The organism is Paenalicyclobacillus ferrooxydans, from assembly GCF_001399675.1.
GTDB lineage: Bacteria > Bacillota > Bacilli > Alicyclobacillales > Alicyclobacillaceae > Alicyclobacillus_B > Alicyclobacillus_B ferrooxydans.
Map to the genome: position 1 here is coordinate 1 of NZ_LJCO01000051.1, position 57,671 is coordinate 57,671.

The following is a 57,671-nucleotide window of genomic DNA, read 5'->3' on the forward strand; positions in this document are numbered from 1 at the left end:
CACAGGGGTCACCTGTTCTTCGGGACGATGTGGTAAGGATCGGCTCATCCGCCTCTCGGAGTATGACTCATCCAACGCGTTGGATAGAGACGTTGGACAGTGAAGGTAATTTGATTATTATCCTGACTAACGACCTGACCATGGATGCTGTCGAGATTGGCGATTTGTATAGGAGACGCTGGCAAATCGAGCTGTTCTTTAAATGGATTAAGCAGCACTTGAAGGTAAAAAGCATGTATGGGAAGAGTGAGAATGCCGTATTCAATCAATTGCGGATTGCGCTCATCGCCTTCTGCTTGCTGTTACTTCTTCAATTGAGGGTGAGCCACAACGGAAGGGTGCTACTTGTTTACAGGTGTCTACAAAACACCTGGGCACAGCCCTTCGAGGTATTTCTACGCTGCTTAAACAGACCACCGAGCCGCAGTTCGCCTGGGCGGAAAAAGATGAAACACGAGCAAGTCTTCTCCCAGACGCTGCAGCAGTACGTAGACGGAGATATTGAACACTTGGATGACCTGGAGTACGACCCAGTCTAAATACGCCAAAATCTGGAATGTAGGCTATCTGTCTAAGAGGTGTAATCTTTTTAGGCCATACACATCCAGCTAACAAACCGAACATTCCGACTACGTACTGTTGCCATGCAGTGTGATGCTCTTGACACTCCAGTGACTATTTAATGCAACGCTAGTGGGTCATAGCCACTTAACCTTGTGATTTCTGCGAGTTAAGTCGGCCATAGCGACTTAGCCGGGCTGTTATTCGAAGCTAAGTCGGTGACAGCGACTTAATTTGGCCGGGGGGCAGCTGAACGCGGGGGCTAAGTCGGTCATAGCCACTTAACCTTGTGATTTCTGCGAGTTAAGTCGGCCATAGCGACTTAGCCGGGCTGTTATTCGAAGCTAAGTCGGCCATAGCGACTTAATTTGTCATAGTCGCGGGTGAACGCGGGGGAGGGGGGGAAGCCGGTCATCTGTTCATTGTACTGTGGCTTGGTTACAAGTTTGCGAAGAAGACAAAAATCGTTCTACTGCAAGAATGCAATTTTGAAATGGAAGAATAGAATACGTTTGTGACTGAGAAGCCGTTCTCCTCGTAGGAACGGCTTTTTTGGTTTAGCAGGGTGGTCGGTAATAGACTGCATTTAATTGGTAATAGACTGCATTTAATTATATGTAGTTGTATCTTGGTGCGCTTTATATAATGTTCATAATGTTGACAAGGAATAGAATTATCATACAATAAAGTCTGTTGTACCGTAAGACAAATCCTATAAGGGAGGACAGAACGATGGCAGAGTTGAATGTAACGGGAGCGGACACGAATACCGGATACAGGCAAGAGCTTAAGCGAACGCTTGGAATCGCTGATTTACTTGTGTACGGCATGGTATTTATGGTGCCTATCGCCCCAATGGCTGTGTACGGTTATGTCTCACAGCAAAGTTACGGAATGGTTCCTCTTGTGTATCTAGTTGGTATTATTGCAATGATTTTTACTGCGCTTAGCTATCGGCAAATGAGTAAAAAGTTTCCGATTGCCGGGTCAGTGTACTCGTACGTACAACGCGGCTTCAACCCGCACGTCGGTTTTGTCGCCGGTTGGATGATTCTCGCGGATTACCTGCTTGTTCCCGCCTTGCTCTACGCATTTTCTGCCACATGGCTGCACAGTATGGCTCCAGCAATTCCAAACTGGATCTGGGTTCTCGTGTTCGTCGTTTTTAATACGATTGTAACGGGCCGCGGTATCATCTTGCAGGCGAGAACCAATTTTATACTTCTCGGTATTGAATTGATCGCACTCGTTATCTTCCTGGTTTTTGCGATCAAATTTGTCTTCATCGATGGCCACGGAGCAGGCGGGTTTTCAATGCAACCCTTGTTCCAAGCCAAGCACTTTGGATTTGGCTTTATTGCGACAGCAACATCCATCGCTGTACTCAGTTTCCTCGGTTTTGATGGTATCAGCACGCTTGCCGAAGAGACGGACAGGCCGGAAAAAACTGTAGGTACGGCCACGGTGCTTGCACTGGTTCTGCTTGGTATCATCTTCATGCTCGAAACCTACATGGGTGCGCTCGTTCACCCAGACTATCAAAATCTCGATCCGAACATGGGCTTCTTCAACCTCTCCAAGGAAGCGGGAGGTAATTTCCTGTATTACCTGTTGCTGATTGTGAACGTGATCGCTGCGGGAATCGCTAATGCACTCGCTGGCCAGTCTGCAATTTCACGGATTCTGTACTCGATGGGGCGCGACGAACTGTTGCCTTTTTCCGGCTTTCTCTCGCGGGTCCATCCGAAGTATCAAACGCCGCTCAATGCGACGTTGTTGGTTGCGATTGTCTCCGCTGCGGTCGCTATCTTCGTTCCTCAAGAAACGATTACGACGCTCGTTAATTTCGGCGCGTTATCTGCGTTTATGCTGCTGAACTTCTCTGTGTTTGTCTATTTCTACTTGAAACAGCGGCAGTACACGCACATCTTCAAATACCTCGTGTTCCCGATTCTCGGTCTTGTGATTGTTGGTTATGTGTGGTCCGGCTTTGACAAAGTCACCTTTGCATTCGGACTGAGTTGGCTCGTGATTGGCATTATCGTCGGGGCTGTAAAGTCGAAAGGCTACAAGGTTGTTCCAGCTGTCTTGAAAGACCTGTAACTGCAAGGTCGTGTTCCAAGACTTCTTTGAGCCTAGAAGAGAAACAGAGGGGTGAATCAAAGAATGGGGCATTATTTGAGCCGTGAGCAGTCTGTACTTGAATTTTCACACGCGAACGCGCCCGTCCTCAACATCGAAAGCGGTGAATCTGTTACCTTCCAGACTTACGATTGCTTCTCTGACCAAATTCAAAGCGAGTCGGATTTGGTCACGTCCATAGATTTATCCCGCGTAAATCCAGCCACAGGTCCGGTGTTTGTAAAAGATGCCAGACCCGGTGATATTTTAAAGGTTAAGATTGAAGATGTCCGTGTTCGTAGTTGGGGAGTCATCAGTACTTTGCCGAACATGGGTGTACTAATCCATACAGCTGAAACCAAGACAAAGATCGTCCCCGTAGACGATAGTAAAATAGCCCACTTTAATGAACGGATCGAGTTCGATGTCAATCCAATGATCGGTGTGATTGGCGTAGCACCGGCCGGAGAGTCAGTGCCATGTGGTCATCCTGGCGCTCACGGTGGGAACATCGACACTCACACCATTACCAAAGGAGCGACTGTGTACTTCCCTGTCAACGTGGAGGGGGCTTTGTTTGGTCTCGGTGATGTCCATGCGTCCATGGGCGACGGGGAAATCTGCGGAACGGGCATCGAGATCGCGGGGGAAGTAACAGCTACGTTATCCGTGCTTCGCGGTCACACCATTACACGGCCTGTAGTGGAAACGGATGAGGCCTGGTACACGGTAGCAGAGGATCACAATCTTGAAACTGCGATTCGGATTGCTTGTGAGGATATGCAAAGGCTTCTAGTGGCCCGCTGGGATCTATCTCCAACTGAAGCCTACCTTCTGATGTCGGTCGCAGGTGACGTGCGCATGTGCCAGTGTTGTAAACCGTCTCCCGTCGAGCAGGTTGCTCGTTTTCGGATGCCGAAACTTCGGAACTTGCCTCGTCTGCTTGGAGAATAGCGGATAGATTCACAGACGCTGCAGATTGTCCATCGGCGGCTTTGTATATTCCAACGTGTAGGAGGAAAAGAGATGGCAATCAGTGCAACCTCCAAAATTGTACCGATTTCCGGTGGCTTCCATGTGTGGACGCGTCGGATCGGAGAGAGCCCGATCAAGATGTTGATCCTTCACGGTGGTCCAGGGTCAACGCACGAGTACTTGAAGATCTTCGAGAACTATCTGCCTCCTGCAGGTGTAGAGATCTATTTCTACGATCAACTCGGCTCCTATTATTCCGACCAACCGGATGATGTTTCCCTGTGGACGGTCGAGCGATTTCGCGAGGAAGTGGAGGAAGTCCGTAAGTTTCTGGGTCTCGAGCAATTTTACCTCTGCGGCCAATCTTGGGGCGGATTTCTGGCTATCGAGTATGCGCTCAAGTATCAGTCTGAGTTGAAGGGACTCATCATCTCGAATATGGCCGCAAGTATTCCATCCTATGTGAGGTACATCAACCAACTGCGATCGAATGTGCCAGATGAAATCCTTCGGGTGCTCGAAAAATACGAAGCGGCCGGAGACTACGAAGCGGAAGAGTACCAAACACTCCTGGTTCAACACTTGTATAACAAGCACTTGTGCCGGCTTGATCCGTGGCCGCAAGATGTCGTGAACGGGTTCGCGCACATTAATCCGCAAGTGTACAACACCATGCAGGGACCGAACGAGTTTGTCGTCACGGGGACGTTTAAGGACTGGGACCGGTGGGACGATCTCCGTCGCATTGAGGTCCCGACGCTTGTCCTCGGCGGTCGCCACGATACGATGGACCCGGAGGATATTGAAGAGATGGGCCGCCGTATCCCGAAATCCCGCGTCGGCATCTGCGAAAATGGCAGCCATCTGTCGATGTGGGATGATGCTGAGAGTTATTTTGATTTTGTGAAGTCGTTTGTTAAGGATGTCGAGGACGGGCGGATGAGGTAGTCGCCACCTCGGGATGTTCACACCTGGTGGACTTCGCTGACTGGAAACAGATTGAACAGGTTTGAACAGGTTTGAACAGGTTTGAACAGCACGGCTCAGGTGTGCTCGGTGGCACCGGACCGTGTTGTTTTTATTGCTGAAAGGGTTCGTTCGAAAGGTAAGGACAAAGTTTATCGGAGGTATAAGGAAGGCCTTTCCTTCGAAAGTGGTTATCAGGTTTGTCGAAAGTAGTTATCAAGTTTGTCGAAAGCGGCGAAAGAAGTGAGCCGAACAGAAATATAGATACATAGTAACAAAGGGGGGCATTCCCATGAGTGACGTACGGACATATCCCAGATTTGAAGGCATCCACACCTTCATGCGGTTTAATTACGAACCGAGCCCACAACCGGTTGATGTCGTTTTACTTGGTGCTCCGTTTGATACGGCGGCCAGCTATCGCGTTGGCGCACGTTTTGGCCCGGAAGCGATCCGACGCGTGTCGTCGTTGCTCCGGCCCGCCAATATGTATCATAGAATTCGACCAGATGACTCTCTGCGTATCGTAGACGGTGGGGATGCGATGGTGATTCCAGGAAACATAGAACGGAGTTACGCAAGCATCACGGAACGGGTTTCCTCATGGTTGGCCGAGGGGGCAACACCCATCATGCTTGGTGGGGATCACTCAATTGCACTGGCTGAACTTCGTGCCCTTGCGGGGAAGTACGGACCAGTTGCAATGATTCAATTCGACGCCCATGGAGACACTTCGGACGAATACTGGGGTGAGAAGGATACGCAAGCTACACCGTTCCGGAGTGCGGTGGAGGAGGGGCTGCTCAATCCGGCAAAGTCAACACAGATAGGGATGCGGGGAACTGTGTATGACACGAATGATATTGAAGCGGGCAGGCAACTGGGCTTTGACGTGGTCACGATGGAGCAGGTTCGTGAACGCGGACTAAAACCGGTCATGCAAGCTGCGCAATTGAGGGCTGGGAATACGCCAGTCTTCGTAAGTTTCGATATTGATTGTCTTGATCCCGCTTACGCCCCAGGCACGGGAACGCCGGAGATTGGCGGTTTTACGACCTTTGAGGCCCAGCACATGATCCATCAGTTGGTCGGGTTGAACTGCGTTGGATTTGACGTGGTGGAAGTATTGCCGTCGCAGGACGTGAGCGAGATTACTGCCCTTGCTGCAGCAACGGTTGCCTTCGAGTTCCTTACCCTGATTGCTGTCAACAACAAGTTCAAATCGCGGTAACATTATTAAACCGGATCGCCTCGCCTCGCCTACGAAACGGCTCATTCGGAATGCACAGAATCGACCTCCATCTAGCGGCCAGCCACAGATGGAGGCTTGAGTTGGTCACAGCGACTTAATTTGGCCGAATCGCGGCTGAACGCAGGAGCTAAGTCGGTCAGAGCGACTTAACCTTGCGATTTCTGCTTGCCCGGCTACCTACCCTGACGGAACCTGCGCCGGTCTTTGCCATTTCCATGCCCATATCCCCATATCTCCATATCCCCCCCCATCTCCATCTCCATCGCGATCTACATGAAAGTTGTCAGGAGCTCCTAAGTACGATTGCGGGGCTTTTTTGCAAGGGCTGGGATGGCCATCGTATCGGCTTCCGGCGTCGTGTCAGCGTCGGCAAGGATCTGTCCGACACGCTGCAAACGCTCCGGTTCCCGTGCCAGCCGAAGGATAAACACGAAGCCGCCAATGACGTACGCCAAAACAATGTACGGCAGCATGTTGTACGGTGCAGGTGGGATAGGATAGAAGGATGCGGACAGCGGGATAAACATAATAAACGCCGCGATCACGGGGAGAACAGCGTTTTGAATGGGATGTTTTCGAACGGCTCCGAGCATCACCTGGTACCGGACAAAACCAATCGCTGCGAGGATGTACACAGGAATAATTCCAAGCGTCAGCAGAGCCCCGAGATATCCGTAGGTGTTCGACGGTCCGACGGAAAACCCCATGGCCAGTAAAACGACCAGTGATAAAACAGACTGCGTCACGATAGCATTTGTCGGCGTACCGTGTTCCGGATGGATTTTGCTTAGACTGGAATGAAGCACACCTTCACGGCCCATAGCATAAATGACGCGGGCCACAGCATTGTGAACATTGATCGTCACCGCGATGATGCTGCTGATACCTGCGAGGGCAAGCAGAAGGACGAGCAGAGGACTGCCGTACCTCGACGCGAGGGTCACAAACGGGGATGGATCGTTCGCCAGTGCCCTCATATTGTTAAGCCCGTAGCCGTTGACCTCTGCAAAGGTTGCGATCACGTAAAGCACGCCAACACCAAGCGTTGAACCCATCAGCGCGAGGTATACGTTCTTTCGTGCATCGCGGACCTCTTCGGCTAGTGTCGTGGCCGATTCAAAGCCGACAAAAGAAAGCACACCGTAAACCATGCCAAGCGCAATGCCAGAAAATCCGGAGGGGCTGCGCGCTGGACTGAAGGGACTGAAGTGAATACCGTCAAACCCTCCCCTCGCGAGGATGATGAAGCATAAGACGAGTAAGACCATCACCTCGCCGGCAAACAGCACAAGGCTGATTTTGAGCGACTGCTTTGCACCGAACGAAGATAGGACAAGCACAAACAGCCAGGCGATGACGGAGATGACGTACCAAGGAATGAGAATGTGCAAGTAGGTTTTTAGTACTTCGCTCACAGTAATGCCGACCAGTGCTTCTTCCGCGGGTTCAAGCAGACTGTAGCCGATGTTCATAAGCCACCCCGAGATAAACCCTGTCTTTGGTCCAAACCCTTTCGTCGCAAAGGTGTAGAAGGCACCTGCACTCGGCGCAATCTTGCTGAATTCGCCAATCGTGTTTGCAAGAATCAAACAGGCAGCGAGGGAGATGACAAACGTGAGAGGCATTGCTGCACCAGCGAAACTGGCAGCGTAGCCTGTGTTGTAATACATCGATACAGCCGGACCCATGAATGCTGCAGACATGATGATGGCATCCCATACTGATAGATTGCGATGAAGACGGCGGGGTTGCTCAGACATGCGTGTCCTCCTGATTATGTGCTTGTTGATCCGACTGTCTTCGATCCGATTTCTAAATCATACATTCGGCGGCGCAACCTGCTGGGCATGTGCCGGTTTGGCCACCTCGGACTTGTGGCAGGCACAAGTTGACGTTGTGTCTTTTTGGCGGCTACTAGCGCACTTGTTTCACAACTGGGCAGGCTTGGTTACCACGCACCAGGGGCATGACGCACTCATCAGTATGTCCAATTCCGTTCCAAGGGTCTCTATTTATCCGCTCTATTGTTTGTGAGAGCATAATCCTCTGAACGGAATCATCCGAGCACAATCGCCTGACTACGATCCTCTGATTATAATCCCCGAGCAGACAATCAGTCGTGACACCCAATTATTGTTCAGATAGACAAGCATCCAAGCTGATGCCGAACACGCCTCGTACTATGAACAGGTCACTACAAGGAGGACACCAGGAGGCGGAGTTGAATGGCCAAGGCGAAGGGGCACCCTGCGTTTGTACCGGGTCAGCTCATCGTAAAGTTTAAGTCGACAGCAACCACAAGTGCTATCAATGCGGTCTATCGACAGAGGGGACACAAACTTATCCGGCGTGACAGGTTTCTCAGACATCACGTGATTCAAGTCAAAAACGTAAAGCGGGCTATGGCATGGTATAAGAGTCATCCACTCGTTGAATTCGCTCATCCAAACTACTACTGCTACACATCTGCAACTCCGAACGATCCGTTGTTTCCGACTCAATACGGCCTCCGGCAGATCAACACGCCGGATGCGTGGAACGTGACTATCGGATCGAACCGGGTCATTATTGCCGTCGTCGATACCGGTATTCAATACAACCACCCGGACCTGTCGACAAAACTCCTTGCCGGATACAACTTTGTGTCGAACAATACCAACTGGAATGATGACAACGGCCACGGTACACACGTCGCCGGTATTGCAGGAGCCATCACCAACAACAATATTGGCATCGCTGGTACATCACCACTCTGCCGACTCTTGCCAGTGAAAACGCACAACAGCCAAGGCATTGGTACGATAGATAACGCGGCCCGCGGCATTGTGTATGCTTCGAACCGTGGTGCGCACGTGATTAATATGAGTTGGAGCACCACCGCCTATGTAGAGATCCTTGAGCAGGCGTGTGCGTATGCGTGGAATCGGGGATCGGTGCTTATCGCTGCAGCCGGGAACTCATCCACCAACGTTTACAATTACCCCGCTGCATTCACAACCGTCATCGCGGTGGCTGCCACTACATCTGCTGACACGAAGGCTTCGTTTTCGAACTACGGAAGATGGGTCAATGTGGCTGCACCGGGAGTCGACATCATGTCGACTTACCCGACGAGTACGTACCGAACGTTGAGTGGAACCTCGATGTCCGCACCCTTTGTCTCTGGTACAGCTGCTTTATTGGCTGCGCAGGGGAGAACGAAACTTCAAATTGTGCGTGCTCTTCAGTTGACAGCAGACAAGATTTCGGGGACAGGGGTGTACTGGATTTATGGACGCATCAATGCAAACCGGGCGGTCAGAAGTGCCTTCACGATTTCCCGCACCAGAAGAAGTCGTGTCAGGGTCAGCGTGAGGTTGCCGTATGCGGCAAAAAAAGCTCTGGAATCAAGGGTTGCAGCGAGGAGTTTGCAGGGCTCGGGGATCCGGATTCGATATCAGCGTCCACTCAAGGTGCGAGCGGCCCACAAATAAACCACATAAATAAAGGAACTGCCTCGTGGAGGGAACCACGAGGCAGTTTATCAAAGTGGCAGGAACCACGAGGCGGTTTTCCAAGAGTAGTACAACCCAGCGGGGCAGTCTGTCACAGTGGACCAATCCATGATGAGGCAGTCTATACAGGGGAGTTCGCTCCGAAGCCAATGTCTGTGCACGAGACTAGAAGCGGATCTCCGTACGTTGGTCGAGGCTCTGGCGCCAGACTTCTTTCGGCCACATGGTAGAGCCGCCGTGGCGTACACTTTCCACGCGTCCGTCTTTCGTGTGGAAGTGGACTAGTTCAGCTGCAGATCCGCCGCTGCTGGTCTCGACAATTTTGAAGGTTTCGCCCTCGAGCCACTCGAGTTTCTCGATCATTGCCATCGGATCCCACCCGTAGGTATGCACGCTCCTCAAGGTGTCCCCGGTTGCTAGGATCTTCATGTCTCCCCACAGGTTCGCGTACGAGCCTTCAAGGTGGGACCAGTCATGCTCTGCCGCCTTTGAGGCATGCTCCTCGAAGTAGTTGATGACCTTGTAGATGGCAGAGAGAATCGGATCGGCCGGTCCATCAATGGCGTTCGTCAGCACGGTGACGACGAGGCCTTCTTTGCCATCGGCCATGGTCTTGGTGATGCAACCAGGGAAACCGCCGCTGTGACCAAACGTCTCTCGATCTCCGTACGGCGTCAGGAAAAAGCCCAGGCCATATGAGGTGTTGCTCTTCTGGCCTGGCACAAGCGACGGCCACGCTGCTCGCTGCATCTCCTTTTTCGATTCATCGCTGAGGAGCTTTCCTGACCCAACCATCTGTGCGGCGAAATAGGCACACAGGTCTTCCGTGGTCGAGCAAAATCCGGTCGCGGGGGACATAAATTCTGTGCTGATGGCCGCGATGGGCAGACGATGTTTGGATTCCGGCCGTGTGTAACCGGTAACGAGATCGTCAGGCTGGGGCTGGTTCAGTTCCGGACGGTACTCGGGGAAGGTGTGCTCGAGTCCGAGCGGGCGGATAATTTTGTCGAGCATGAACTCGTTATACGGTTGTCCGCTCACGGCTTCAATGACCATTCCGAGCAGGGTATAGCCGTAGTTGGTGTATTTCATTTTGGTGTTGTTTTCGAGAATCAGCCCGATCTCTTTCATCTCGCTGATAAACCGCTCTTCGTCTGGGAACGGACGATCAATCGCCCAGTAGTCGGTGTCAAGCCCGTCGCGGATGACACCGGCGCCGTGCGACAGCAGCTGACGCAGGGTCACGTTCGTATAGCGGGCATCAGGGTTTTCCGTGAGCCAGGGGAGGTAGTTGACCACCGGATCGTCAATGCGAAGGCGTCCTTGTTCCGCGAGCAACATGATGGCGGTCGCGGTAAAGGTCTTGGAATGGGAGGCGATGCGAAACACGTGTCCCGGAGTCATCGGGATTTTTCGCTCAAGGTCTGCATAACCGTAGGCCTCGTTCATGAGCACCTCGCCTTTGTAGGCCACGGCGGCGACAAAGCCAGGTACGTCTGCTTCTTCATATCGTTCGGAAAGCCACATTTTAATATAGCGAATAGCATGATCGAGCGCGCCTCTGTTCATTCAGGAACCTCCTCAAGGGTCAGGGATAGGGGTGTCAGGATAAGGGTCAGGGATACAGGTCAGGGATACAGGTCAGGGATACAGGTCAGGGATACAGGTCAGGGATACAGGTCAGGGATACAGGTCAGGGATACAGGTCAGGGATACAGGTCAGGGATACAGGTCAAACGGATCGAGATCAACAGATAAGGTCAGGGACAGATGAATGGCTAACTTCCCTGTCTGAATCATAACAAATTTGTCCCATGTTGATCATGATCCGTTCTACTTGGGGCAGGCTAGCACAAGAGTGGGTAGATTGACGCGGCACAAATAAGGATGGTATGAGGGTCACGGATGGCATGAGGGTCGCCGATGGCCTGAGGGTCACGGATGGCATGAGGGTCGCCGATGGCCTGAGGGTCACGGATGGCAATGAGGGTCATTTAATTTATGAAAGCGGATGGGACAGATCTCCGGGACCTGTCACCCAAATTCGGAGGGGCTCCTTAATAGTATGACACATTAGTGAATGTTCATCATAATGTGTTGCAATATGAGATGAATGAGTTATTCTAATGACTGGAGCTTACGTCTGAGGACGAGTATAAAAAACCGGGAGGCAACCCGATGATCGCCAACACCTTTAGCGAGCAACTGCAAGACGTTCTTCGTTCCGCCAAGACCTACGAGAATCTGTCGACTTCCGAACTGATTGAGATGGCACTCACCAGAGGTGAGGCAATTCTGACAGATACCGGGGCTCTCTGCGCAACAACGGGCAAGTTTACGGGGCGTTCACCGCAAGACAAGTTCTTTGTCCTTGATGATGAAAGCGAAAAGACCGTTCATTGGGGAGCAGTCAACCGCAGCATCGATGAGTCGGCGTTTCGTCGTTTGTATCAGGAAGCTATGGCCGTGATTCAAGAAAAGGGAGCCTTCGTATTTGACGGTTATGCCGGTGCGGATGCAGAGCTGCGCATGCCAATCCGCGTTGTCACAGAATACGCCTGGCACAACCTGTTTGCGCACCAGTTGTTTATCCGTCCGCAGGAGAACGAACTGGAAAGCCACCAAGCGGAGTTCACGGTGATTGATGTTCCTTCTCTCAAAGCCGATCCCGCACGCGACGGCACTCATTCCGATACCTTTATTTTTATCTCCTTGGCGTACAAGATTGTCCTGATTGGGGGAACAGAGTACGCTGGTGAGATCAAGAAATCGGTGTTCACCATTCTGAACTATTTTCTCCCTCAAAAGGGTGTCATGCCGATGCACTGCTCAGCGAATGAAGACCGGGAAAGTGGACATGTGGCACTCTTTTTCGGCTTGTCAGGCACGGGCAAGACCACCTTGTCTGCAGATCCGCAGCGGAGCCTCATTGGAGACGATGAGCACGGCTGGGGTGACGATGGAGTGTTCAACTTTGAAGGCGGCTGCTATGCAAAGTGCATTGGCCTGTCTGCGGAACAGGAGCCTGAGATCTGGAACGCGATCCGATACGGCACCGTTCTCGAAAATGTCGTTGTGGATCCGGGTAGCCGAACTGCCGATTATGCTTCGAGCGAGTTGACGGAAAACACGCGGGCTGCGTATCCAATTGACTATATCCCAAATGCGAAGCTGCCAAGCCGAGGCGGACATCCTTCCGTGGTCATTTTCCTCACGGCGGACGCGTCGGGTGTCCTTCCCCCAATCTCGAAGCTGAGCAAGGAACAGGCCATGTATCATTTCCTATCCGGCTACACCAGTAAATTGGCAGGTACGGAACGGGGCGTCACCTCACCCCAGCCGACGTTTTCCGCTTGTTTCGGGGAACCGTTTCTTCCACTTAATCCCGTGACTTATGCAAACATGCTTGGTGACAAGATTGACGCGTTCAACACGTCGGTCTATCTGGTGAACACAGGATGGAGCGGGGGGCCGTACGGAGTTGGCAAACGCATGAAACTGTCTTACACCCGTAGGATGGTGAACGCCGCATTGTCAGGCGAATTGGATTCGGCCTCTTACTCGCACGATCCGGTCTTCGGACTCGCGATCCCCGACCACGTTGAGGGAGTTCCGACCGACTTGCTCCAACCGAAGATGACGTGGCAAAACGGCGAAGACTATGACCGCGCAGCGCATGACCTCGGAGAGGCATTTCGCCGTAACTTTGAGAAGTTCACGGATGTGCCAGCCGAGATTCAGGAGGCCGGGCCGACGGCGTAGGCAGCGCCGCGGGGTAGCGAGCGCCGTGAAGGTAGGCCACGAAGGTAGGCCACGAAGGTAGGCCACGAAGGTAGGCCACGCATGAGTCCCCAGGATGACCGTGATACGGGCGTCTCGGGGGACTTTTTATGTATGCGCATGCAGAGGATTAGCAGGATCCATAGGATTCGCGGGATTCATTCAGCTTGGTTATATCGATCCCCTGGAGTACTGTAATTCAAGTGGTGGAGCAAGTAGAACGGCAAATAGACGTGGTCATTTCGAGTGGGTAAGTTAGGTCATAACAACTCACTCATTCGCACCTGTTCCGAAGATAATAACTGAAGGAAAATGATGGACACAGGTTACGGCATCGTGATCGAAGCGGAACTTGCCATGCGTAAAGCGCGACAAAATCCAAGCGGACGTGTCTGACGAGGGCGCTAATATTACCGTTAAAGGGGGGAGGAAGGTACGGCGGGTTACAAAGCGAGCGTGAAAGGTGCGGTCAAGCTGGAATTATAGCCTGCTGTGGCTGGTCTTGCCGAGGAGGGTGGAACGGATCAATATCGGCCAGATGGAAATTCACTGACGGTTGCCTGAGGTCAACCAGCCTCGACGTTGCCCGGATCGGGCTTTCGTACAGGGCACTGGGGGGCCGTTTTCGCTTGCCTTTTGAGGTGGGGGTCAGGAGGACGTTTGAATTGACAGGGATTCAAACCTGTCAGAGGAATAAATGAAAGTGACTTAATGGAATTCCAATCTAAACCTTATAAGTACTAGAGGTGAGAGCCCGATGGAATTTGACGACGAGTGCGACCGCTTTGTTCAGAAACATCGTCAGCTTCGCTCCGACTCACGGCTCAGACGGATCAGTAGCGGGCTGGGGCATGCCGAAATCACCTTTCTGAGAAACGTATGGTGGCCAATGTTTCATAGTTTTGAAAACCTCCATCCAGAGTACGAGATTCGAGATTATAAAGATGGAAATAGATACATCGATTTTGCCTACATACTGCCGCACTTTCGTCTCGCTATTGAGATCGACGGGCTCAGCACACACTGGCGGGAGATTACTCAAGAACAATTTGAACAGCATAATCAGCGGCAGAACATGCTTATCATTGACGGATGGTACCTATTGAGATTTACGTACGAAACTGTAAATTCCCATCCTCGTATCTGTGAACAAGCCATACAACAGCTGCTTGGCCGGTGGCAGGGAAATTCGTCTGTACTGCGGCAACTCTCGATGAAGGAACGTGAGATCGCAGGACTAGCAGTAAAATCTCCGCGTCCGATAACCGCCGCCGACGTCTCACAACAGCTCGGTATATCAACGCGATATGCCCGAACGCTGCTCAAGGGACTCACCGAAAAACGCTGGCTTGTCCCAGCAACGGGCCATATCCGCCATACGTCATACCACTTACACGAATCAAAAATGGGCGTTAGGTGGTAGAGGAACTGAGTTCCTCTCCGTTCGGCCCGGAGGCGCGTGGACTGAGATTTAGCGGAACTGAGTTCCTCTGCGGCCGGGCCGTAGGCGGGTGGCGTGGATTTAGCGGAACTGAGTTCCTCTGCTGCAGGCCCTGCGGCGCGAGGCGGAGATTTAGCGGAACTGAGTTCCTCTGCGGCCGGGCGGGAGGCGCGTGGCGGAGATTTAGCGGAACTGAGTTCCTCTGCGGCCGGGCGGGAGGCGCGAGGCGGACATTTAGCGGAACTGAGTTCCTCTACGGCCGGCCCTGCGGCGCGTGGCGTGGATTTAGCGGAACTGAGTTCCTCTGCGGCCGGGCGGGAGGCGCGAGGCGTGGATTTAGCGGAACTGAGTTCCTCTGCGGCCGGGCGGGAGGCGCGAGGCGGAGATTTAGCGGAACTGAGTTCCTCTGCGGCCGGCCCTGCGGCGCGTGGCGTGGATTTAGCGGAACTGAGTTCCTCTGCGGTCGGGCCGGAGGCGCGAGGCGGAGATTTAGCGGAACTGAGTTCCTCTGCGGCCGGCCCTGCGGCGCGTGGCGTGGATTTAGCGGAACTGAGTTCCTCTGCTGCAGGCCCTGCGGCGCGAGGCGGAGATTTAGCGGAACTGAGTTCCTCTGCGGCAACTCGGTGGTGCCGCCTGCGCCGGGTGGATACCGACTCCTGAGCCATCTTAATGGAACACACAATGATTGGACGGTCTAAATGCTCCCCTGGCGGTTCAAGAGTAAACATTTCTACCTACCATGTTTGTTGACAGAAAATTATGTACAATCGGTGCTGTTGAGGATGAAAATGAGGATGAAAATGAGGATGAAAATGAGGATGAAAATGAGGATGAAAATGAGGATGAGGATGAGGATGAGGATGAGGATGAGGATGAGGATGAGGATGAGGATGAAAATGAGAAAGTGGTAGACAACGTGAGAAAACTGTGGAGGGTGAGAATGAGAAAACGGTACGCAACGTATGAAAACAGTGGGGAACGTGAGCTGAAAATGGAGGGAACCAAATGAAAAACGCGTCGATAGAAGATACCGACTTTACGAAGCGCCTCGAACGCTTCGCGGAGGTGACTGTGAGAGTTGGACTAAATCTGCAAGAAGGGCAACCACTTTTCATTTTTGCACCGATTGAGGCAGCGCCGTTCGTCCGAATGGTGATGCGAAAAGCATATGAGGTCGGTGCGAGTGATGTAGAAGTCGACTGGGCGGATGACGCTTGCACACGCCTTCGATTTGAATGTGCGCCAGAGTCGGCGTTTGATGAGTTCCCTGAGTGGCGCGTAAAACAGGCCGATCACGTCATTGATCGAGATGGCGCCGTTCTTGAAGTGTACGCGACCGACCCTGATCTGCTTGCGGGCATTGATCCAAATCGGATCGCCAAGGCTATGAAGGTGCAGCGTCAAGCCCTGGTTCGGATGCAAGAAGCAATGACAAAGATGCAAGTGAGCTGGCTGATTGTATCCGTCCCAACACAGCCATGGGCGAACAAGGTATTTCCGGAAATTGCAGCGGACGATCGCGTAGAGCGACTTTGGGAAGCCATCCTCGACACATCGCGAATTGCGGGCGATGACACGATCGCGGCGTGGCAAGATCATATCCAAGAGTTGGACGAACGAGCTGCCTATCTGAACTCATTAAGATTGGCAAAGCTTCACTATCGCTCATCTGAAACCAATCTGTCGATTGAGCTGCCGGATGGACATGTCTGGGTTTCTGCAGGCCACACGAAAGCATCCGGGGTCACCATCGTGCCAAACATCCCGACAGAAGAAGTGTTCACTGCACCGAAACGCGATGGTGTGAACGGCGTGGTGCGAAGCACGCGTCCGCTCAACTACGGAGGGGTGTTGATTGATGATTTCACCTTGACGTTTGAAGACGGACGAATCACGGGCTGTACCGCGAAAAGTGGACTGGAGACACTCCAACAGTTGATCGAATCCGATGATGGCGCTCATTATCTCGGAGAGGTGTCTCTCGTGCCTCACAATTCTCCGATCTCGCAACTAGGTATCCTCTTCTACAACACGCTCTTTGACGAGAATGCGTCTTGCCATTTGGCCATTGGGAATGCCATCTCCGTGTGCATAGAGGGAGGTACGGAGATGACGAAGGATGAATTGACCGCCAACGGAGCGAACTACAGTTTGACGCATGTGGACTTTATGATGGGATCGGCCGATCTCGATATTGACGGCTTCACACACGACGGACGCGTGATTCCGATCTTCAGGCAGGGCAACTGGGCAACGACAGTAGACGGAAATTAAATGAAACCGGCTTACCCTACGACGATTCGTTAGCGAATTCGTGAGGGTTAAAACCGAAAAACGAAAAGGAATAGCGTGCCAATTTTACCTGGTTTGGCACGCTGTTCTAATTAGGACCTTCTCTTGCGCTCACCCATCGTTAAAGAAGTCATCGGATCAGGTAGAGGGGGACAGTCTGGATGCGGATCCGCTGGCTGGCTTCAGGTCAGACCCGCGGAATCCACCCGCTTAAGACGGCCCCCCCGTCGGACGCGTTTTCCGCGGTGAGCTCGCCCCCATGGGAACGGAAGATGCGTCTGGAGATGGTCAGCCCAAGCCCCGTACCGCCGGTGCCTCGGTTTCTTGAGGTTTCGCCCCGGTACATGGGTTCGAAAACATGAGAAATATCGCCCGGGGCAAAACCTGGCCCTGTATCGCGGATGGTAAGAAAGAGTCTGTCTGCCTTGGCGTGCAGTTGGACTTTGATATCCCCGCCTTCCGGTGTATACCGCACGGCATTGTCTATCAAGTTGGTGACGGCGCGTTCGAGCAAGTGTGCATCTCCAGTGGTGAGACAGTCCGCAACGTGGCCGGCCGCACCGCTGCAGCGCCTACGGTCGTGGTCTGCCCCGTGGCCGTCGTGACCGCCGTCGCCATCGTTCCCACTGTAGCTGGGAAGTTCCAGATGCACGTGAACGTTTTTGGACTCAGCTTGCGGCCGCAGACTATCGGCCGCCTTCGTGATGACCTCGCACAGGTTCACGTCTCCGCGTACAAGGGTCTGCTCCATGTATTCGAGTTTCGTAAAGGCAAACAAGTCTGATACAAGTCTGTCGAGGTGATCTGCCTTTTCTTTACAGACGGCGGCATACTTGGCCACTTTCTCGGGAGAAGCGGCCACGCCTTGTTCCAAACCGTCCAGGTAGCCGCGCAGGGAAAAGAGTGGAGTACGCAGGTCGTGGGCGATGGCACCAATGAAGAAGCGACGTTCCTCCTCAAGCTTGGCCTGCTTCCGAAATGCCTCCCGAAGTCCCTCCGTCATGGTGTAAAAGGCTTTCCGGACCTGAGCAATTTCGACAGTGCGTGTCTGGGGAAGTTCAAAATCCAGATCGCCTTCGGCAATCTGCAGGGCCGCCTGGCTCATGGCTTCGAGTGGTCGAATGACGTTTCGCCGGCTTTGCCACCCGACGAAGGAGATGGCAAAGACGAGGGCGAGGAGTGCTGCGATGAACGCCATCGGATCGCCCGGGGGAGATGCGGATAATTGTACGGTCCCAAGCAGGCGGCCGTCCTGCACGACCATCACCTGCTGATCCCACATGCTGGGGTGGTTGGGAAAGTTCCCGGTCTCGAAAATTACTTGATTCGCCGGCGAACGGATCACGGCTTCAAGGCCTGCTTGGGAGAGTTGTTTTGTCACGCGTTGTTGCCACACCGGATTGGTCCAGTCCGTCGAGGATTGAGTCATCATTCGCGTGATGCTGGTCAATTGGGTCTGTTCAGCTTGACTCTGGCGAGAAGCCCACGGCTGCCATGTATGTGTGTCAAGTACATGCACAAACAAGTACACAAACCAGGGGAAGACAACGATGCCGAGAAAGCCGAGAGCCATGTACTTTCGAATCTTCATTACACAGCCCCTCCGTGCTCAGTTCCCCGGTGCCCCGTCCCATCTGGCAAAGTCCCCCCGTGTCCCGTCCCATCTTGCACAGTTCCTTCGAATCGATATCCGACACCCCAGACGTTGGAGATGTACTCGGGGTGGTTTACGTCGCGTTCAATCTTGTCCCGGATCCGCGCGACGTGCACCCGAATGGTGTGTTTGTCTCCGACGCCCTCCCAGAAGTTGTTTAAGAGGTATTCATAGGTGAACACTTGGCGGGGCCGGCCAGCGAATAGACAAAGCAGTTCGTATTCTTTTGGCGTAAAGGAGACGATCTCTCCGCCAACGCGGACTTCGCGGGCAGCGAGATCGATGACGAGTCGACCGTAGTTGAGTACGGCGCTGCGTGCACTCGCCGAGGAACCAAAGCGGCGCAACACAGCCTTGACGCGTGCGACCACTTCAGCCGGGGATGCGGTCTTCACGATGTAATCGTCTGCGCCGAGGCCGAGGCCGCGGATTTTATCGATATCATCATCTCGTGCACTGAGAAACAAGATGGGGACGTCACTCGTCTGTCGGATCTGTCGACACAATTCGAAGCCGTTCTGGCCCGGCATCATGATGTCGAGGATGATACAGTCAACGGCGGTACTGCGCAGCACGTTCAGCGCCTCGCTTGCATTACACGCGGATTCGGCAGCGAATCCTTCATTCTCCAAAAAGTCGCGCATGAGGTCTACAATCGCTTGATCATCATCTACGACAAGAACTGTTCTCGTCACCATCACCACGAACCCCTCGCCATTATCTATCCGTACTGTCGATATTGGTCAGTGTAGCACGATCCGTTGCCAGATTTATTGGCCTTCTGCGGTTGTGCTCAAACTGTGACGTGTTGTTGATCGTTTCTTGACGATTTCATCCTCTGGATTGAGACACGATGTCCTTATCCTTGTGAACGTGAAGTTCAAATCCACTTTCACCAGGGAGGAAGATATCCATGGCATGGCACGCTGCACATCCGGGGTTCTGGTTTTTTCCATTTATTCCGCTCGTCTGGATTCTGTTTTTTGCACTCTGCTTTGTTGGGGTAAGACTTATCTTATTTCGCAAGTACGGTCGGCACCCTGGAGGACGATGTGGGGGTTACGATAGGTCTTGGCAGGGCGGGGAAGAGCCGGAGGAGATTTTGAAACGTCGGTTTGCAAATGGTGAGCTGACGGAAGAAGAGTACAAGAAGGCGAAGGATGTGCTGAAGCAGTAGGAGTTGTCATGCATCGTACAGATGCATGCCTGTCATTGCAAGGGAGCGTGCCAACCCGCGGATTGGCACGCTGTTTTCATTCAGCGACCATCACTTCGCTGATGTGCAGATAGAAGAAAGGGCGTTACATTACACCGATTCCGTCGTTTGGGCTGCGGTTACTCTTCTTTTGCTCGTTAAAACTGTATAGGAACCGATAGCAAGCAAGCTCGCCGTCAAAAGGATGATACCGAGCGGCAGCGCGGAGTATTCACCTGCAATGCCCACCAGTGGCGAGCTGACACACCCTAATAAAAACGGGATCACGCCAAGCAAAGCAGAGGCACTGCCCGCGATGTGCCCTTGGGATTCCATGGCTAAGGTGAACGCAACCGGACCAATGGTTCCCATGGAGGCCACATAACAAACGAGTGGAATGACAAGAGCAAACAGTGGTCCATGCGTTAGAACCACAACAAGCGCGACGATCGTTGCGATGAACGACAAACCCAACCCGAAATGGAGGATCCGATGCTCTGGGATCCGTCCTGCTAGTTTGCGGACAACTTGTGAGGCTGTGATTAACACGATTCCGTTTAGTGCAAAAAGCATAGAAAACACTTGCGGAGAAACTCCGTAAATTTTTTGGTACACAAACGGTGTCCCCGCGACATAAGCGAAGACACCCCCAAGCATAAAGCCTTGTGCTAACACGTAACCCATAAATACTCGATTTCCGAGGAGCGTCTTAAAGTTGCCGAACATCTCGCCAAAATTGCTGCGGATCCGTTTCTCTACCGGTAAACTTTCTTTCAGTCTCCAGATGGTTGTTATGGACAGGATGAATCCGAGTGTCCCGAGCAAATAGAACACGCCTTCCCATTTGGTGAACGAAATGACCGCACTCCCTGCAAGGGGGGCAAGCAAAGGTGCGACGCTGCTCATGACGCTGATCAAAGCGAAGAACTTGGTGAGTTCCGTACCGCTGTAAGTGTCACGAGCGATCGCACTGGAAACCGTTCCTGCTGACACCGCAAACCCTTGCACAAAACGAAGGGCGATAAAAATTCCGATATTCGGAGCAACAGCACAGCCAAGCGAGGCAAGACAGTAAATCATCATGGCGATGATGAGTGGTTTTCGTCTGCCGTGGACATCACTTAATGCACCCATGGTGATTTGTCCAAGCGCTAACCCCAATAGACAAGCCGTCAAACTGACCTGGATGGTCGAAGCACTCGTTCCAAAGAACGTCATCATTTGCGGAAACGACGGCAGATACATATCAAAGGTAAACGGTCCTAAGCCAGAGAACATGGCTAACATGAATGCGAATCTAAGGTGATGTTTGTTCGATGTCATTCTGAACTCCCATTCTGAATGATTTCAATAAGCCAACAAGCCAACAGATGTTAACTATAAACCATCTGTTTTTCCTGATCTATAAGAGAATTAATCCCATTCCATGCCTCATTTGTTGCCCCACGTCTCTTACAAATGGGTATTTGATACAAGATATAGGCCTTTACGAGCGTGAAGCCTGTTTCATAAGTCTATAGCAACCCGCGGCGACGGCGACGGAGGAGTGCTGTGCCCAGAAATCTAGTTTGATCTGGGCATGTGCTGAAACTAGGTTCGCGGTGTGTACATGTTTCCTTCTGAATGGAGGTGGGGCGAGTGAACGACTTCAAGAAAGACATTCAGAACCTCGATCTGGGCGACTTACACGCAGAAAAGTTGAAACCAACGGACAAGACGGGTAAATATGACACCGTGCTTGTTCAGTGCGGCGGCTGTGCTCGGTGCTACCGCTGCGGTGGATGCTATCGCTGTGGTGGTTGCGGCGGGTGCTTTGGTTGCTTTGGGTGCTTTGGCTGTTTCTTCTGGTAAGACATGGACACTGTAATTTGCAAAAAGGGAGCATCACTCGGAGGTCCTCGCTGCCCATAACCCGCGGCGGGGATTTCTCTTTGTCAGCACCAACCCGGATGACCAAACCGGATGACCGAACCGGATGACCGAACCGGATGACCGAACCGGATGACCGAACCGGATGACCGAACCGGATGACCGAACCAGCACCGAATCGGATCGCCGTCGATATGATACTAGGAATTGATCTGTGCTTCGGACTATTGCGATGACTCGTCGGGTGTGAGAGAGCGGTCGCCGAGAGCCCCGTGGATCCGAAGTCCGTTTTGCTGAAGGAGGGTCCGCATGAACGGTGTCCAGCCTTGGATGAAACTGAAAGTCAATGCAGACACGTTTTTTCTCCCAGACCAGGATGGGGCAGTCTACTTTCGAAATAATGCAGGTTCATTTCGCATGAACGGCACGGCGATCCTATCCTGGCTTGAAAAGTTACTGCCCGTGCTGAATGGAACAGAGTCGCTCTTGAGTTTGACAGACGGGTTGCCACGGCCGTATCAGGAGCGGATCTACGACATTGCTGGCATCCTCTATGAAAACGGATTTGTTCGTGATGTCAGCCACGATAAGCCCCATCAACTTGCTGACGAGGTCCTTGAGTACTATGCACCCCAAATTGAGTTTGTCGATAATCTGGTGGGTTCTGGCGCGTATCGCTTTCAAAACTTCCGGAACGCGAAGATTTTGGTCATCGGATCCGGTGAAACACTGCCTTCACTCGTCAGTGCGCTGCTTGAGTCGGGACTCAAGACGGTCAACCTGGTGGTTGCAAACGACGCCCCGAACGCTCCCAATGCCACCAATGCCACCAATGCCACCAATGCTCCCATTTCCGGGACCCCCATTGATGACTCACGTCTGAAGGAAATCATCGCCTTCTACCAAAGCCAAGATGCAGAGGCAGAGGTGAACGACCTGTCAGATGCGATGAAGTACAGAGGAACGCCTGCCCTGCAGACAAATGCCTCCGACCGTAGAAACAATGAAGGAGCCTCTGAAGAAGCCTCTGAAGATAACGCTGAAGACAACGCTGAAGACAACGCTGAAGACAACGCTGAAGACAACGCTGAAGACAACGCTGCTGTGCAGAACCGCGATCCTTTGCGAGACATTGTGTGCCAAATGGACGCGGTCATCTACTTCGCTGAACGGGGAGATGTAGAGATTCTGCATCGGCTCGAATCCCTCTGCCGAGAACTGCAAAGAGGTTTCTTGCCCGCCATTTGTGTGAACGGAGTCGGGATAGTCGGGCCAATGGTTCCGAATGGCGTGAACGGAGAGATCCAGACGCCACCCGCTTGGGATGCCTGGGACGCAGCTTTTCGACGGATTCACCAGCCGGTGTTCGAAAGTCGCCTTGAAGTGAGCACGTTTACTGGCACGGCAACAGCGGTGCTTGCGAATGTCGCTGTGTTTGAGCTTTTCAAGAGCATCACAGGCGTGAGTGATGAAGAGGCATATCAACGTTTCTATATGCTGAACCCAGAGACGCTAGAAGGAACCTGGCACGAATTTATCCCAGCGCCATCGTTGCAAACGATGGATCATGCGGCGTCGGTCACGCCTATTCAAGACCTTGAAGCGTTGCTGCTGCCAGAGGCTGGCGGAGATGACGGCGGCGATCTGCTCGCCTACTTCGCGCAGATCACAGATGCAACTTCGGGTATCTTCCACGTCTGGGAAGAAGGAGCCCTTTCGCAACTGCCGCTCTCGCAATGCTGTGTTCAAGCGGTCGATCCGCTCTCGAAGGGTCCCGCATTTCTACTCGACGAGATGGTCGGTGTAGGCCTGACGCATGAGGATGCTCGGCGCGAGGCGGGCCTCGTCGGCATCGAGGCCTATATCGAGGCTTATGTGGAGCGGATCGTCGGGGTTAGAAAGAGGATCAAAAACGAGTCCGCCGTCGGTGTTGGAGCGGGAGCGACACTTGCAGAGGCGGTGGGACGCGCGATGGTTTGGACTCTGGCCGCCAAACTGCAACAGACGTTGCAGACCGGGGCGTTGGATGTACAACCGATTGAACTTGGTGCGGTCAAGGACGAGAAGGCCCAGTTTTATTTGACAGCGCTTCGGGATGCAGGGGTCGAGCCTGTGATTGCACGGAGCGAAGACGCCTTTGGCTTTCCTGTGGCATGGGTTGGTCTCGGGGAAACAGGCCCAAGTCGAACTGGGGTGGATAGGATCGAGCTGGACCAAACCGGGCTGGACCAAACGGGGCTGGACCAGACCGACTTGAATAGAACTGGGGTGGTCCAAACTGGCGTGGTCCAAACCGGCCAGCATAGGACGGATGGTCGATTCGTTGGGAGCGTCGGACTGAACTTCAAAATGTCGCTGCAGCGCGCATTAGAGCAGGCACTGTATTTGGTGAGCAATCCGAAGGTCGACTGCCCGCGGGGACTTGCGGTCGGGACGGTGTCTGCCACTGCCGTTAACGTTGTGGCGAACGAGATGTCGACCCCGCCCATCGACATCGAGCCGTGGACCGGCTTTGACGGCAAACAGGTGCTCGAGGCGCTTGCATCATTGACTGCGACAGGGCACAACGTCGAAGTGTTTGACCTAAACTTGGAACCCTTTTTGACAGACGTTTTGGCGGGCGTCGTCGGCGTCTCCATCCGAGAGGGGGGCTCAGCGTGACTGCCCATGTCTTGGTTGTCGGCGACGGTGTTTTCGCAGATATGGTCTGCAGACGCCTTCTGGAAGAGAAGTTGTGCCATCTATCGCGGCAGTCGGACTTCTCAAGCAATGTCCCGCCCGATCTCGATTTGGCCCTGGTGCTTGACGACGCTTGGCACCCGGCGGCGCATATTGCGGCGGAGCAGGTCTTTCGGGGGCGCGGGATCCCATGGTTGCGAGGCTTTGTGTCGTTTGGCACCGGGGTTGTTGGACCCCTGGTTCGCCCTTCGCACGCAGGGTGTTCACAGTGCGCTGACTGGAGAACATTGATGACGGAATCGGATCGGCGGGAAATGCTCCAGATTCGGATGCAGCTGGGAAACGGCGGCGTGGTTCTGGCGCGAGATGTGTGGGGCACGCGAACTGGTCTCACGCAGATGGCGATTTTGCTCATACGCGAGGTCGGGCAGGCACTGCGGGATGTCGAGAACGACAGCAGCGTCATCGACTGTGAGGCATGCAGCGTGATCGACCATCTCATCTGCGTCAATATGAAGACCCTCGAAACCACGCGGCACTTCGTTTTGCCGAATGCCTCCTGCCCGGTCTGCGGCGCGCTTCCGGAGGACACTTCAGACGCAGCCGTGATTCAACTTGAGCCGAGTCCGAAGCTGGATGCGCAGAGCTATCGCAGCAGGTCGATGGATGATCTGCAGGAGACTTTGGTTCACGACTATTTGGATTCGCGATCGGGATTGTTTAACGCAAAGGTACAGGACCTCATCACGCCGTATGCAGCGGTCAGCATCAATCTGCCGCTCATGATGGGGGATGAGGGGACCTCAGGCCGGTCGCACTCGTACAAGGAATGCGAACCGATTGCCATTCTCGAGGGCCTTGAGCGGTTTTGCGGACTCGAGCCTCGCGGAAAGCGGACGACTGTGGTTGATTCGTACGCCAATCTTCAGGCCGACGCACTGAATCCGGCATCCGTAGGCCTTCATGAGCCAAGCCAGTATGCACGTCCAACCTTCCCGTTTCAAGCCTTGTCGAAGGACCTCCCAATGGAGTGGGTATGGGGCTATTCCCTGACGAAAGAGCGCCCCATCCTGGTTCCGAAGCAGCTCGCATATTACAGTCTCGGCTGCGATGGCGGGTTTGTGTATGAGACCTCAAACGGCTGTGCCCTCGGTGGCACGAGGATGGAGGCTGTTTTCCACGGTATCCTCGAGGTCGTTGAGCGCGACGCGTTTCTTCTCACATGGTACGCACAGTTGCCGCTGCCGAGGGTGGACTTATCGTCGTACCCGGACAGCGAGTTGCAGTGGATGATAGCGAGGCTGCGAACGGTCGCGGGTTACGACCTTCACTTTTTCAACGCGACGATGGAAAACGGGATCCCGACGGTGTTCGCGATTGCGAAAAACCGCCGCTCCTACGGTCTCAACCTAATGTGCTCGGCAGGGTCGCATGTCGATCCGATGCGTGCCACCAAATCTGCGATTCAGGAGACGGCCGGCATGCTGCTTCGCTTTGATGAGAAGCTCGAGACAAAGCGGGCAGAGTACTTGCAGATGTTGCGCGACTCCTCGTATGTACGCCAAATGGATGACCACTCGATGCTTTACGGGCTGCCAGAAGCGGAGGAACGCTTGGGGTTCTTGCTCCGTGAAAAGCGGCCGGTGCAGTCGTTCGAGGAAGCATTCGGCGTGGGGAATAGTTCCGGGGAGGCCAGCGGCACAGGGCCCGCAAATGAGGCGGATAGAGTCGGCGCGGCCAATGGCACAGGGCCCGCAAATGGGGCGGATGGAGTCGGCGCGGCCAGTGGCACAGGGCCCGAAAATGGGGTGGATGGAGTCGGCGTGGCCAGTGGCAGGCACCGCGACTTGACGGATGATCTGAAGGATCTGCTCGCCGTCTTTCGTCGCCTGAACATGGATGTGATTGTGGTCGATCAGACGTCTCCTGAGATTTCCAGAAACGGGCTGTCCTGCGTGAAGGTCATCATCCCGGGCATGCTGCCGATGACATTTGGTCACCACCTCACGCGCCTCGAGGGCCTCGACAGGGTTCTGACGGTCCCCATGAAACTGGGCTACACAACCAAGCCGCTCAACCGCAAAGACCTAAATCCTTATCCGCACCCATTTCCATGACGGATTTGAGACTGGAGTGAACAACGTGGAACTCGACGAATTCCTATACAACCTCCATTTTGACATCGACAAGGTGCGCCCTGTCTCGCTTGAGGTGGACTGGGAGGATGCACCGCTTCCCTTTAAGCTCTATCAGGGGCTGCCTCACGTACACCTGTCACTCGATGTCCCTCTCAGTCTGCCTGTGGATGGTGGAAAAGCACCTGACGTGAAGGACGTTGGAGATTTGTGTTGGTATAGTTATGGACTCACGCAGCTATGTCATGCGCTGCCGCCATTTTTAGGCGGGGGCACGGGAACGGGTGCAGATGCCGTGGAGACAGATGCTGTTGGGACAGATGTCGATGCGGCGGGGCTCCAACACGGACAATCCATGGCAGACCCAACGATGCAGTTGTTGCGCCGATACGTCCCGTCCGGCGGGGGACTGTACCCGAGTGAACTGTACGTCTACCTGACCTTAGATAGGCTCGTGCACGGCATCTACCACTACGACGTCGCACATCACCGATTGGTTCTCCTTCGAGAAGGAGACTTCGACGCCTATCTGGAGCGGGCGCTTGGCCATCGGATCGGCATACCTAAGTGTTTTGCAACATTCTTTGTGTCCACGATGTTCTGGAAAAACTACTACAAATATCACGACTTTTCCTATCGGCTGCAGGCGCTGGATGCGGGGGGCCTCACCGGTCAGTTGATGGAGGCAGCGAGACATGTCGGATACAAGTCGACGGTCAGCTTTCAGTTTCTTGACCGAGCCGTCAATCACTTGATTGGATTGAACGATGAGGAAGAGTCCGTGTATGCGGTGATCTCGTTCTCGGCAGAGGGAAACGAGGCCGGTATCGGACAGAACAGCGAAACCGCTGTAATGCTGCCCGACGAAGAGGTTGCCGCGGAGCTCTGTGCTGAACTGCCTCCGCTGAAGCATCGACACTTTGTGAAGTCCAAGCGGATCGCCAAGTACCCTTTGCTTGTCAGGATGAATCAGGCGTCCATGAATGAATCGACGCGTTCCTTTGGGCCTCTGCCTAAGGTTTGGAAGAACGATGAAGGCGAGCCAAAGGAGGACCAAGACTTCATTGCAGGAACTGGGGAGGCGTTAACGAGGGCTTCGGGAGTTCACGCACCTCGCCCGCATACTCAGAAACAGGTCTGCTTGCCTAGGGTTGATCGGCTAGATTACGATTTTGCTGCGGCCTGTCGCAGGCGATTTTCTCCGGGTCCGGATTTTGTACATGGACGCCTGCAACTTGAGAAACTATCCCATTTGTTCGCGGAGACTGCTGCAGCGCTAGACGAGCGAGGGATTGAGTCGCGCGTATCGATGGGTGTGTGTGTACATGGCATTGACGGACTGAATGACGGGGCCTACATCTATGATGCGACTGCGCACACGCTGAAGTTGGTTCGCGCCGGGGATCATCGGCTTCGATTGCAGTCTGGCATGTCCATGCCAACAGTCAATTTCTTTCATGTTCCTGTCTGCGTACATTTGATTGGCTGCACGGATGGCTTTGGGGACTTTGGCTATCGGGGATACAGATTGCAACAACTCGAGGTCGGGATGGTTCTGCAACGTCTGCTCCTGACGGCATCTGCACTGGGGATGAATGGCCATCCGCTGCTTGGTTACGACGAGAGCGACTGCGATGACATTTATGGAATACAGTCGACAGGTTATACCTGTCTCATCGAGGTCCCCGTCGGATTCTATCGCAAGACTTCCAGGTTTGAGGGTCCGTTGCGGGTGTAAGTGAGGTTACAGGTCCAGGGGATGACCGGGACCAGGGTGGCTCGGGTGGCTCGGGTGGCTTGGGTGGCTGCTTGTCACCGTGACTTCAGGGATTAGAAAATTGGAGGCCCATCCCGTTTGGCGGGATGGGCTTCAAATCTTGCCTTGGAAGGGCCCACGAATCGGGTCCGAACGTTCCAATTCGGGTTCGAACGCTCCAATAAGGATGCTAACGAACAAATCTTCCTTTGTAGCTCAGATTTCATGTTTCCGGCTGAAGTTAAGGCACAAAATTTCCCTTGTGGTCTCAGTTTACCCTGGTTTCAGGGGAGTGGACCCTAAGAACGGACATCTTGTTCGTTAATTAACTGCATCGTGCGAGAAATCAGGCATCAACGAACAAATCTTCCCTTATGACTCAGCAATGACTCAGCAATGACTCAGCAATGACTCAGCAATGACTCAGCAATGACTCAGCAATGACTCAGCAATGACTCAGCAATGACTCAGCAATGACTCAGCAATGACTCAGCAATGACTCAGCAATGACTCAGCAATGACTCAGCAATGACTCAGCAATGACTCAGCAATGACTCAGCATCGCGGCCTGGCCTCAAGCGTCTGAAGCGCCTCAGGTAAGGAGCAGGTAAAATTGGATCTCAACTCCTCGTGACCACTTCACTCATTCCGTTTGTTCCGAACTGAGGGCATCAAAAAAGAATTGAAGCACATCCATCGTCCGGGAACTCGCGCGCTTTTGCATCTGGTTGTACATCGTCTGGTCCGGCAACTGCCGAAACAGCTCGTGACTGGGGCCGCCAAGCGCGTCGTTGGTGTTCACCTCGATCAACCAGAACTGACGCTTTGCGTCCATGGCCAGGTCGATCCCGACTTCGTCGATCTGACTGTAGTCATCAAACAGGCTGCTAATCCTTGTGCCAATTTCGACGAGTTTCTGCTTGAGTACCCCAATCTCGTAAGTACTGACCGACAGCAGTCTAGGCACGGCCGCTTCAAATGGCAACACCTGTCCGTGGCTGATCCCCACGTTCGATACGATGCCCTGCCCACCTACACGAACGAGTTCTCCTGCATAGACCCAGTTGCCGTCGATATCTCTCTGCATATGAACGCGGATGTCGCATGGATAGCCGCTGTATGAAACAGCAGGGATGGCCTCCTGAACAATGGCAGGGACTCCGCTGTAGTGCTTGAGGACTTGTGCCACAGTTGCCTTTATAGAACTGCGTTCCTGAGTCACCCAAACCATTGACTTACCCCGCTGTTCCATGACGCTGATGTTCGATCCGCCCCATGTCCCCGTTGGCTTGACGTACACCCGGTGATATCGATTTAAAAAGGTCCTCAGGTTCGATGCGGACAGACGGGCGGTATTTGGCAACCTGCATGGGCCAAGGTTCTCACCCCGAAGCAACTTGTACATCTCCCATTTGTCAAAGCCCGATCGCTCTTCATCAATCCGTGCCTTCCCCATATCAAGGCCTCCTCAACGTACGCCACCTGTACGAAAGATCGTATTCTCGATCACGTTTGTACGGTGCTTGTTTGCACTGTAGTGGGCAGCCGATAGTGAGTGAACGGAGGTGGTTGGATCGCCACAATGCCTTCTTACCCGGCGTGTGAACTGTGTATAGGCTCTTTGTATGAAATTACGCCCCAGTGAAACGATAAGGTTGCTGAATTCAGACATTTTTTGCTCACACATGGGCTCACACATGGATTTAGACATTTTTTGGCTCACACATGGGCTCAGTCCATACATGGGTCCATATATTCGAACGGGGCGAGCAAGGATCTGCGGCCTTCACGCAAAGGGACTTCCATTTCCATAGAAACGCGTTCCAGAGAATCGTGCAACAGGACCTGCAACTTCCACGCAAAGGGTGTCGCTGCATGAACGACCTTCAGTTGTACGGAAATATCTTCTATGAACCGGGAAGTCACAAATGGACTGGTTCAGGTGTGGGATGGTGGATAGAGAAGAGCCACGAGAACAGTGCAAAAATCACGTTTGAGGAACGACTTTGGTTCGATCCGGACAGGCCATCCCACAAGCGCAGCTATCAGCTCGCACTCAGCAACATCAACCAGTACGGCGACATCGAAGTCTACAACATGGACGAAGATGGCTTCTTTCTGCGTTGGATGGGTGTTGGAACGGAGATGTGCGAGGCATCGTTTACCGTCCGGGGTCACCAAAAGAGCTTCGTTCCCGATGACAGGAAGCTGACCAATGAAGAGAGTGTTGCTGACGTTTACGCCGCTGGACTGCTGTTTCATTACGAGGCTAAGTACGGCGTTGTCACCGTGATGGGTTCGGCCACCATCCAGTGCAAGGAGATCGCTGAAGAGAGTTTAGACATCTTGAGCAGTCATGTCGCTTACTATCAGTCCGCCATCGAGAAAGAAGATGATACCCTCGGCAAAGAGCTTCTCGCGGACAAACTGTCGAAAACACAAATCCGAATGGAACGACATCGAACCATCGTCGAGCGAAGTGCCCGTTACTGGGACTCCGCCAAGAAGTTCGGAGAATTATGGGGCAGGTACGCGGCGGAGGAACAAGAAGAGGCTCTCGGTGGATGCTACATTCCCATCTGTACAGGCGGCGGGCCGGGGATCATGCGCGCGGTGGCTCAGGGTGCGAGAGAACAGAATGCGCATGTGGTCGGTATTGACTGTCAATTCGGTTACGACAACTTCTTCGACCTCAAGGACAGCTATTCGGTTTATTCCAATCAGCGCCTGCGGATGAACAACTTCTCTATCCGAGAAGGAGTGCTCATCAACTATTCGCATGTCATCCTGTTTTGGCCGGGGGGATACGGTACTGCGTGGGAGGTGTTTGAAACACTGTCGAAAATTTCGACCAACCACCTGCGGCGTCGGCGAACAAAAGCCATCTTTGTACATCAAGATTACTGGGAGCCAATGTTTCGGTTTATTGACGAGATGCGCGCATTTGGTGCCATCAACAGCTATGGCGATCGCATTAAGATCCCAGGCGTCGACGACGCGCTGCCGGATGAAGCCTATATCGCCGAAGTCGTTGATACGGCAGAGGAGGCGTTCGAGAAGACACGGGCGTTCGTTGAGGAGCTATATGCACGAAACATGTTAACGCTAAGAACCTGAGAGAGGGAACCCGGTTTCCGCATCAACGACGATATGAAGCCTGCAAAATCTGATCCGTAAGGGGATGGTTTACTTGGACGACGCTCAGAAACGACGACAGTTGGCTGCCTATATTGGAAAGCTTTTTCGTGACAGTTTTGGGAAAGGTCCAGAGGGTGTATATGTATCTTTCGGCGGTCCCTTTTTTACCGTCTACATGACGAACCTGATGTCGGCAACAGAACAAATTCTAATGGACCAAGACCAGGAAGAAATCATTATGTCTACACGCGCGAAACTGATGCAGAAGTTGATTCCGGAGATTAGGGCAAACGTTAAATTAGAAACAGGGATTGAGTTGCAGGAAGTGTATTATGACTGGGGACTGCACAATCGCTCGGGTATGATTACTGGGATTGCACACGAAACATTTGGTGCGATCCTCACGGAAGACTATCAGGGCAAAGAACAGATCCATGAGGAAATCATAGCGATTAGCCAACGGGCCCAGAAGGCACCCGAGAAAATAAATTCATATCAGCTGAATCCAAGAACGATTGTGGTGATTCGCAGTGGAATTTTGGTGATGATTGAGAAGGAACTCATTCGAACGGGCTACGAAATTCAACTCAAATACACAAAAAGAAATTTGGAACAGCGTTTTCTCCATAACAATAGCCACTTTGAAGTGATTTTGGATAGAAAAGTCGTCGACTTGTTTGTTGACTGGGATTTCGAATTTGACAAAAGTGTGATATTATTCGTCGTGAGCGACATACATAGTCCGGTGGAAATGAGCTAGACATGGAGCTAGACATGAGCCGAAAGAGCGCCGTAGGTGCTTTTTCGGCTTTTTTGCGTTCTGTGAATCGCAGATGTTTAGCGCCAGGATGCGTCAGCCGCGATTTTTAGATTTGCAATGGATGATACAAACCAAACTATACAAATACGGGAATGGAAGTAACCCACCCGTCTCTATGAGGGATGATTTTCCTTGGACGAATTACAACAAAGGCAACAGCTGGCTGCATACATCGGCAAGCTTTTTCGTGACAGTTTTGGGAAAGGTCCAGAGGGTGTGTATGTATCTTTTGGCGGGCCAATTATCACTGTTTACGTTCGAAACCTGATGTCGGCAACAGAACAGATTCTCATGGAGCAAGACCAAGAAGAAACCATCATGTCTATCCGTGCGAAATTGATGCAGAAACTGATTCCGGAGATTAAGGCGAACGTTGAATTCGTGACGGGAATTGAATTACAGGAAGTGTATTATGACTGGGCCTTGCAGAACCGTTCGGGAATGATTGTTGGTATCGCACGTGAAGCATTCGGTCCGGTTCTTGCAGAAGACTACATGGGGAAAGAACAACTGCACGATGAAATTAAATCGATCAGCCAACGTGCCCAAAAAGCTCCTGAGAAGATGAATTCGTATGAGTTGAATCCAAGAACGATTGTGGTGGTTCGCAGTGGAACTTTGGTCCTGATCGAGAAGGAACTCATCCGAACAGGCTATGAGGTCCCGCTAAAGTACACAAAAAGAAATGTGGAAAAGCGGTTTCTCCATAACAATAGCCACTTTGAAGCCATTTTGGACAGAAGGGTTGTCGACTTGTTTGTGGATTGGGACTTCGCACGTGATAAAAGTGTGATTGTATTTGTACTGAACGACATGAACAATACGATGGAAATGAGTTGAGTCGAAAGATCGCCGCAGGCGGTTTTGGAAGTTCATTGCAAAGAGAGCGTGAATACTTTCATATGTCAGCCTCACAATTCCGCGAGAATCCATTGAATCGTATCGTTGCTGATGGATTGATGAGATTTTTACAGGTTGAAAAGCTTGCAATGATTGTGGTGTGCACGGACTCAGGGACGTGGTCAGGCACTAAGAAGGCCTTTGATATGCTCGCACTAGAGTACTCAATGGATTGGTTTGCTGTTGATACGTTACTAACCAATGTGCATCCGAACGATAGAGACCGGATCCGGCATGTCATGTGTGATTCGTCCTTTACTCAAATGGATATTGAACTTCGAATCGTGGCAGGTCATGGCTTGCGGCGTCATCTTCGGCTTCAGCTTGAACCCGATGAACGAGAACAGTCGCGAAAATTCGGTATGTTGACTGATGTTACAGCGGAGAAACAGGACTGGGGAGCGGTTATCCAGTCACTGAAACAACCTTTTATCCAATGTGACGGTGATGGATACATCAATCTCTGGAACGACGGTGCAAAACAGATGCTGGGTTACTCGTCGTCTGAAGCCATCGGGACACGAGTCTGGGATCTGTATCATCCTGACGACGTCGACTACGTCCGAAATGTATTCTCGAGCCTTGTGGCAGGAAGCACACTGGATCGCTTTACATGTCGGATCACGCTTGCGAGTGGGAATTATCGATGGGCAGAAACAAGTGTGCAGTGTCAATTTGACGGTGCTGATACTTTGCTGCGGGTCATTTTGGTGCTTACCGACATGTCAGAGCAGATGTCCCTTCAAGATTCACTCGAATCTGTTGTTAGAATGGCACATATTGGGCACTGGGAGCGTGACCTTGCTACCAATGTTCTGACGTGTTCACCTGAGATGCAAAGGATCGTTGGAATCCCCAAAAGATATATAACGTACGATGAGTTCATGGAAAAGGTACACCCAGAGGACATCCCAATGCTCAAACTAAGGACAAAGAGGAGCATTGAATCGGGGGCTCCCGTCAATGAACTGTATCGCGTTCGCCGATCCGATGGCGGCATTCGATACCTCCACAGTCTTGCTGAGTTGATTTTGGACAACGAAGGCGTAGCAAAACGGCTCGTCGGTTCGACTCAGGATGTGACTGAGCTGACCGTAGCCGAGAAGCAACTCCACGAAGAGGAGAAGCATTATCAGAATCTCGTTGCCAACTCCATGGATGGGATTGTGATTGTCGAAGACGGAGTTTGGACGCATGTGAACGAAAAAATCCGCGAGATGTTTGGGGCATCATGTGAAACGGAGTTATTGGGACGTCAACACATCGAGTTTTTACACCCTGATTACCATGACGAGTATATGGAACACACACAAAAGGTGCTGCAGGGCCACCCATTGGCTGCGGTTGAACAGAAGTTTATCAAAATGGATGGACAGATGTTTCTTGGGTCTGTCGTTGGAGTGCCGTACACCGACACGGCGATTCAACTCATTATAAGAGATGTTTCAGATCTTCACGCCGCAAGCCAACTCTTGTTGAAGTCCGAAAAACTGTCTGCCGTTGGCCAACTTGCGGCAGGAATTGCACATGAAATTCGCAATCCGCTGACATCACTAAAGGGGTTTACTCAACTTTTGAGTAATTCTTCCGCTGGTAACAAAGGCAAGTACTATAACATCATGCTGATGGAATTGAATCGGATTGAACTCATTTTGAATGAAATGTTGCTGTTGGCAAAGCCGCAGGAGCCTGTCTTTAAAGAACATGACATGGGGGAGATTTTGGACGAAGTTATCGCCCTTCTGGAAGCACAGGCGCATCTGAAAAACGTAACAATTGACAAACAAGGGCTTAGTCGATGTTTTGTACACTGCGATGCGAATCAGCTCAAACAGGTCTTTATAAACCTAATCAAAAATGCAATTGACGCGATGTCACAAGGCGGCATTCTCGCTGTGGAGCTTGGGATGGATGGCCATGAGGTACGAGTTCGAGTCAAGGATGAAGGAGACGGAATCCCGGAAGACATCGTCGACAAACTTGGCCAGCCATTCTTTACGACAAAACCAAAAGGTACAGGACTTGGCTTAATGGTCACGCACCGAATTGTCGAAACGCACGGCGGCAAACTGCAAATCGTGAGTGAGGTTGGTAAAGGGACACTCGTTGAGATATCGCTTCCGCAGAAAAAGGCGAATTAAAAGGATGAGAACCACAGAGAGTTTTCCCTGTGGTTCTTTTATTTTTTAGACTGCAGAAATTCTTACCCAATTTGTCCGAGGGCTTGAATCAAAAGCGTACCATTTGGACTGCCGAGTCCCGTGCAGGCATCCCAGCCGGGGCCCGCGGGATATACCTGGCCTGTCTGATTAGGGTCGTTGTTCCCTTGCGTAATGTCGTGAAAGGCATTGTCTTGCGCTGGGATGCTGTACAACAGCGGATTGATGTACCCAACAGGTTTTCCTAGTGTTTGGTTTGCGAGGGCAACGAGTCCCGCCCAAAGCGGTGCTACTGCACTGGTTCCGCCAATCGGGAACTGCTGGCCATCGACGAGGACTTGGTAGCCTGTAGCGGGATCGGCATCACCAGACACATCCGGCACACCGCGACCGGTTCCTGCTCCCGGGTTCGCGGAAGGTGGGACATTGGCCTTCTGTTGCCAACTTGGCACCGGAAATACTGAACTGACACCGCCGCCTGTGGCACCTCCGTTTGCACCGTCATTCCATACCGTCTCGCTCTCAATGGTGCTGCCTGAACCGACCAGATGCGTTCCGCCGCAAGCGAGTGCGTACGGGGCGGAGGCGGGGAAGTCGACATGGAAGCTCCCGTCATTGACACCGTCCGTCGATCCGTTGTCCCCTGCCGCCACGGTGATGGTGACGCCAAGCGCCGCTGCACTCTGCATGGCGTTGTTCATGGCTTGCATCGCCTGTGTTGTCCATGACATCTCCGGGCCACCCCAACTGATGGAGATGACAGACGGCTTATTGGTCTTGTCATGGACCGCTGTTGTGATGGCATCCAGGAAACCGGCATCGGTGTTTGGGGCGAAGTAAACCGCAATGTGTGCGCCCGGGGCGACGGATGCGGCGACTTCAATATCGAGATCGACCTCTCCATCTGGCCCGTTTGGGCTGCCAGTCGGCTGGTTTTGCCCACCGTCCACACTGACGGATGTAATGGTTGGTGTGGGTACGCCAAGGCTCGCAAAGTACTGGTCGAGGTTTGACTTGCTGTATCCGCCGCCAAGCTCGATGATGCCGATGCATTGGCCGCTGCAATCAACGTTGGTTGGGAAGTTGTAGAGTGCGGCGACTTGGGTTGGGGTATAGGAGATAGGAGCAGCCAAGGCATTCGACCGAACAGCTGCCTCTTGATAAACGCGAAAATGCGGTTTCGCTTGTGGACGGTTGTCGAGACCGAGCACGCCTGTGACGATATCCGTCAGATGTGCCGGGATATGAACGGGCCCGTCGTACCCGCGGTAGGTGAAGTCTGGGTGCTGGTAGTTTCCAAGCTGGACGTGAAAGGCCTTGTTAAACGCCCCGGCAGTTCCTGACACATGCACTGTTGCTGCAGCTTTGTTGATCCGCTCCACGCTTAAACCCTGTTCTGTGGCAAAGGCAGTTACAAGATTGAGATCATCATCGCTAGCCCCATGACTCGCCTCAAACTCATCATGCGTCATGTGTTTACGGTTTGCGGGTGGAGTGGTGCCGAGTGCTTCAACGTGAGCGGTCAGTTCGTCGGCTGAAGGCCGTCGCAATTGAAGGGTGACAGACAGGACTTCGTTGTCGTCTGTGTGCCCTGCGTGTGTGGCTCCCGGAACGATAGCCCGCGCACTGCCTGTAACGGGAATATACTGTGGGGAACCATTCGTCGATGTGAAATTAGTCTCGTCCATGCACATCATCTCCTTTTCGAATCGGGTCAAGAGAAGTGCGACGACTGAGTCTCCATCATAACACACGGAATATTAAAATTTTTGGCGATGCATGTCTAATTTTACCACGATATTTGGGAGATTTCAGGCGTCTAAATCGGATCGGTATGATGTACACTTAACTTACATAATTTTCACGCTTTTTACACAACATAACTTTATCGAAATATGTTCTCACTGGAGAGCGATTATGACCCGCACCAGAATCGCACTGTCATTGTGTCTTTAGCACCAGTCTTAGGGTCAGTTCCTACATCGACGACTCTGCCTGAGCGGGCGAAGAACCTCTGTTGGCCAGTTCCATCGCAAGTTCAAGCAGTTCAGGGGAATACACTTGATACGCCACCTTGCCTTTGCGGGGCTGGTGCTTGATGACGTCGATGTTCAGGTCACGTGGAATCAGCACGAAGCGCTGATCGATGCCACGTTGACTGACCCGGACTGTATACGTTCGTCCTTCTCTATCCAAGTATCCCTGCTTATGTTGATACAGGAACTTTGCTGCGTTCCAATGCCGGATAAAGTCCTCCTTATCTTTCCCAGTGAGTTCAGCTTCATGAACCGTTCTGACTTCGGAATCATGACTGAATCCAGCCTCGTGCGTCATGAAAATGGTATCTTTGTCTGTCAACGTAGGATGAAGCTGGAATCTCGACATCACCCGTTTGACGATAAAGGTCGGAGGCGTCATAAAAAAGGACAACAACACAAGTGCAATGAACACTGGAATGTACCATGTCGGCAACATGTTCAAAGCCTCCCCAGATACGCCCAAGCCATTGAGGAACGTGTTGACTCCCTCTTTGAGGACGATTGTTGAAGAGTATTATTGACTCGTCGCGTAGGGAGATACTTGTCTGATGACTGATTCCACCCATATCACTCACCGCGATAAAACTGGAAATCAGCGCAAAAAAACAGCGCCTGCCGTTTGGCGGGCGCTGTTGCAGATGTGTCAAGCTAATGCGACAGAAGCAGGTTAGAGCTGAGGTTAGGTTAGGCTAGGCTGCTGCAGGAGGCTGGAGCTGCGTGAAACCAGCTTTGCAGCAGGGCTGGACAGGCACGCAGATCTGTCACGGCTGAAACCCAGTGATGCTTGTGAGGGGGATAGCGTCAATCGATCCGGTCTTCGTTTTGGGATTGCCAACCGGCTCATAAATGACATTGTTTACAACGACGGGTGCTCCATTCGTAAAGATTTCTCCGCTGGGCAACTGGTAGGTGCCGACGAGCTTTCCGCTCTGCTTATTAACCACGTATAAGTTGCCACCTGCACCACCGATGATGATGTCGTGTTTTAACACAACCGGTGCCTGGTTCGCAGAACCCTTCAGGTTTGTCTCCCAGATCTCTTTTCCGTTCGCAGCATTCACGGCATATAGCTTCTGTACGAACGGGCTGCCAAAGTAAACGATGCCGCCTGAGTACACCGGGGCTGCAGCTTCGTATTCCTCAGGCGTTGCTTTGAGACCGTTTGGCTCGGTAAATGACCAAACTTCTTTGCCCGTTTTGTCACTGAGCGCTGTCACAGTTTCTTGGTAATCCTGAGTCGACGCGTTGATGATTTTGCCCCACTGCGTAAACACAAGGCCACTGCCGACCGAGACGGGTGCATCATCGAGTCCCATTTGTGTCGTTGTGTAGGAACTTGTGTTGTCGTAGATAATCTGGTGGGTCTTCAGGTTTACGGCGATGCTTTGATACGGATCACCGAGATCGGCATACAGAACGTTATTCTTGACGTTGATGGATGCCATGCTGGCGACACCATTTACATCAAGGGTCCATTCGACTTTGCCGGTCTTTGGATTGATCGCCCGCAGAGTTCTGTCTCCACCAATCGCGTAGAGGACGCCGTTATAGAGATCGAATGAAGGCATGTTTTCCCCTTGCGTCGGAATCTGCCAGACGATTTTCCCTGTTTTGGCGTCGAGCGCGGCGATCACGTTTTTACCCGTCCCGCGGATTGAGGAAGATGCGTAGTTATTACCGCCTGATCCGACGAAGACAAGTCCGTCATACACCAGCGGCTCCGTCATCACGGGGTTATCAAAGGCAGTCTGCTTCCAGAGAAGCTTGCCATCCTTGGCACGGAACGCGTAGACCGCATTGTCGTTACTGCCGACATAAACGACGCCGTTCGCTACAGACACACCGCCGTGCGCAACGTTACCCATGGGCGCAGACCAGGAATAATGATCGTTCTCGACATTGTAGACACCGTTGTTGCCATGCGAGTTACCGTAACTGATCCACTGTGCGGGGAACTGGGGAGGCGGAGTTGGCTGACTTACGGCTGTATTTTTTGTTGCACTGGTCGTTGGAGAGATTTGGTTTCCGTTGCCTTGATTCGAGGTGGCACAACCGGTTAACAGACCCATCAAGGTTACGATGGCGATAAATGCTGGTGCGACTTTCGGCATGAACTCCATCCTCTCTGTATGATTATCGTTTTGTCGCAAGGCCAAAGTTCCGCCTCATGACTTGAAAACACATACCTCTGAGGCGGAATCACACTTACGACGCGACAGTATCTAACATATTTCGACTCACTAATTATTAGATTACCATGAGAGGCGGGAATGAATAAACCGTTTTTCAATTCCAGTTGTGCCAGCACCGTAGGTGCGGTCTTTACACGACAACTCCGATCGATGGCAAGCACCACAGATAAGCCTAGGTGTTCATTAGGGAAGCCTAGGTGCTCATTTTGTTTGGGCGCCGATTCGTCAAACCTCACGTTGACGTTAGGTTTTTATTTCGTTAGACTAAATAATCGAGAACAGAAATGTTGGGTTAACAAGAATTCGGTCAACGAGAAAATGGATAGGGGTGTGAGGACGGATTAGGCAAGGTGACCTTGTAAACAGGAGTTGTCACAGTGATGTCGGATGAATTGACGGTTGACATGGTGGTGAATCGGCTCGGCGTTACGCCCCGGACACTGCACTATTATGAAGAAGTTGGTTTACTGCCGAACGTGTGCAGAACCAGCGGAGGACACCGGGTTTATGACGAGGGCACCATCAAGAGACTGGAGCAGATTCTCGAGTTGAAACAGACCCTCGGTTATTCGTTGAAGGAAATCAAACGGATTCTACAAGTGGAGGGCGATCTCGATAAACTCCGCGAAACCTACCAAGCGGGCAACTTGGGGCACGATGCGCAGTTAGCATTGCTTGACGAGTACACGGAATTGCTTGGTGAACTCGCCGATCACATCGATGAACGGATCGATAAGATGCGCGAAGTTCAAAAGTCCTTCCACGAACGGCTGGATAGGACGAAAAAATTACGGGCCGAGATTGCATCCATAGAAGGTACGACAGAATGATACTCATGGCGTAAATTGTCGTCGAACCAATCTCAGAGAGATCGAACGAAACCTGAGAACTAGGAGAGTGGTGATCGGCATGATAAACACGGCCAACCATCCACACTACAAGTGGATCGCCCTGTCCAACACGACGTTAGGCGTGCTGATGGCCACTATCAATCAGACCATCTTGATTATCGCCTTACCTGTCATTTTCAACGGACTGCATGTGAATCCACTGAAGGGCGGGCAGACGGGCCTGCTTTTGTGGGTGTTGCTTGGGTTTAACGTCGCGACAACGATTTTGCTCGTGACACTTGGACGACTGTCAGATATGTTTGGGCGTGTTCGCCTGTACAACCTTGGCTTCCTCATCTTCACGATTGGGTCAGTACTTGCGGCCCTGACCTGGAGTAAAGGCACGAATGGAGAAATCGAGTTGATTATCTTCCGCATTATTCAAGGTATCGGCGGAGGGTTTCTGTTTGCAAACAGCGCGGCTATCCTCACAGACGCGTTTCCGGTCAATCAGCGAGGGATGGCCCTCGGCCTGAATCAGGTGGCAGCCATCGGCGGCAGCGTGATCGGACTGTTAGTCGGCGGAGTATTGGCTTACACCGGCCACTGGCGATGGGTCTTTCTGGTGAACGTTCCAATCGGAATTGCAGGCACGATTTGGGCATACATTGCGCTCAAGGAAGTGTCACGGAGGCAGCAGAACCAACGTCTCGACATTTGGGGGAACATCACCCTTGGCGTTGGTCTCCTTGGTGTCATGCTTGGATTGACATATGGAATCATGCCGTATGGTAGCCATACTATGGGATGGTCGAATCCTTGGGTTCTGACAGGGCTAATCGGTGGAGTCGTCGTCTTGATTCTCTTTGGAATTATTGAGCGGTACGTGGAACAACCGCTGTTTGACCTGTCACTGTTCCGGATTCGAGCGTTTTTGTTTGGAAACATCAGTGGTCTTCTAGCGGCTCTTGCACGCGGTGGTCTACAGTTCATGCTGATTATCTGGCTGCAGGGCATCTATTTGCCGTTGCACGGTGTTTCTTATGCAGACACGCCGCTGATTGCCGGTCTCTACACCCTGCCGCAAATGATTGGCTTTTTCCTGGCCGGTCCGCTCAGCGGTTATCTGTCTGATCGCTTCGGTGCACGGGCGTTTGCCACGATCGGTATGCTCATCAGTGCGGTTGGCTTCTATTTCCTCGAGACCTTGCCAGTCAACTTTAATCACTGGGTCTTCTGGGTGTACCTGTTCATTATTGGCCTAGGCATGGGCTTGTTTGCTTCGCCAAACAGCGCAGCGATTATGAACTCATTGCCGGCCAAGTACCGCGGGGTTGGATCCGGTATGCGTTCCACATTCATGAACGCGGGCATGATGCTCAGTATGGGCGTTTTCTTCTCTATTATGATCGCTGGTTTGGCACAGAAGTTGCCGAACGCCATGTCAACCGGCTTAATGAAGCACGGAGTACCGGCACCGGCAGCACACTTCGTGGCAAATCTGCCGCCGACATCATCTCTGTTTGCTGCACTGCTCGGTTACAACCCATTGCAAAACCTGCTTGGTCCAGGCGGAGCGAATGTTCTAGCTCATCTGCCAGTCCAGCAAGCCCATTACATTGTTGGCAAGATCTTTTTCCCGACGTTAATAGGCGGTCCATTCAAGCATGGGCTGTCGCTCGTCTTTACGATGTCTCTCATCATGTCTCTCATCGCAGCTGCAGCTTCGTTGCTTCGCGGAAAGCACTTTATCCACAAGGACGAAGACGAAAACACCCCGCCTGGGCAACCAACGTCTTCGGATGATCGTGTGGTCCGACTCGAAGGCCGAGATGGGGGGCGTAAGCCGAGTCGGACGGTGACTTGAAGGCAGAATGCGTCGACAAGCTAGTCCAGGCAACGATTGTTGGAACGGTTGTTAAAGTGGTCGCTGGAAGGGTCGTTGGAAGGGTCGTTGGAAGGGTCGTTGAAATTGCGCAAATGGCGTTCTGTATTCGAAGATACAGAACGCCATTTTATTTGAGGGGTGTGTTGTGTGACGTAAGGCAATACGTTTTTGCTATTTACCCTCTACCACGACAAACTGCCCAGTAAACTCGGGCTTATCCAACCCGCTTGGGTCGGACATCATTTGGAATTTCCCCTCTGTCCAAGGTGAAAATCCAATATTGGTTACGCCTCCCGGAGCCAGATCACTGGAAAAGATACGGTAGTAGGGAATTGAAAATTGATGGTTTTGGTGTCCATTGTTCACGACATGAATTTGAACTGGTCGATTCAGCGCTACAAGGATCACGCTGGGCGAAAACCCATGGTCCGTGATTTGTACGTTCACTTGTCGTACGCCCGCATAGGCAGAGAGCGGCGTGAACAATAGCCACATGGCGGCGCCCACGGAGAATAGAATCCCCCGTGCCGCTTTCAGATGTCGTATGCTATTTCCTTCCCTGTTTGGTTCCCTGTGTCGTTCGCTGATCTGAACTACTCTTTTCTCTCCGATTACTACATCTTTTGTTTTTTTCTCTTCAATTGCCATATCTTCTGTTGTCCCGCCAGTTGCCATGTTCGTCGTCAGCCTCCTTGTTCTCGGTTCTAGTTTGTATTTGGCTGAATCGGATCATGCACTGCTACCAACTTGTTTTCTCTTGTGGCTCGTCTATTTGGTGAATCTGATGGGTATGCCTTGCAGCGGATAAATACCTCGTAATGCGGGAATCCTGACTCCCCTCGAGGTGATTTTATTGAATTACACCAGTGTTCCTAAAAGGCTGGTATCCTTATTTGTCCTTCTGGCATGTGTTGTTGTTCCTCTACGACAGGTAGAAGCGGCGCCGAAAAAAGTCATGTACTTTACCTTTGACGACGGTCCGGGAGCTATCTATACGCCGCAGATTCTAGACATCCTTCGACGTGAGAGGGTGCACGCAACGTTCTTTGTCCTCGGAAACCGCTGTAAGGAGCTTCCTGGAGTCGTACGCAGGATCCAAAATGAAGGCCATGAACTTGGAAGTCACGGCTACGACCACCGTAATCTTGCCAGTGCACCATTTCCGATTGTCAAGTCCGAAATTACATTGGCTGACACAGCGATTGAGCATGTTGTGGGACGGAAGCCCATTTATTATCGTCCGCCATTTGGAGCGATTGATCGGAGGGAAATTCCCGCTATTCGAAGAATCGGCCACAAGGTGAGCTTTTGGACAGTCGATTCAGTTGATTGGAGTGCGACATCGGCATCAACCATTGTACAGAACGTTGAACGGGCCGCAGGACCTGGATCTGTTGTACTGTTTCACGACGGGCTGAGTACGAGCCGATTTACCATACAGGCTTTACCCATTTTGATCCGGTATTATCGTGATCGGGGATATGAATTTAGAACTTTGTAGAATTGAGAGGATATTAGAAATCGGCAGCTGAGTTTCAGCTTCTGGTTGGAGGTGTATATCAAAGAACGGCCAGCATAAAGCCGGCCTTTAACATGGTACAAAGACTTTCTCATAGCTGTATTCTCCGTCTGACGATTCTTCTAAGACAACAACGGACGCATTTTCGACGGGCTGAAATCCGGACAACTCTTCGACAGGCCAATTCAGAAGGAAGGCAAGCATCATATGCATGAAGGCTGCATGTGTAACAAGAATGACGTTGTCATACTGGTTCTTCTGGGCGAGGGGCATGATCTTGGTTTGCATAAACAGGCCGGTGCGGAGGTAGACGTCTGCAAGTGATTCACCATTTACAAAGCGGAAATAGAGTTGGCCGGCTGCCTTGAATTCTCTCTTAGCTTCTGGAGTTCGGTTGTGGAAATCATATAGGTTGCCGAGTTCCCACTCGCGCAATAGCAGGTTTTCATAGAACGGTGTGTCGCTTGGGATTTTCGCGCGTATGGCTGCCGCGGTTTCCATGGTTCGCCGATACGGCGAGGCAAAGATGATGCTCTGTCCACCAAGATGGTCTCTGAAAAACGAACCGGTCTGTGCAACCTGCTCACGACCGAGGTCGGTCAAGGCGTGCTGTGAGTCGTGCGTGTGAGCCATTCGTGATTTATCTACGTTATGTTCCGATTCTCCATGGCGAACCAAATAGATTTTCATGTTGTTCCTCCGTTCAAGTAGGTTCCTTTCTATTATACCAAGCCTATTCAGACTAGTCCGTGTGAACTAGGCCGCTGTGGTGCGTAAATCGGCGGATGAGGGACTAGGAGGGGTTGAAACAAGGCATAAATGAATCCAGAAATATTTGAACACTATGCTATTCTGACATATAATGGCCACATACTGACCGGTTGGTAGGTTTGTACGAATAGTTAGGTTCCAGAGATAGTTAGGTTCCAGCGATGGTCAGGCTGCGCGGATGTTTGGTTCCAGAGATGGGTTAGGTTCCAGGGATGAGCGATGTTTAGACTGCGTGGATGTTTGGTTTTCACGGAATTGAAGACAGGTTTGAAACAGGGAAAGGAGGATGTCCTTTGCGAGCTTGGGTAGTCACCAAACTTGCCAATCCAGAAGAAGCACTGGAATTGCAAGACAAAGAACAGCCAACACCAACGCAAGGTGAAGTGATGATTCAGGTTAAGGCATCTGCGTTGAACTTCTTCGATATTCTTCTGTGTCAGGGAAAGTACCAGGAGAAGCCGCCGCTTCCATTCACGCCGGGTGCTGAAGTAGCCGGGATCGTCCAGGCGGTTGGGGATGGCGTTTCCCTCAAGGTCGGGCAGCGCGTGCTGGCTCAGCCACCCAGTCCGAACGGTGGGTTTGCAGAATTTGTTTGTGCCCCTGAAAGCGCTGTCTTTCCCATCTCAGATTCGATGTCTTTTGAAGAGGCCGCATCGATGTTTATTACATACCAGACCGCGTACTACGCATTGCATCGATCGGCACAGATCCGACCTGGTGAAGTACTGCTCGTGCATGCCGGGTCTGGTGGAGTCGGATCGGCCGCGATTCAACTTGGCGTCGCCGCGGGTGCACGGGTGATTGCGACAGCGGGTGGCCCGGAGAAAGTGAAGGTCTGCAAGGACCTTGGTGCGGAGGTCGCCATCGACTATTTGAGTGAAAATTTTGCTGAAGTGGTGAAAGAGGTTACGAAAGGACGCGGCGCGAACGTGATTTTCGATCCGGTCGGCGGCGACACCTTTGACCTGTCCCGCAAGTGTATCGCCTTTGAAGGCCGCATTCTGGTCATTGGGTTTGCTGGCGGGCGGATTGCGAATGCACCGACCAACCACGCTCTAGTGAAGAATTACTCCATCGTTGGTGTGCATTGGGGGCTCTTTCGCCGTTTGATGCCGGAGAAGGTCATCGAGATCCACAATGCGTTAATGAACTTGTTTGACGAGGGCAAGATTCTCCCGCTGGTCTTTCAGGAGTACCCGTTTGCAGCGTTGCCGGAAGCGTTGAACCAGCTCGCGACTAGAAAGACGTGGGGCAAGTTGGTCCTGAAACCCGAACACGCCTGAGGAAGACAGACGGAGGAAGACAGGCTCAGGAAGACAGGCATGGTGAGACAGGCATGGTGAGATAGGCATGGTGAGACGGATCAATCCAATCGGATCGTCAAAATGAAAGCGCAAACAGCGCTTGTGGAATCAAGGGGAGACTGAGATGCAACTGCGACTGAATGATGAGCAGAGAATGATTCAAAAAACGGTGCGCAAGTTTGTTGAAAACGAGTTGTTCCCGCTCGAAGCACAGGTTCTTAGGAACGAGCGCGAGGGACGCGAAGGCATCAGCAAGGAGCAACGGAAAGAGCTCCAAGAAAAGGCGAAGAGACTCGGCTTCTGGGGAATCAATACGCCGGAGAAATACGGAGGTGCAGAACTCGGACAGATGATGCAAGCCATCGTTGTGATGGAACTGGGCCGGACGTTTGTTCCGTTCAACTTCGGCGGATCGGCAGACAACATTCTCTATTACGGCAACGAGGAACAAAAGCAGCGTTACCTGATCCCGACCATCAACGGTGAACGGGTGTCGTGCTTCGCGTTTACAGAGCCTGGGGCTGGGTCGGACACGCGGCACATTCGTATGAAGGCGGAGAAAGACGGCAACGAGTGGGTCCTGAACGGCGAAAAGGTGTTTATCACAAACGGTAACGACGCCGATTTTACAATGGTATTTGCAGTCACCGACAAGGAACTCCAAGCTCAGGGACGCGGTGGGGTAACGTGTTTCCTTGTAGACAGAGATATGGGGTGGAAATCAGAATACATTCACACGATGGGGGAATGGGGTCCGGCGTCACTCGTATTCGAGGATGTACGTGTACCGGAAGAGAACATCCTAGGTGAACTGCACGGGGGGTATAACCTCGGCCTCGAGTGGATCGGATTCGCGCGCTGGATTGTGGGCGCACGCGCAGTTGGTGCGGCAGAGCGCCTTCTCCAGATGGCGATTGACTACTCGAAGCAGCGCGTGACGTTCGGCAAACCGATTTCCGAGCGGCAAGCAATTCAGTGGATGATTGCTGACTCTGCCGTCGAGATTGAAGCTGCCAGATGGTTGGTGTTTAACGCTGCATGGATGCTCGATGAAGGCATGGATAACCGCCACTACGCCTCTATCGCTAAGTTGTACGGGGCAAACATGGGGAATCGCGTTGTCGATCGCGTTTTACAGATCCACGGCGGCATGGGCTACACTAAGGAACTCCCGATTGAGCGTTGGTATCGCGAAGCGCGACTGTGGCGCATATATGATGGTACGGACGAGATTCAGCGCATGATCATCGCCCGCAACCTGCTGAAGGGCCACGTGAAACTGGGCGACTCGGTATAACTTGTGTAGGCGTATACTTGCGCACGTTTTATTCGGAAGTTTATTCACACGGTTTAATGGTTTATTAGTAATAAATTTGGAGGGGGCTCGGCTGGTGCCGAGCCCCTATCCATTCACCAAATTGGATTAGAACGTCATTCACCAAATTGGATTAGAACGTCATTCACCAAATTGGATTAAGAACGTCATTCACCAAATCAGACTAGAACGTTTGTGTCTTGTTGAAGTTTTGCTCCGGGACTAAATTGTGGTTGGGAATTGAGAAATGAACAACCAAAACAGGTTTGCCGGAGGCGAGAGTGTCATGTTTGAAGTCCAGTATTTCAACGAGTGCACGTTGCGGGAGTTCAAGGAACGGGTGGAAAGGATCAACGAAGAGGCATGGAAGTATACCGAACCCATGGAGAGCATCTCCGATCATCCACAAGACGATAAGAAGCACTCCTTCCATTTTCCACACCATCATCGCCACCATCATGTTCGTCATGCGGTACATTGATGAAATGCGCAGGCTGGCCTGCGCATTCGACCGAACGAGGAATGAGGCAGCGTGCAGGCCCGATGGGCGTAGCGAACAAATACGGCTAGGTACTTCCATAGTAAAGAACAAAACATTCTCCGCTCTGTTGCACAGATTCGGGATGATCACGCTGAATTGAGGACAAAAAAATACTCCCTCGTTCCTTAATTCTACGCCGAGTGGCTGCTGAACACCGGGGCTAAGTCGGCCACAGCGACTAAGCCGCGGTGTTTTCTGAAGTTAAGTCGGTCACAGCGACTAAGCCGCGCTGTTTTTCGAAGTTAAGTCGGTCAGAACGACTTAATGCGGCCGAGTGGCTGCTGAACACGGTAGCTAAGTCGGTCAGAACGACTAAGCCGCGGTGTTTTCTGAAGTTAAGTCGGTCATAGCGACTAAGCCGCGGTGTTTTTCGAAGTTAAGTCGGTCAGAACGACTTAATGCGGCCGAGTGGCTGCTGAACCCGGGAGCTAAGTCGGTCAGAACGACTAAGCCGGGCTGTTTTCTGAAGTTAAGTCGGTCAGAACGACTAAGCCGGGCTGTTTTCTGAAGTTAAGTCGGTCACAGCGACTAAGCCGCGCTGTTTTTCGAAGTTAAGTCGGCCAGAACGACTTAATGCGGCCGAGTGGCTGCTGAACCCGGGAGCTAAGTCGGCCACAGCGACTAAGCCGTGCTCTTTTCTGAAGTTAAGTCGGTCATAGCGACTAAGCCGCGGTGTTTTTCGAAGTTAAGTCGGTCAGAACGACTTGATGCGGCCGAGTGGCTGCTGAACCCGGGAGCTAAGTCGGCCACAGCGACTTAACTCGGCTCTGCCCAGCACTGTGAACACCTTGTCCATCCCGGGAGAGCGAATGCAGAAACACGAGCATGCCACCTTTATCGAAAAAGCTCACTATGGTTTGCTCTTCAGTTCCTGGAGAATTTGACTCTGAGTCATATTGCTGTGAAAGGTATAGGTGCCAGGCCAAACGTATTTTTCCACGCCTGTTTTGTGTAGCACTTGGTCAAAGGCGAACGCATTACCAACCAGGTGATGCTGTTGCAGAAAGACGGAGATGTCATGGAGCGGCATACCCGAGGTAAGGGTGAAATGATAGATTTGTGGTGAAGACGGTTTGCTCGCGGCAGCCGCTTTTGCCGAGCTCGACTTGTCTATAGACGGCTTCTTTGTAGACATCTTTGCATTGCCCGTAGCTGAACCCTTTGCGGACGAACCGGTTGCAGTTGAACCCGTCGCTGATGAACCGGATGCACCTGAAGCACCTGACGCACTAGAGTTCGGAACAGACGGTGCCGAAGCGCTCTGGTTTCCCATCGCTACCGCAGAAGAGGGACTTGAACCCGCACTCGGGACCAACGTGTATCCGTGGAGTGTGGCCCAGCTTTGCACGGTTTGTTTTGATATGGGGGATCGTTGTGCAGCCATCGTGTAACCGATAAAGCCGGTGGCAAGCATTCCCACAACACATGCGACAAGGGTGGTGATTAAGCGAGATCGCCAAAAAGGTCGCGTATGGACGGACGTCACTGCGGTGATAGTCCACTGGTCTTTGTTACAGGCAAAACGCATGTCAATGTAGTGCCCAAATGCGCGGCCCTGCACATGAAACAGGAGGGTGCCTGCGTCGAACTCAACGGCGATAACTTCACCGACCATCATGTTCATCCACAATCGTTGCACGTCCAACTGGCTTGTACCGAGGGCATCGTTTAATGTAGAGAGGTAGGGTTGGAGAGCCTGCAGAAACTCGGCTTCGGTAAACTCACTGCATCCGACGTCTCTGCTCGCAGAGTTAAATGGGTGGTGCACGACAGAATTCAGGACAGGGTGCGACGTAACATTCATCGTGGTAGTCATTGCAAATACCCCTTTTCTGACACGTCAAGAGAGATTCGAGAAGGACAGGCCCATTCTGGGGGTCAAACGCCAAGCACGGCAATCTGGTCGTTTCCTGTCGACAACGACGCCTGCGTCGATTAGGGCTGGACTGCAAATTCGGGAAACAGACAGGAGGACATGTCATGAAACGGATCGCCATTGATATGGACGAGGTGATCGCTGACTTTGCTGGCAAACACATCAAGCTCTATAATGCGCTTTTTTCCGACTCGTTGACAACCAGTGATTTGGAAGGCCACCGTCTGTGGACGCTTCGTCCCCATCAGGCAAAGGACATCTTAGAGATTCTGAACGATCCAATGTTTTTCCGCGACCTTGATGTTATCGAGGGCAGTCAAGAGGTGATCGCTGAGCTCAGTGAACAGTACGAAATATTCATCGCAACTGCAGCGATGGAACGCCCGTCCTCGTTTGCAGCAAAATTCGAATGGTTGAAGGAGCACTTTCCGTTTCTGTCGGACAGTAACTTTGTCTTTTGCGGAGACAAGAGCATCATTCATGCGGATTATTTAATTGATGACAGCGTTCGGCACTTCAAACGTTTTGTAGGACAAGGGATCTTGTACAGCGCCCCCCACAACATCCACGAAACCGGATACGTTCGTGTGAAGGACTGGGAGGAAGTTAGAGCACATTTCCTCCCAAAATAAAGTGGATGCATACGCCCAGCCTCAGTGGACCGAAATGGCCTGCGTCAGTGGATGCAGAGGCCCATCGTCAGTGGATCATAGGTGGCTGGTTACTGGCTGCATTTTGGATAGAGTGCATAGATATGAAGGATTATGTCTGTTTCTGTCGAATTTAACGAGTGATGTACACGGAAATACATATCAGAATTCAGGGCAAAGCTGCGGAAACGCAGTGACGCAAAACTACAGGGACTTCGACCATTGGTCATGTCAGCCAGCTGCTAAGGCTCAAGTGCCCAGGTGAGAAGGGGCACTTTGTTTTTATATATCAGGGAAATCTATATCACGAAAATTTATATCAAGAAAATTTATATCAAGAAAATTTATATCAAGAAAATTTGTTCGGCCCCTCGGTCCGGGTTTGAATTAAGCATTTCAGTCCGGTTGTGAACAGGGTGTCAGCCTGGGTGTGAATTAGGCCTCTCAGTCTGATTTTATGTTAGGCATTTCAGTCCGATTTTGAATTACGTTATCAGTCCAGTTGTGAATCTGGAGTTGCAGGGCTTTTGAGCGGGTGCAGGTGCGAATTTACGCCAGATGTGTTCCCAGTCACAGAGGACCTTTCATGTGAGGAGACAGACAACGTCATGGGTGCGGATCGAGACACGAAAAATCTGAATGAGAGACCACTAAACTCGCATGGTCATGAGGGGTCATCTGTCGACAGGGAAAAGTATGAACATATGGTCAGTGCGCGCGGCATGGTGAACCGGATGCTGCTCACGTATGATGATGAGTCCCAGGTGTTCTCTGAAGTCTGTCGTATTGCTGTTGAGATCGGAAAGATTGAAATGGCATGGATTGGTCAGAGGGAAACGGGGACAGACCGAATTACCCCGGCGGCTTCTTACGGCGTTGGTATAGACTATCTGTCTGACATTTACATATCGATCGATGCGAACAAACCGGAGGGGAACGGGCCGACCGGGAGGGCTTGGCGGGAAGCGGGAACCGTGGTCCTTCAGAATTACGGAGATGATTCGAGCACGGCTCCGTGGCAACATCGGACTGCCCGATATGGCTGGAAAGGAACAGCATCATTTCCGATTTTAAAACAGGGCCAAGTTCATGCGGTAATGACCGTTTATCAATCAACAGCGAATGCCTTCTCAGGGCCGGTTCTGGCACTGCTGGAGGACCTTGCATCAGACGTGGGGCTGGCACTCGAACGGCTGGCTCTGATGGAGATGCGACAACGCGATCATGAAGCCCTCCTCGCCAGCGAACGGCAGTCTCAACGCTTGGCCGTAGTCGCCGAACGTACGGACAACGCAGTCATCATCACGGACACAAAGGGTCGCATTCAATGGGTGAACGCGGGGTTTCACCGCATGACCGGGTATACGCTTGATGAAGTTCAAGGGCGGACACCCGGCTCCATCCTTCAGGGACCCGAAACGGATCGAGAAACGACTGAGATGATGCGAAGTAAAGTCCGAGCTGGAGAGTCTTTCGAAGCAGAGGTCTTGAATTATCATAAAGATGGAAATACATACTGGGTTTCAATGCAGGTACAAGCGCTCCGACACCCTGAATCCGGGATGCTGGAGAGTTTCATTTCGATCGAAAGAGATGTTACCTACACCAAGCAGCGAGAGGAAGCTATTCGTCGATTGGCGTATTTCGATCCGCTTACAGACCTCCCCAATCGCACGTCACTAACGGAGCAGGTAACCGCCGATCTGAAAGCTTCGTCTAACACCTTTAATACCTTTAATACCTTTAATACCTTTCAGACATGTTTTCTCGCTTTTCTGGATCTAGACAACTTTAAGCACATCAACGATACGCTTGGGCATTCGGTCGGCGACAAACTGCTTGTCAGTGTCTCGAGCAGGCTAAAGAAGATTGCGCGCGCAGAGGATGTTTACGCACGTGTAGGCGGCGACGAGTTTGTCATCTGGATGAGGAACACCACAAGGACAGAGGCGTCTAAGCTAATGGACACCTTGCGATGGATATTGGCAGAGCCATTCTGCATTGAAGGCCATCGCCTGACCGTAACCTGTTCCATCGGGATGGCGTGTTATCCGGAACACGGAGACGACTTGGAAACACTCTACCGTTTGGCGGACATTGCGATGTATGAGGCGAAAAATCAGGGCAGAAACAGATGGCGAATCTTCGAGTCAGCTATGACGGAACGGATCACGCGGACAGCTGTCATTGAAGCTGACCTTCGTGAAGCCATATACAACAATGATTTATTGCTTTATTATCAACCACAGGTTTGTCTGCTGGATTATCACGTCCTCGGAATGGAGGCACTCCTGCGCTGGAATCATCCTGTGTTTGGATGGATTTCGCCTGCCGAATTCGTCCGGCTCGCAGAGAGCAGCGGCAGTATGTCTGATCTCGGTGAGTGGGTTCTTCGAACGGCCACGACCCAGATGAAGGATTGGCTCGCTCTTGGCATCGACACCAGGGTTTCGGTGAACATCTCGTCCGTTCAAGTCTGTCAACCGGGGTTCACAGCGGTATTGAGAGGGATTCTCCATGATGTCGGATTAACAGGCGACCACCTCACTTGTGAATTGACAGAAAGCATCGCATTTTCACAGACTGAACTTGTCGAGACTGTATTTCGTGAACTGCGTGAGACAGGGGCTATCATTGCTGTTGACGACTTTGGAACCGGCTTCTCTTCCCTGTCTTACTTGACAAGGTTTCGGCCGGAGCAGGTGAAGATTGACCGGTCCTTTGTTCAGAAGCTTGGGTATAGTAAAGACGATGAAGAGATCGTGCGTGCAATCATCGATATGGGCCGTATTTTAAACATGAAAACGATCGCCGAGGGTGTGGAGAATCGGGAACAAGTGCAGATCCTGAGGGCAAGAGGTTGCGACGCTGTGCAAGGCTATTACGTTGCCCGGCCCATGACAGGACCGGAAGCTACTGCGTGGTTACTTGACTGGCAAAACGGCGGTTCGAAGCGCTTCTCTGCACAGTTTTTGGTGTGTGACGATCCGGTTTCGATGTAAGGAAGCGGGGGTGACATGTGTGTTTTTTCTCGATGATGAGCATCTGTCACTTGTTCTTGACGATGAACCCATTCAGCTTTTACCAAAGGAATATCAGTTACTCAAGTTTCTCATACAGCACCCGAATCGAACGTTTACCCGTGAAGCACTTCTCGACGCGGTTTGGACAATGGAGTCACCTGTTGATCGGACTGTGGATGACCACATTTATCGACTCCGCAAGAAGCTGGGGCCTGCGGCAAAAGGTTTTCAACTTGAGACCGTACGGGGACGTGGCTACCGATTGCTCATACTGTCAGAGGATGACGCTGACAAGCCAGGTCCTCGTCATCTTCGAGTTGCACTCCCGACTCCGCAAAAGCGCCGCAATCGATTCAATTCAGACCTCATTAAGCGTAATCCGTTGTTGAAGAACCCCGCATACAGACAGCACGTTCGAGATATGTATCGTTTCTATGTGGTGAACGGTACAGGCCAAGGTATTAAAGCCATGGCAGATAATCCAGAGGTCTTTGGCATTCAGATGGACACGAGATTGGATTACGCCATTCGGTTTATGGAAGGGGACTATCAGTCCATCATTCAAGATGACACGCTCCCATTGTCCGAGCGTTTGTTTTGGCTGCTCAGCTTGTACGATGACATTCAGTTCGACCATGCGTCGACTCTGGTTTTCATGGAACGTGCGATAGAGAGTTACGTACTAAGGACAGAGCATCACCTAGAACTCATCACTTTCGACCTCCCGATGTTATATCTGAAAACTGGCCAGCGAGAAAAAGCGGTGACCACAATGGCGGATTCAGAAATGTCATGCAGTGCAATGCCGGATTATCTCGATGGTTATATTGGACTGGTGAGGATTCGGGATGCCATGTTCTCGTTGTTCCTCGGAGACACCGTGACAGCTTGTAAGAAGCTCGACATTGCAAAAAAGACGGTTTATGACTTGGGGTGGCAGCGGGAGAGCGCGTACTTGCAGATTGTCGAGGGGTTCTTTGCATGGGCCGTTCATGAGAATGCAATGCAGGCCGACCTTGCATTTGATGCTGGACTCCAGCACCTGAAGGAAATTGGATTTGTTCACTATTACATTGGACGGTTGCATGAAATGCTGTACTTCTTTGACGTCTTATATCCTAACCCAACGCTCTATGCGAAGTACCAGCGGGTATGGCAGACACTGTCTCGAACGTACAACCTGCCCTTGTTAGCCGGTCGCTTGCGTGAATACCTGACCGAGCTTCTTCTCTGAGGTTCCTCAGCTCTTCTGACGTTCCTCGGTTTCCTCCGACATTGCTTAGCTCTTCAGTTCTTTCGGTGTTCCTCAGCTTCTCTGACATTCCTCTGACAATCACCCGTTATGATGAATCCCATATTGAGATGGGAGTGAATCCGGGTGACTCTGATGAAGAATCGAAACTTCGTGATCCTGTTTTCCGGGCAATTGGTTTCAACCGTAGGTGACAATCTATATGGAATTGCCCTGCTTTGGTACGTACTGCAGTTAACCCACTCGAAGAGTGCACTGACCATCACCGGCTTTGCGATGTCGCTGCCGCCAATCCTTGGGATCTTCGTCGGGGTCTTTGTGGACAGATGGCGAAAACATGCCACGCTGGTGGTTTCAGATGTCATCCGGGCGATTCTCCTGTTCGCACTGTTCTCGATGTCGTATTTCATGACACCGAACTTTGCCTGGATTGTCAGTATCGTTGTTCTTGTCGAAGTCGTCGGTACCTTCTTCGGCCCCGCGTATGGTGCTCTAATCCCTCACATTCTCAGGTCCGACGATCTCGCTGCAGCATCCGGCCTGAATATGTCCGGCTCAGCATTTGCGTCGCTTGGAGGCATGCTCGGTGGGGGCGCCCTCATGGGCCTTCTTGGGGCATCGAAACTGTTCCTAGGTGACGCTGTGTCTTTCGTTCTCTCCGTAGTCAGCCTGCTTTTTGTACGAAGTCCGGAACCAAAAAGAGATAGAAAGGCAAGCACATCCCTTCTTGCCGAGTGGAAGGAGGGATTGACCGTGATCAAAAAGTCGCGTTATCTGCTGCAGACGGGACTCACATCTACCGTAAACAATTTCTCCCTCGCCGGGTTTGGCATCGTCATCGTACCCTGGGTCAAAAACGTAATGCACGGGTCTGCGTTCGTCCTTGGCAGCCTTGAGGCAGCTCTGTTGATTGGGATGATCCTGGGTGGTTTGGTGGCAGGTGCGGTCGCCAAACGGTTTCGCTATCGACTCATAGACTGCATCACATTAACCAGCCTCGGTGCAGGGGTATCATTGACGGGGGCATGGGCAAATGTGTATTGGGACATTGCGGTGATGTTTGCTGCTGGACTGATGCTCGGTATCGTCGACGGTGCAGGAGGGGCTGTCCGGGTGATGATGGTTCCGGAAGAAGTCAGAGGGCGTGTGTTTTCTACGTTGGGCACGATGAGTCGCATGGCCACTCCGATTGGTGTCGCCGTCCTCGGTACATTGATGATCTACGTGCATCTCTGGATTGTCTTGCTGTTGACAGGGATTGGCCCGATTATCGGTGGACTCAGTTTCTTGTTGCCGTTTTCCAAGCAAGCCTTTGCCGTGGTTGACGATGAACGATTCGGTTCGGAAGGGGTGACTGCCTGAATCGGTTCGGAAGGAGTGACTGCCTAATTCAGAGCAAGACTTGCATTAGAAGAGCCGTATACGATGACGATACAGTCCCCATGGTGCAAGTATTCCAAACCAGGGAACTGTATCCTCAAAAGACCTCTTAGATGGACTTCCAGAGTTGACGCATTAGATGGACTTCCAGAGTCGACGCACAAACTCTGCGGTGCTTTGAATCAACTCGTCTGAAAAGTCGAATTTGACGCCGGCACTCTCATAGATCGCAGAGATAGGCAAGCTGCTGTCATCTGCCGAAGCGCCCCGTTTGTATCCGGCAATCGCTGCTTTCGGATCTTCGCGATAGTTTTTCAGCATTTGCAGTGCGCCGAGTTCTGCCATCGCATACTCGATTTGATAAAACGGACTTTGGAAAAAGTGTTCCGTGCCGACCCAAGATGAGCCGAGGCGGCTTTCATAGCCGGTGTAGTCGACAGGGTGCGCAAAATAGGTCTTCTGGATCTCTGCAAACATGGCATCCCGCTCGGCTGCGGTGTGGTTTGGATTCTCGTACATCCAGTGCTGAAACTTGTCACCAGCGAGAGGGCCCATCAGCATCCCGATACTGCGGCGGATTCTTTGCCGGATAGCCTCTTTATAATCAGCTTCATTGGTGTAGAGAACGTTCAGCTTATCGAGGCACAGAAGCTCCATGCTGTGCGAGAACAGCTCCGCCACTTCCATTCTCCAGTGCTGCCATTTGTCGCCCTTGTCCAGCTGGAATCCCAGATTGACCGCTTGGCCCATCTCATGAACGAGGGCAATCAGTGAAAAGAAGGATGGACTGAAATTGGCAAACACGAAGCCGTGATTGGAAACCGGGAACGGAACGTAGAACCCGCCCATGCCCTTGCCTTTGCGACTGCCAAGGTCAATCAACCCGGTGCTGTTCATCTGGGCAAACAAGTCTCCAAACACCGGATCGGTCGCACGTAACATCTTCTCAACACCGTCGGTCAATTCAGCAATGGCATCGTAAGGCGGCTTTGAGATGGTACAGTTTGAGTTGTCCCATGGGCGAAATGACTCAACACCGAGTGATGCGCGGAAGTCTTCAGCAATTTCATCCCAAACCGGCACGACGTATTTTTCCACCGCAGCGTGGTATTTGCGGATATCTTCGATTGAGTACTCTCGGCTTTTCGATATCCACGTGTAGTCGCGGTAGTTCTCAAACCCCGCGTTCACCGCAATCTGGTGACGAAGTTTCACGAGTTCATCCATAATCTCGTCGACTCTTGGCTTTACAGATGCATATGCTTCGCCAAGACTTGTCCACGCCTGCTCACGCACACTTCGGACAGGACTGTCGACTTGAGCCATCACGAAGGGGATGGTTTGTTGTTCACCGTCCCACGACACTGTGAGGCCGGCCATCAATGCCTGGTACTCCGTTACCAGTTCACTTGCCTTGACCTCGAGCGGGATGTTTTCTTCCCGAAACAGTTCCAGACTGGCAAAACGGACCTTTTTCATCAAACCGTATTTGCTGTCATCCAGTTCCTTTGTGAAAGGACAGTTGTAAAACTTCTCGTTAAACTTAGCTTCATAACGCGTCAACAAGGGCATGATTTCGGCTTGATCGTGAAGATGGATCCGTTTCCGTTCCTCATCTTCTGTATCTCTTGCAAAATCCACCTGATGACCCATGAGCACTTCAGAAAGACGGTTACTCAGCGTGGTTTCTGCCTGAAGCCAAGTTTGAAGTTCCTCTACAGACTCAATCTTCTGATTCAAGAGCGCTTCAAGTTCTGCCTCGACAGCCTTGGCATCCGACACATCAATACAATGTGCATAGTAGTCCTTCGGAATGTTCGACAAGGGGTGTCCTCCTCGTTTTCATCATCACTTTCTGTGTGATTTTCATTAGCCATTCACCATTCATTCTACCACTGTCTGGA

43 protein-coding genes and 1 riboswitch are annotated in these 57,671 nt (G+C 52.0%); of the genes, 29 read left to right on the plus strand and 14 right to left on the minus strand.

Features of this window, described 5'->3' with window-relative positions; all coding sequences use genetic code 11:
• The 5 genes from AN477_RS12335 to speB form a co-directional block, all read left to right on the plus strand.
• Positions 1 to 539, plus strand: a 539-nt coding sequence (locus tag AN477_RS12335; RefSeq protein ID WP_211265974.1) for a transposase, incomplete at its 5' end; no start/stop codon positions are given.
• 754 nt (positions 540 to 1,293) lie between these two features.
• Complete coding sequence (locus tag AN477_RS12340) at positions 1,294 to 2,664, plus strand: APC family permease (RefSeq protein ID WP_054969471.1); 1,371 nt, start codon at positions 1,294 to 1,296, stop codon at positions 2,662 to 2,664.
• Between the two features lie 63 nt (positions 2,665 to 2,727).
• The gene (locus AN477_RS12345; RefSeq protein WP_054969472.1) at positions 2,728 to 3,636 is read left to right on the plus strand and encodes an acetamidase/formamidase family protein; all 909 of its coding nucleotides are present in this window, start codon (positions 2,728 to 2,730) and stop codon (positions 3,634 to 3,636) included.
• Between the two features lie 72 nt (positions 3,637 to 3,708).
• Complete coding sequence (locus AN477_RS12350; protein ID WP_054969473.1) at positions 3,709 to 4,605, plus strand: proline iminopeptidase-family hydrolase; 897 nt, start codon at positions 3,709 to 3,711, stop codon at positions 4,603 to 4,605.
• Between the two features lie 310 nt (positions 4,606 to 4,915).
• On the plus strand, positions 4,916 to 5,854 hold the full coding sequence (gene speB / locus AN477_RS12355; protein ID WP_054969474.1) for an agmatinase: 939 nt from the start codon (positions 4,916 to 4,918) through the stop codon (positions 5,852 to 5,854).
• A gap of 314 nt (positions 5,855 to 6,168) precedes the next feature.
• Here the strand turns inward: speB and AN477_RS12360 are convergent, their stop codons facing one another.
• The gene (locus AN477_RS12360) at positions 6,169 to 7,635 is read right to left on the minus strand and encodes an APC family permease (protein WP_054969475.1); all 1,467 of its coding nucleotides are present in this window, start codon (positions 7,633 to 7,635) and stop codon (positions 6,169 to 6,171) included.
• 465 nt (positions 7,636 to 8,100) lie between these two features.
• Here AN477_RS12360 and AN477_RS12370 point away from each other — a divergent pair, with 465 nt between their 5' ends.
• Positions 8,101 to 9,348, plus strand: coding sequence for a S8 family peptidase (locus AN477_RS12370; RefSeq protein WP_054969477.1), 1,248 nt, complete (start codon positions 8,101 to 8,103; stop codon positions 9,346 to 9,348).
• 186 nt (positions 9,349 to 9,534) lie between these two features.
• On the opposite strand, the gene AN477_RS12375 is transcribed toward AN477_RS12370, so the two are convergent.
• Positions 9,535 to 10,938, minus strand: a complete 1,404-nt coding sequence (locus tag AN477_RS12375) for a serine hydrolase domain-containing protein (protein ID WP_054969478.1) — start codon at positions 10,936 to 10,938, stop codon at positions 9,535 to 9,537.
• A 609-nt stretch (positions 10,939 to 11,547) separates the two neighbouring features.
• Here AN477_RS12375 and pckA point away from each other — a divergent pair.
• The 5 genes from pckA to AN477_RS12400 all read left to right on the plus strand — a co-directional run bounded on the left by pckA (position 11,548) and on the right by AN477_RS12400 (position 16,864).
• Positions 11,548 to 13,131 carry a phosphoenolpyruvate carboxykinase (ATP) gene (gene pckA, locus AN477_RS12380; protein ID WP_054969479.1) on the plus strand — a complete coding sequence of 528 codons (1,584 nt, stop codon included), beginning with the start codon at positions 11,548 to 11,550 and terminating at the stop codon, positions 13,129 to 13,131.
• A 775-nt stretch (positions 13,132 to 13,906) separates the two neighbouring features.
• Positions 13,907 to 14,572: a PDDEXK family nuclease gene (locus AN477_RS12385; RefSeq protein ID WP_054969480.1), complete on the plus strand. Its 666-nt coding sequence runs from the start codon at positions 13,907 to 13,909 to the stop codon at positions 14,570 to 14,572.
• A gap of 93 nt (positions 14,573 to 14,665) precedes the next feature.
• Positions 14,666 to 15,250 (plus strand): hypothetical protein, encoded by a 585-nt coding sequence (locus tag AN477_RS12390; protein ID WP_054969481.1) that lies wholly within the window; start codon positions 14,666 to 14,668, stop codon positions 15,248 to 15,250.
• Between the two features lie 79 nt (positions 15,251 to 15,329).
• Entirely contained in the window at positions 15,330 to 15,599 is a 270-nt protein-coding gene (locus AN477_RS25260) for a hypothetical protein (RefSeq protein ID WP_054969482.1), read from the plus strand.
• Positions 15,596 to 16,864, plus strand: coding sequence for an aminopeptidase (locus tag AN477_RS12400; protein WP_054969483.1), 1,269 nt, complete (start codon positions 15,596 to 15,598; stop codon positions 16,862 to 16,864). The genes AN477_RS25260 and AN477_RS12400 overlap by 4 nt, the downstream gene beginning before the upstream one ends.
• Positions 16,865 to 17,069: 205 nt before the next feature.
• On the opposite strand, the gene AN477_RS12405 is transcribed toward AN477_RS12400, so the two are convergent.
• Both AN477_RS12405 and AN477_RS12410 read right to left on the minus strand, forming a co-directional pair.
• Positions 17,070 to 18,473 carry a sensor histidine kinase gene (locus AN477_RS12405; RefSeq protein WP_054969484.1) on the minus strand — a complete coding sequence of 468 codons (1,404 nt, stop codon included), beginning with the start codon at positions 18,471 to 18,473 and terminating at the stop codon, positions 17,070 to 17,072.
• The gene (locus AN477_RS12410) at positions 18,473 to 19,234 is read right to left on the minus strand and encodes a response regulator transcription factor (protein ID WP_083486241.1); all 762 of its coding nucleotides are present in this window, start codon (positions 19,232 to 19,234) and stop codon (positions 18,473 to 18,475) included. The genes AN477_RS12405 and AN477_RS12410 overlap by 1 nt, the downstream gene beginning before the upstream one ends.
• Before the next feature lie 215 nt (positions 19,235 to 19,449).
• Here AN477_RS12410 and AN477_RS12415 point away from each other — a divergent pair, with 215 nt between their 5' ends.
• Complete coding sequence (locus tag AN477_RS12415; protein WP_054969485.1) at positions 19,450 to 19,713, plus strand: SHOCT domain-containing protein; 264 nt, start codon at positions 19,450 to 19,452, stop codon at positions 19,711 to 19,713.
• A gap of 129 nt (positions 19,714 to 19,842) precedes the next feature.
• Here AN477_RS12415 and AN477_RS12420 read toward each other — a convergent pair whose 3' ends face one another.
• Positions 19,843 to 21,054 (minus strand): multidrug effflux MFS transporter, encoded by a 1,212-nt coding sequence (locus AN477_RS12420; RefSeq protein ID WP_054969486.1) that lies wholly within the window; start codon positions 21,052 to 21,054, stop codon positions 19,843 to 19,845.
• A gap of 300 nt (positions 21,055 to 21,354) precedes the next feature.
• On the opposite strand from AN477_RS12420, the gene AN477_RS25905 reads away from it, so the two are divergent.
• From AN477_RS25905 to AN477_RS12435, 4 genes are all read left to right on the plus strand, one after another.
• A complete protein-coding gene (locus AN477_RS25905; RefSeq protein ID WP_425388170.1) occupies positions 21,355 to 21,582 on the plus strand; it encodes a heterocycloanthracin/sonorensin family bacteriocin in 228 nt (75 codons plus the stop codon).
• Positions 21,583 to 21,909: 327 nt separating this feature from the next.
• Entirely contained in the window at positions 21,910 to 24,261 is a 2,352-nt protein-coding gene (locus tag AN477_RS12425; protein ID WP_054969487.1) for a hypothetical protein, read from the plus strand.
• Positions 24,258 to 26,396: a TOMM precursor leader peptide-binding protein gene (locus AN477_RS12430; protein ID WP_054969488.1), complete on the plus strand. Its 2,139-nt coding sequence runs from the start codon at positions 24,258 to 24,260 to the stop codon at positions 26,394 to 26,396. The genes AN477_RS12425 and AN477_RS12430 overlap by 4 nt, the downstream gene beginning before the upstream one ends.
• Before the next feature lie 25 nt (positions 26,397 to 26,421).
• Entirely contained in the window at positions 26,422 to 28,152 is a 1,731-nt protein-coding gene (locus tag AN477_RS12435; protein WP_054969489.1) for a SagB family peptide dehydrogenase, read from the plus strand.
• Positions 28,153 to 28,813: 661 nt separating this feature from the next.
• Here the strand turns inward: AN477_RS12435 and AN477_RS12445 are convergent.
• Positions 28,814 to 29,626: a YheC/YheD family protein gene (locus AN477_RS12445; protein WP_054969491.1), complete on the minus strand. Its 813-nt coding sequence runs from the start codon at positions 29,624 to 29,626 to the stop codon at positions 28,814 to 28,816.
• A gap of 419 nt (positions 29,627 to 30,045) precedes the next feature.
• Here AN477_RS12445 and AN477_RS12450 point away from each other — a divergent pair, with 419 nt between their 5' ends.
• From AN477_RS12450 to AN477_RS12465, 4 genes are all read left to right on the plus strand, one after another.
• On the plus strand, positions 30,046 to 31,287 hold the full coding sequence (locus AN477_RS12450) for an LOG family protein (RefSeq protein ID WP_054969492.1): 1,242 nt from the start codon (positions 30,046 to 30,048) through the stop codon (positions 31,285 to 31,287).
• Positions 31,288 to 31,360: 73 nt separating this feature from the next.
• Positions 31,361 to 32,068 carry a Na-translocating system protein MpsC family protein gene (locus AN477_RS12455; RefSeq protein ID WP_245631810.1) on the plus strand — a complete coding sequence of 236 codons (708 nt, stop codon included), beginning with the start codon at positions 31,361 to 31,363 and terminating at the stop codon, positions 32,066 to 32,068.
• A gap of 192 nt (positions 32,069 to 32,260) precedes the next feature.
• Entirely contained in the window at positions 32,261 to 32,968 is a 708-nt protein-coding gene (locus tag AN477_RS12460; protein WP_054969494.1) for a Na-translocating system protein MpsC family protein, read from the plus strand.
• Positions 32,965 to 35,169: a PAS domain-containing sensor histidine kinase gene (locus AN477_RS12465; protein ID WP_054969495.1), complete on the plus strand. Its 2,205-nt coding sequence runs from the start codon at positions 32,965 to 32,967 to the stop codon at positions 35,167 to 35,169. The genes AN477_RS12460 and AN477_RS12465 overlap by 4 nt, the downstream gene beginning before the upstream one ends.
• 62 nt (positions 35,170 to 35,231) lie before the next feature.
• On the opposite strand, the gene AN477_RS12470 is transcribed toward AN477_RS12465, so the two are convergent.
• The 3 genes from AN477_RS12470 to AN477_RS12480 form a co-directional block, all read right to left on the minus strand.
• Complete coding sequence (locus tag AN477_RS12470) at positions 35,232 to 36,875, minus strand: S53 family peptidase (RefSeq protein WP_054969496.1); 1,644 nt, start codon at positions 36,873 to 36,875, stop codon at positions 35,232 to 35,234.
• A 289-nt stretch (positions 36,876 to 37,164) separates the two neighbouring features.
• Positions 37,165 to 37,662, minus strand: coding sequence for a YfmQ family protein (locus tag AN477_RS12475; protein WP_054969497.1), 498 nt, complete (start codon positions 37,660 to 37,662; stop codon positions 37,165 to 37,167).
• Positions 37,663 to 37,987: 325 nt separating this feature from the next.
• Positions 37,988 to 39,337, minus strand: a complete 1,350-nt coding sequence (locus tag AN477_RS12480; protein ID WP_169787887.1) for an outer membrane protein assembly factor BamB family protein — start codon at positions 39,335 to 39,337, stop codon at positions 37,988 to 37,990.
• Positions 39,338 to 39,798: 461 nt separating this feature from the next.
• Between AN477_RS12480 and AN477_RS12485 the strand changes: the two genes are divergently transcribed.
• Both AN477_RS12485 and AN477_RS12490 read left to right on the plus strand, forming a co-directional pair.
• A complete protein-coding gene (locus AN477_RS12485) occupies positions 39,799 to 40,248 on the plus strand; it encodes a helix-turn-helix domain-containing protein (RefSeq protein ID WP_245631813.1) in 450 nt (149 codons plus the stop codon).
• A 79-nt stretch (positions 40,249 to 40,327) separates the two neighbouring features.
• Entirely contained in the window at positions 40,328 to 42,115 is a 1,788-nt protein-coding gene (locus AN477_RS12490; RefSeq protein ID WP_083486244.1) for an MFS transporter, read from the plus strand.
• A gap of 192 nt (positions 42,116 to 42,307) precedes the next feature.
• Here AN477_RS12490 and AN477_RS12495 read toward each other — a convergent pair whose 3' ends face one another.
• Positions 42,308 to 42,811: a cupredoxin domain-containing protein gene (locus AN477_RS12495; RefSeq protein ID WP_054969500.1), complete on the minus strand. Its 504-nt coding sequence runs from the start codon at positions 42,809 to 42,811 to the stop codon at positions 42,308 to 42,310.
• Positions 42,812 to 42,989: 178 nt separating this feature from the next.
• On the opposite strand from AN477_RS12495, the gene AN477_RS12500 reads away from it, so the two are divergent.
• Complete coding sequence (locus tag AN477_RS12500) at positions 42,990 to 43,637, plus strand: polysaccharide deacetylase family protein (protein WP_054969501.1); 648 nt, start codon at positions 42,990 to 42,992, stop codon at positions 43,635 to 43,637.
• Between the two features lie 87 nt (positions 43,638 to 43,724).
• Here the strand turns inward: AN477_RS12500 and AN477_RS12505 are convergent, their stop codons facing one another.
• Positions 43,725 to 44,345, minus strand: coding sequence for a histidine phosphatase family protein (locus AN477_RS12505; protein WP_054969502.1), 621 nt, complete (start codon positions 44,343 to 44,345; stop codon positions 43,725 to 43,727).
• 374 nt (positions 44,346 to 44,719) lie between these two features.
• On the opposite strand from AN477_RS12505, the gene AN477_RS12510 reads away from it, so the two are divergent.
• A complete protein-coding gene (locus tag AN477_RS12510; protein ID WP_054969503.1) occupies positions 44,720 to 45,709 on the plus strand; it encodes an NADPH:quinone oxidoreductase family protein in 990 nt (329 codons plus the stop codon).
• A 145-nt stretch (positions 45,710 to 45,854) separates the two neighbouring features.
• Positions 45,855 to 47,027, plus strand: a complete 1,173-nt coding sequence (locus AN477_RS12515; RefSeq protein WP_054969504.1) for an acyl-CoA dehydrogenase family protein — start codon at positions 45,855 to 45,857, stop codon at positions 47,025 to 47,027.
• 202 nt (positions 47,028 to 47,229) lie between these two features.
• On the opposite strand, the gene AN477_RS12520 is transcribed toward AN477_RS12515, so the two are convergent.
• Together AN477_RS12520 and AN477_RS12525 are read right to left on the minus strand one after the other, a co-directional pair.
• Positions 47,230 to 47,637, minus strand: coding sequence for a hypothetical protein (locus AN477_RS12520; protein ID WP_157061946.1), 408 nt, complete (start codon positions 47,635 to 47,637; stop codon positions 47,230 to 47,232).
• A 799-nt stretch (positions 47,638 to 48,436) separates the two neighbouring features.
• Positions 48,437 to 49,402, minus strand: a complete 966-nt coding sequence (locus tag AN477_RS12525) for a hypothetical protein (RefSeq protein ID WP_054969506.1) — start codon at positions 49,400 to 49,402, stop codon at positions 48,437 to 48,439.
• A gap of 164 nt (positions 49,403 to 49,566) precedes the next feature.
• On the opposite strand from AN477_RS12525, the gene AN477_RS12530 reads away from it, so the two are divergent.
• The 4 genes from AN477_RS12530 to AN477_RS12545 all read left to right on the plus strand — a co-directional run bounded on the left by AN477_RS12530 (position 49,567) and on the right by AN477_RS12545 (position 55,749).
• Positions 49,567 to 50,094, plus strand: a complete 528-nt coding sequence (locus AN477_RS12530) for a 5' nucleotidase, NT5C type (RefSeq protein ID WP_054969507.1) — start codon at positions 49,567 to 49,569, stop codon at positions 50,092 to 50,094.
• A gap of 181 nt (positions 50,095 to 50,275) precedes the next feature.
• Positions 50,276 to 50,359, plus strand: a riboswitch (cyclic di-GMP riboswitch).
• A gap of 361 nt (positions 50,360 to 50,720) precedes the next feature.
• Positions 50,721 to 53,114 carry a bifunctional diguanylate cyclase/phosphodiesterase gene (locus AN477_RS12535; protein WP_054969508.1) on the plus strand — a complete coding sequence of 798 codons (2,394 nt, stop codon included), beginning with the start codon at positions 50,721 to 50,723 and terminating at the stop codon, positions 53,112 to 53,114.
• 19 nt (positions 53,115 to 53,133) lie between these two features.
• Positions 53,134 to 54,369 carry a winged helix-turn-helix domain-containing protein gene (locus AN477_RS12540; RefSeq protein ID WP_054969509.1) on the plus strand — a complete coding sequence of 412 codons (1,236 nt, stop codon included), beginning with the start codon at positions 53,134 to 53,136 and terminating at the stop codon, positions 54,367 to 54,369.
• A 153-nt stretch (positions 54,370 to 54,522) separates the two neighbouring features.
• Positions 54,523 to 55,749 (plus strand): MFS transporter, encoded by a 1,227-nt coding sequence (locus tag AN477_RS12545; RefSeq protein WP_245631814.1) that lies wholly within the window; start codon positions 54,523 to 54,525, stop codon positions 55,747 to 55,749.
• Positions 55,750 to 55,902: 153 nt separating this feature from the next.
• Here AN477_RS12545 and AN477_RS12550 read toward each other — a convergent pair whose 3' ends face one another.
• On the minus strand, positions 55,903 to 57,591 hold the full coding sequence (locus AN477_RS12550) for a M3 family oligoendopeptidase (protein WP_054969511.1): 1,689 nt from the start codon (positions 57,589 to 57,591) through the stop codon (positions 55,903 to 55,905).
• Positions 57,592 to 57,671 lie beyond the last annotated feature (80 nt).

Excerpts from the sequence above, each read along its gene's own strand:
- AN477_RS12470 (WP_054969496.1), bottom strand. The coding sequence starts at position 36,875 with ATGGACGAGACTAATTTCACATCGACGAATGGTTCCCCACAGTATATT.
- AN477_RS12415 (WP_054969485.1), top strand. The coding sequence starts at position 19,450 with ATGGCATGGCACGCTGCACATCCGGGGTTCTGGTTTTTTCCATTTATT.
- AN477_RS12420 (WP_054969486.1), bottom strand. The coding sequence starts at position 21,054 with ATGACATCGAACAAACATCACCTTAGATTCGCATTCATGTTAGCCATG.
- AN477_RS12405 (WP_054969484.1), bottom strand. The coding sequence starts at position 18,473 with ATGAAGATTCGAAAGTACATGGCTCTCGGCTTTCTCGGCATCGTTGTC.
- AN477_RS12535 (WP_054969508.1), top strand. The coding sequence starts at position 50,721 with ATGGGTGCGGATCGAGACACGAAAAATCTGAATGAGAGACCACTAAAC.
- AN477_RS12475 (WP_054969497.1), bottom strand. The coding sequence starts at position 37,662 with ATGTTGCCGACATGGTACATTCCAGTGTTCATTGCACTTGTGTTGTTG.
- AN477_RS12370 (WP_054969477.1), top strand. The coding sequence starts at position 8,101 with ATGGCCAAGGCGAAGGGGCACCCTGCGTTTGTACCGGGTCAGCTCATC.
- AN477_RS12525 (WP_054969506.1), bottom strand. The coding sequence starts at position 49,402 with ATGACTACCACGATGAATGTTACGTCGCACCCTGTCCTGAATTCTGTC.
- AN477_RS12425 (WP_054969487.1), top strand. The coding sequence starts at position 21,910 with ATGAACGGTGTCCAGCCTTGGATGAAACTGAAAGTCAATGCAGACACG.
- AN477_RS12340 (WP_054969471.1), top strand. The coding sequence starts at position 1,294 with ATGGCAGAGTTGAATGTAACGGGAGCGGACACGAATACCGGATACAGG.
- AN477_RS25260 (WP_054969482.1), top strand. The coding sequence starts at position 15,330 with ATGTTTGTTGACAGAAAATTATGTACAATCGGTGCTGTTGAGGATGAA.
- speB (WP_054969474.1), top strand. The coding sequence starts at position 4,916 with ATGAGTGACGTACGGACATATCCCAGATTTGAAGGCATCCACACCTTC.
- AN477_RS12490 (WP_083486244.1), top strand. The coding sequence starts at position 40,328 with ATGATAAACACGGCCAACCATCCACACTACAAGTGGATCGCCCTGTCC.
- AN477_RS12530 (WP_054969507.1), top strand. The coding sequence starts at position 49,567 with ATGAAACGGATCGCCATTGATATGGACGAGGTGATCGCTGACTTTGCT.
- AN477_RS25905 (WP_425388170.1), top strand. The coding sequence starts at position 21,355 with ATGGAGGTGGGGCGAGTGAACGACTTCAAGAAAGACATTCAGAACCTC.
- AN477_RS12450 (WP_054969492.1), top strand. The coding sequence starts at position 30,046 with ATGAACGACCTTCAGTTGTACGGAAATATCTTCTATGAACCGGGAAGT.
- AN477_RS12360 (WP_054969475.1), bottom strand. The coding sequence starts at position 7,635 with ATGTCTGAGCAACCCCGCCGTCTTCATCGCAATCTATCAGTATGGGAT.
- AN477_RS12505 (WP_054969502.1), bottom strand. The coding sequence starts at position 44,345 with ATGAAAATCTATTTGGTTCGCCATGGAGAATCGGAACATAACGTAGAT.
- AN477_RS12350 (WP_054969473.1), top strand. The coding sequence starts at position 3,709 with ATGGCAATCAGTGCAACCTCCAAAATTGTACCGATTTCCGGTGGCTTC.
- AN477_RS12375 (WP_054969478.1), bottom strand. The coding sequence starts at position 10,938 with ATGAACAGAGGCGCGCTCGATCATGCTATTCGCTATATTAAAATGTGG.
- AN477_RS12495 (WP_054969500.1), bottom strand. The coding sequence starts at position 42,811 with ATGGCAACTGGCGGGACAACAGAAGATATGGCAATTGAAGAGAAAAAA.
- AN477_RS12480 (WP_169787887.1), bottom strand. The coding sequence starts at position 39,337 with ATGCCGAAAGTCGCACCAGCATTTATCGCCATCGTAACCTTGATGGGT.
- AN477_RS12345 (WP_054969472.1), top strand. The coding sequence starts at position 2,728 with ATGGGGCATTATTTGAGCCGTGAGCAGTCTGTACTTGAATTTTCACAC.
- AN477_RS12410 (WP_083486241.1), bottom strand. The coding sequence starts at position 19,234 with ATGGTGACGAGAACAGTTCTTGTCGTAGATGATGATCAAGCGATTGTA.
- AN477_RS12545 (WP_245631814.1), top strand. The coding sequence starts at position 54,523 with ATGAAGAATCGAAACTTCGTGATCCTGTTTTCCGGGCAATTGGTTTCA.
- AN477_RS12485 (WP_245631813.1), top strand. The coding sequence starts at position 39,799 with ATGTCGGATGAATTGACGGTTGACATGGTGGTGAATCGGCTCGGCGTT.
- AN477_RS12515 (WP_054969504.1), top strand. The coding sequence starts at position 45,855 with ATGCAACTGCGACTGAATGATGAGCAGAGAATGATTCAAAAAACGGTG.
- AN477_RS12385 (WP_054969480.1), top strand. The coding sequence starts at position 13,907 with ATGGAATTTGACGACGAGTGCGACCGCTTTGTTCAGAAACATCGTCAG.
- pckA (WP_054969479.1), top strand. The coding sequence starts at position 11,548 with ATGATCGCCAACACCTTTAGCGAGCAACTGCAAGACGTTCTTCGTTCC.
- AN477_RS12445 (WP_054969491.1), bottom strand. The coding sequence starts at position 29,626 with ATGGGGAAGGCACGGATTGATGAAGAGCGATCGGGCTTTGACAAATGG.
- AN477_RS12400 (WP_054969483.1), top strand. The coding sequence starts at position 15,596 with ATGAAAAACGCGTCGATAGAAGATACCGACTTTACGAAGCGCCTCGAA.